At 59.8% G+C, this 53,845-nt stretch carries 65 protein-coding genes, 1 tRNA gene and 1 pseudogene (2 of these 67 only partly in view); 27 read left to right on the top strand and 40 right to left on the bottom strand.

All coding sequences use genetic code 11. The features are described from left to right. The 3 genes from ASF70_RS20050 to ASF70_RS20040 all read right to left on the bottom strand — a co-directional run. A protein-coding gene (locus ASF70_RS20050) for a DUF1983 domain-containing protein (RefSeq protein ID WP_062582294.1) crosses the window boundary here: on the bottom strand, positions 1–154 show its start. Its footprint begins 3,638 nt before the window's first position; only the first 154 of its 3,792 coding nucleotides appear in the window; it begins with the start codon at positions 152–154; its stop codon lies beyond the left edge, outside the window. Further along, positions 155–514 (bottom strand): hypothetical protein, encoded by a 360-nt coding sequence (locus ASF70_RS20045; protein ID WP_244474090.1) that lies wholly within the window; start codon positions 512–514, stop codon positions 155–157. It lies immediately after the preceding gene. 103 nt (positions 515–617) lie between these two features. After that, complete coding sequence (locus ASF70_RS20040; RefSeq protein WP_062582292.1) at positions 618–1,202, bottom strand: hypothetical protein; 585 nt, start codon at positions 1,200–1,202, stop codon at positions 618–620. A gap of 76 nt (positions 1,203–1,278) precedes the next feature. On the opposite strand from ASF70_RS20040, the gene ASF70_RS20035 reads away from it, so the two are divergent. Next, the gene (locus ASF70_RS20035) at positions 1,279–1,554 is read left to right on the top strand and encodes a hypothetical protein (protein ID WP_062582290.1); all 276 of its coding nucleotides are present in this window, start codon (positions 1,279–1,281) and stop codon (positions 1,552–1,554) included. Positions 1,555–1,638: 84 nt separating this feature from the next. On the opposite strand, the gene ASF70_RS20030 is transcribed toward ASF70_RS20035, so the two are convergent. The 18 genes from ASF70_RS20030 to ASF70_RS19955 form a co-directional block, all read right to left on the bottom strand. Beyond that, positions 1,639–2,256: a hypothetical protein gene (locus tag ASF70_RS20030; RefSeq protein WP_062582287.1), complete on the bottom strand. Its 618-nt coding sequence runs from the start codon at positions 2,254–2,256 to the stop codon at positions 1,639–1,641. Then, complete coding sequence (locus ASF70_RS20025) at positions 2,256–4,469, bottom strand: tape measure protein (RefSeq protein WP_062582286.1); 2,214 nt, start codon at positions 4,467–4,469, stop codon at positions 2,256–2,258. The genes ASF70_RS20030 and ASF70_RS20025 overlap by 1 nt, the downstream gene beginning before the upstream one ends. Before the next feature lie 338 nt (positions 4,470–4,807). Beyond that, positions 4,808–4,945, bottom strand: a complete 138-nt coding sequence (locus tag ASF70_RS24370) for a hypothetical protein (RefSeq protein WP_165699873.1) — start codon at positions 4,943–4,945, stop codon at positions 4,808–4,810. 5 nt (positions 4,946–4,950) lie between these two features. Beyond that, positions 4,951–5,394: a gene transfer agent family protein gene (locus ASF70_RS20020; protein ID WP_062582284.1), complete on the bottom strand. Its 444-nt coding sequence runs from the start codon at positions 5,392–5,394 to the stop codon at positions 4,951–4,953. Beyond that, positions 5,391–5,837 carry a phage tail tube protein gene (locus tag ASF70_RS20015; protein ID WP_062582282.1) on the bottom strand — a complete coding sequence of 149 codons (447 nt, stop codon included), beginning with the start codon at positions 5,835–5,837 and terminating at the stop codon, positions 5,391–5,393. The genes ASF70_RS20020 and ASF70_RS20015 overlap by 4 nt, the downstream gene beginning before the upstream one ends. 49 nt (positions 5,838–5,886) lie before the next feature. Further along, entirely contained in the window at positions 5,887–6,351 is a 465-nt protein-coding gene (locus tag ASF70_RS20010) for an HK97-gp10 family putative phage morphogenesis protein (RefSeq protein ID WP_082471992.1), read from the bottom strand. Beyond that, positions 6,348–6,764 carry a DUF3168 domain-containing protein gene (locus ASF70_RS20005; RefSeq protein ID WP_062582280.1) on the bottom strand — a complete coding sequence of 139 codons (417 nt, stop codon included), beginning with the start codon at positions 6,762–6,764 and terminating at the stop codon, positions 6,348–6,350. Before ASF70_RS20005 ends, ASF70_RS20010 begins: the two co-directional genes overlap by 4 nt. Further along, positions 6,761–7,114, bottom strand: coding sequence for a phage head closure protein (locus ASF70_RS23785; RefSeq protein ID WP_082471991.1), 354 nt, complete (start codon positions 7,112–7,114; stop codon positions 6,761–6,763). The genes ASF70_RS20005 and ASF70_RS23785 overlap by 4 nt, the downstream gene beginning before the upstream one ends. Continuing rightward, positions 7,101–7,304 (bottom strand): hypothetical protein, encoded by a 204-nt coding sequence (locus ASF70_RS24075; RefSeq protein ID WP_062582278.1) that lies wholly within the window; start codon positions 7,302–7,304, stop codon positions 7,101–7,103. Before ASF70_RS24075 ends, ASF70_RS23785 begins: the two co-directional genes overlap by 14 nt. A 13-nt stretch (positions 7,305–7,317) precedes the next feature. After that, positions 7,318–7,632, bottom strand: coding sequence for a phage gp6-like head-tail connector protein (locus ASF70_RS19995; protein ID WP_062582276.1), 315 nt, complete (start codon positions 7,630–7,632; stop codon positions 7,318–7,320). Between the two features lies 1 nt (position 7,633). Next, positions 7,634–8,521: a hypothetical protein gene (locus ASF70_RS23780; RefSeq protein ID WP_082471990.1), complete on the bottom strand. Its 888-nt coding sequence runs from the start codon at positions 8,519–8,521 to the stop codon at positions 7,634–7,636. Further along, positions 8,518–9,882, bottom strand: a complete 1,365-nt coding sequence (locus ASF70_RS19985; protein WP_062582273.1) for a phage portal protein — start codon at positions 9,880–9,882, stop codon at positions 8,518–8,520. Before ASF70_RS19985 ends, ASF70_RS23780 begins: the two co-directional genes overlap by 4 nt. A 4-nt stretch (positions 9,883–9,886) precedes the next feature. Next, complete coding sequence (locus ASF70_RS19980; RefSeq protein ID WP_062582271.1) at positions 9,887–10,153, bottom strand: hypothetical protein; 267 nt, start codon at positions 10,151–10,153, stop codon at positions 9,887–9,889. Positions 10,154–10,210: 57 nt separating this feature from the next. Continuing rightward, positions 10,211–12,205, bottom strand: coding sequence for a phage major capsid protein (locus ASF70_RS19975; protein ID WP_062582270.1), 1,995 nt, complete (start codon positions 12,203–12,205; stop codon positions 10,211–10,213). 34 nt (positions 12,206–12,239) lie between these two features. Next, entirely contained in the window at positions 12,240–13,937 is a 1,698-nt protein-coding gene (locus ASF70_RS19970; RefSeq protein WP_062582268.1) for a terminase large subunit, read from the bottom strand. After that, the gene (locus tag ASF70_RS24070; RefSeq protein ID WP_156461890.1) at positions 13,934–14,479 is read right to left on the bottom strand and encodes a hypothetical protein; all 546 of its coding nucleotides are present in this window, start codon (positions 14,477–14,479) and stop codon (positions 13,934–13,936) included. The genes ASF70_RS19970 and ASF70_RS24070 overlap by 4 nt, the downstream gene beginning before the upstream one ends. A gap of 326 nt (positions 14,480–14,805) precedes the next feature. Then, a complete protein-coding gene (locus ASF70_RS19960) occupies positions 14,806–15,069 on the bottom strand; it encodes a hypothetical protein (RefSeq protein ID WP_062582264.1) in 264 nt (87 codons plus the stop codon). Positions 15,070–15,073: 4 nt separating this feature from the next. Further along, on the bottom strand, positions 15,074–15,445 hold the full coding sequence (locus ASF70_RS19955) for an HNH endonuclease (protein ID WP_062582262.1): 372 nt from the start codon (positions 15,443–15,445) through the stop codon (positions 15,074–15,076). Between the two features lie 64 nt (positions 15,446–15,509). Here ASF70_RS19955 and ASF70_RS19950 point away from each other — a divergent pair, with 64 nt between their 5' ends. After that, positions 15,510–15,872, top strand: coding sequence for a hypothetical protein (locus ASF70_RS19950; RefSeq protein WP_062582260.1), 363 nt, complete (start codon positions 15,510–15,512; stop codon positions 15,870–15,872). 173 nt (positions 15,873–16,045) lie between these two features. Here ASF70_RS19950 and ASF70_RS19945 read toward each other — a convergent pair whose 3' ends face one another. Both ASF70_RS19945 and ASF70_RS19940 read right to left on the bottom strand, forming a co-directional pair. Beyond that, positions 16,046–16,360, bottom strand: coding sequence for a hypothetical protein (locus tag ASF70_RS19945; RefSeq protein ID WP_062582258.1), 315 nt, complete (start codon positions 16,358–16,360; stop codon positions 16,046–16,048). 4 nt (positions 16,361–16,364) lie between these two features. Beyond that, a complete protein-coding gene (locus ASF70_RS19940) occupies positions 16,365–16,622 on the bottom strand; it encodes a hypothetical protein (RefSeq protein WP_062582255.1) in 258 nt (85 codons plus the stop codon). Between the two features lie 540 nt (positions 16,623–17,162). Between ASF70_RS19940 and ASF70_RS19935 the strand changes: the two genes are divergently transcribed. Further along, entirely contained in the window at positions 17,163–17,561 is a 399-nt protein-coding gene (locus tag ASF70_RS19935; protein WP_062582253.1) for a helix-turn-helix transcriptional regulator, read from the top strand. 291 nt (positions 17,562–17,852) lie between these two features. On the opposite strand, the gene ASF70_RS19930 is transcribed toward ASF70_RS19935, so the two are convergent. Continuing rightward, positions 17,853–17,927: transfer RNA gene (locus tag ASF70_RS19930), tRNA-Met, on the bottom strand. Between the two features lie 32 nt (positions 17,928–17,959). Between ASF70_RS19930 and ASF70_RS19925 the strand changes: the two genes are divergently transcribed. Beyond that, positions 17,960–18,418, top strand: coding sequence for a DUF6572 domain-containing protein (locus ASF70_RS19925; protein ID WP_156461889.1), 459 nt, complete (start codon positions 17,960–17,962; stop codon positions 18,416–18,418). Between the two features lie 84 nt (positions 18,419–18,502). Then, a complete protein-coding gene (locus ASF70_RS19920) occupies positions 18,503–19,021 on the top strand; it encodes a DUF2199 domain-containing protein (protein WP_062582249.1) in 519 nt (172 codons plus the stop codon). Positions 19,022–19,608: 587 nt separating this feature from the next. On the opposite strand, the gene ASF70_RS19915 is transcribed toward ASF70_RS19920, so the two are convergent. Further along, positions 19,609–20,082: a DUF6362 family protein gene (locus ASF70_RS19915; protein WP_244474089.1), complete on the bottom strand. Its 474-nt coding sequence runs from the start codon at positions 20,080–20,082 to the stop codon at positions 19,609–19,611. A 312-nt stretch (positions 20,083–20,394) separates the two neighbouring features. On the opposite strand from ASF70_RS19915, the gene ASF70_RS19910 reads away from it, so the two are divergent. Further along, positions 20,395–20,616, top strand: coding sequence for a hypothetical protein (locus ASF70_RS19910; RefSeq protein WP_062582248.1), 222 nt, complete (start codon positions 20,395–20,397; stop codon positions 20,614–20,616). Positions 20,617–20,697: 81 nt separating this feature from the next. Here ASF70_RS19910 and ASF70_RS19905 read toward each other — a convergent pair whose 3' ends face one another. The 5 genes from ASF70_RS19905 to ASF70_RS19885 are packed head-to-tail and all read right to left on the bottom strand — an operon-like array spanning position 20,698 to position 23,549. Next, positions 20,698–20,883: a hypothetical protein gene (locus ASF70_RS19905; protein WP_062582245.1), complete on the bottom strand. Its 186-nt coding sequence runs from the start codon at positions 20,881–20,883 to the stop codon at positions 20,698–20,700. Beyond that, the gene (locus tag ASF70_RS19900) at positions 20,880–21,719 is read right to left on the bottom strand and encodes a hypothetical protein (protein ID WP_062582243.1); all 840 of its coding nucleotides are present in this window, start codon (positions 21,717–21,719) and stop codon (positions 20,880–20,882) included. Before ASF70_RS19900 ends, ASF70_RS19905 begins: the two co-directional genes overlap by 4 nt. Then, the gene (locus tag ASF70_RS19895; protein WP_062582241.1) at positions 21,719–23,167 is read right to left on the bottom strand and encodes a DnaB-like helicase C-terminal domain-containing protein; all 1,449 of its coding nucleotides are present in this window, start codon (positions 23,165–23,167) and stop codon (positions 21,719–21,721) included. The genes ASF70_RS19900 and ASF70_RS19895 overlap by 1 nt, the downstream gene beginning before the upstream one ends. Next, entirely contained in the window at positions 23,164–23,361 is a 198-nt protein-coding gene (locus ASF70_RS19890) for a hypothetical protein (protein ID WP_062582239.1), read from the bottom strand. Before ASF70_RS19890 ends, ASF70_RS19895 begins: the two co-directional genes overlap by 4 nt. After that, positions 23,358–23,549 (bottom strand): hypothetical protein, encoded by a 192-nt coding sequence (locus tag ASF70_RS19885; protein WP_062582237.1) that lies wholly within the window; start codon positions 23,547–23,549, stop codon positions 23,358–23,360. Before ASF70_RS19885 ends, ASF70_RS19890 begins: the two co-directional genes overlap by 4 nt. A 343-nt stretch (positions 23,550–23,892) precedes the next feature. Between ASF70_RS19885 and ASF70_RS19875 the strand changes: the two genes are divergently transcribed. The 3 genes from ASF70_RS19875 (at position 23,893) to ASF70_RS19865 (ending at position 26,216) form a co-directional block, all read left to right on the top strand. After that, the gene (locus ASF70_RS19875; protein ID WP_062582232.1) at positions 23,893–24,531 is read left to right on the top strand and encodes a helix-turn-helix transcriptional regulator; all 639 of its coding nucleotides are present in this window, start codon (positions 23,893–23,895) and stop codon (positions 24,529–24,531) included. A gap of 72 nt (positions 24,532–24,603) precedes the next feature. Continuing rightward, positions 24,604–25,506 carry a DUF6551 family protein gene (locus ASF70_RS19870; protein ID WP_156461888.1) on the top strand — a complete coding sequence of 301 codons (903 nt, stop codon included), beginning with the start codon at positions 24,604–24,606 and terminating at the stop codon, positions 25,504–25,506. Next, positions 25,503–26,216: a Rha family transcriptional regulator gene (locus ASF70_RS19865; RefSeq protein ID WP_062582228.1), complete on the top strand. Its 714-nt coding sequence runs from the start codon at positions 25,503–25,505 to the stop codon at positions 26,214–26,216. Before ASF70_RS19870 ends, ASF70_RS19865 begins: the two co-directional genes overlap by 4 nt. Positions 26,217–26,221: 5 nt before the next feature. Here ASF70_RS19865 and ASF70_RS19860 read toward each other — a convergent pair whose 3' ends face one another. After that, a complete protein-coding gene (locus tag ASF70_RS19860; RefSeq protein ID WP_062582226.1) occupies positions 26,222–26,545 on the bottom strand; it encodes an Arc family DNA-binding protein in 324 nt (107 codons plus the stop codon). A 104-nt stretch (positions 26,546–26,649) separates the two neighbouring features. On the opposite strand from ASF70_RS19860, the gene ASF70_RS24790 reads away from it, so the two are divergent. From ASF70_RS24790 to ASF70_RS19825, 8 genes are all read left to right on the top strand, one after another. Continuing rightward, positions 26,650–26,817 (top strand): Arc family DNA-binding protein, encoded by a 168-nt coding sequence (locus ASF70_RS24790; RefSeq protein ID WP_062582224.1) that lies wholly within the window; start codon positions 26,650–26,652, stop codon positions 26,815–26,817. Positions 26,818–26,889: 72 nt separating this feature from the next. Beyond that, complete coding sequence (locus ASF70_RS19850) at positions 26,890–27,192, top strand: hypothetical protein (RefSeq protein WP_062582222.1); 303 nt, start codon at positions 26,890–26,892, stop codon at positions 27,190–27,192. Next, positions 27,192–27,788 (top strand): hypothetical protein, encoded by a 597-nt coding sequence (locus tag ASF70_RS19845; RefSeq protein WP_062582220.1) that lies wholly within the window; start codon positions 27,192–27,194, stop codon positions 27,786–27,788. The genes ASF70_RS19850 and ASF70_RS19845 overlap by 1 nt, the downstream gene beginning before the upstream one ends. Further along, the gene (locus ASF70_RS19840) at positions 27,785–27,991 is read left to right on the top strand and encodes a hypothetical protein (RefSeq protein ID WP_062582218.1); all 207 of its coding nucleotides are present in this window, start codon (positions 27,785–27,787) and stop codon (positions 27,989–27,991) included. Before ASF70_RS19845 ends, ASF70_RS19840 begins: the two co-directional genes overlap by 4 nt. Beyond that, positions 27,988–28,167: a hypothetical protein gene (locus tag ASF70_RS19835; protein ID WP_062582215.1), complete on the top strand. Its 180-nt coding sequence runs from the start codon at positions 27,988–27,990 to the stop codon at positions 28,165–28,167. The genes ASF70_RS19840 and ASF70_RS19835 overlap by 4 nt, the downstream gene beginning before the upstream one ends. Continuing rightward, complete coding sequence (locus tag ASF70_RS19830) at positions 28,164–28,514, top strand: hypothetical protein (RefSeq protein ID WP_062582212.1); 351 nt, start codon at positions 28,164–28,166, stop codon at positions 28,512–28,514. Before ASF70_RS19835 ends, ASF70_RS19830 begins: the two co-directional genes overlap by 4 nt. 3 nt (positions 28,515–28,517) lie before the next feature. Next, positions 28,518–28,688 carry a hypothetical protein gene (locus ASF70_RS24240; RefSeq protein ID WP_162238001.1) on the top strand — a complete coding sequence of 57 codons (171 nt, stop codon included), beginning with the start codon at positions 28,518–28,520 and terminating at the stop codon, positions 28,686–28,688. 10 nt (positions 28,689–28,698) lie between these two features. Next, complete coding sequence (locus tag ASF70_RS19825; protein WP_062582210.1) at positions 28,699–29,787, top strand: tyrosine-type recombinase/integrase; 1,089 nt, start codon at positions 28,699–28,701, stop codon at positions 29,785–29,787. A 342-nt stretch (positions 29,788–30,129) separates the two neighbouring features. Here ASF70_RS19825 and ASF70_RS23765 read toward each other — a convergent pair whose 3' ends face one another. The 4 genes from ASF70_RS23765 to ASF70_RS19810 all read right to left on the bottom strand — a co-directional run bounded on the left by ASF70_RS23765 (position 30,130) and on the right by ASF70_RS19810 (position 34,128). Continuing rightward, the gene (locus ASF70_RS23765; RefSeq protein ID WP_082471987.1) at positions 30,130–30,303 is read right to left on the bottom strand and encodes a DUF1328 domain-containing protein; all 174 of its coding nucleotides are present in this window, start codon (positions 30,301–30,303) and stop codon (positions 30,130–30,132) included. Between the two features lie 100 nt (positions 30,304–30,403). After that, entirely contained in the window at positions 30,404–31,465 is a 1,062-nt protein-coding gene (locus tag ASF70_RS19820; RefSeq protein WP_062582208.1) for an ABC transporter ATP-binding protein, read from the bottom strand. Continuing rightward, positions 31,462–33,042, bottom strand: coding sequence for an iron ABC transporter permease (locus ASF70_RS19815; protein ID WP_062582205.1), 1,581 nt, complete (start codon positions 33,040–33,042; stop codon positions 31,462–31,464). The genes ASF70_RS19820 and ASF70_RS19815 overlap by 4 nt, the downstream gene beginning before the upstream one ends. 72 nt (positions 33,043–33,114) lie before the next feature. Then, positions 33,115–34,128, bottom strand: coding sequence for an iron ABC transporter substrate-binding protein (locus ASF70_RS19810; RefSeq protein WP_092659796.1), 1,014 nt, complete (start codon positions 34,126–34,128; stop codon positions 33,115–33,117). A 158-nt stretch (positions 34,129–34,286) separates the two neighbouring features. On the opposite strand from ASF70_RS19810, the gene ASF70_RS19805 reads away from it, so the two are divergent. From ASF70_RS19805 to ASF70_RS19795, 3 genes are all read left to right on the top strand, one after another. Then, positions 34,287–36,356 carry an ATP-dependent helicase gene (locus tag ASF70_RS19805; protein WP_062582202.1) on the top strand — a complete coding sequence of 690 codons (2,070 nt, stop codon included), beginning with the start codon at positions 34,287–34,289 and terminating at the stop codon, positions 36,354–36,356. Between the two features lie 82 nt (positions 36,357–36,438). Then, entirely contained in the window at positions 36,439–37,179 is a 741-nt protein-coding gene (locus ASF70_RS19800; RefSeq protein ID WP_162238000.1) for a pentapeptide repeat-containing protein, read from the top strand. A gap of 171 nt (positions 37,180–37,350) precedes the next feature. Further along, on the top strand, positions 37,351–38,193 hold the full coding sequence (locus ASF70_RS19795; protein ID WP_062461885.1) for a DMT family transporter: 843 nt from the start codon (positions 37,351–37,353) through the stop codon (positions 38,191–38,193). A 7-nt stretch (positions 38,194–38,200) separates the two neighbouring features. Here ASF70_RS19795 and ASF70_RS23760 read toward each other — a convergent pair. The 5 genes and pseudogenes from ASF70_RS23760 to ASF70_RS19775 form a co-directional block, all read right to left on the bottom strand. Continuing rightward, positions 38,201–38,496, bottom strand: a pseudogene (locus ASF70_RS23760) (type II toxin-antitoxin system RelE/ParE family toxin). Next, a complete protein-coding gene (locus ASF70_RS19790) occupies positions 38,496–38,750 on the bottom strand; it encodes a type II toxin-antitoxin system ParD family antitoxin (protein WP_062582199.1) in 255 nt (84 codons plus the stop codon). The pseudogene ASF70_RS23760 and the gene ASF70_RS19790 overlap by 1 nt, the downstream one beginning before the upstream one ends. An 82-nt stretch (positions 38,751–38,832) precedes the next feature. Next, positions 38,833–39,519: a DUF1003 domain-containing protein gene (locus ASF70_RS19785; RefSeq protein ID WP_062582197.1), complete on the bottom strand. Its 687-nt coding sequence runs from the start codon at positions 39,517–39,519 to the stop codon at positions 38,833–38,835. A gap of 13 nt (positions 39,520–39,532) precedes the next feature. Beyond that, positions 39,533–41,338, bottom strand: coding sequence for an ABC transporter ATP-binding protein/permease (locus ASF70_RS19780; RefSeq protein WP_062582194.1), 1,806 nt, complete (start codon positions 41,336–41,338; stop codon positions 39,533–39,535). A 137-nt stretch (positions 41,339–41,475) separates the two neighbouring features. After that, positions 41,476–42,699, bottom strand: a complete 1,224-nt coding sequence (locus ASF70_RS19775; protein WP_062461012.1) for an ROK family protein — start codon at positions 42,697–42,699, stop codon at positions 41,476–41,478. A 243-nt stretch (positions 42,700–42,942) separates the two neighbouring features. Here ASF70_RS19775 and ASF70_RS19770 point away from each other — a divergent pair, with 243 nt between their 5' ends. From ASF70_RS19770 to ASF70_RS19740, 7 genes are all read left to right on the top strand, one after another. Then, positions 42,943–43,968, top strand: a complete 1,026-nt coding sequence (locus tag ASF70_RS19770) for a sugar ABC transporter substrate-binding protein (protein WP_062582192.1) — start codon at positions 42,943–42,945, stop codon at positions 43,966–43,968. A gap of 190 nt (positions 43,969–44,158) precedes the next feature. Beyond that, on the top strand, positions 44,159–45,238 hold the full coding sequence (locus ASF70_RS19765) for an ABC transporter permease (protein ID WP_062461017.1): 1,080 nt from the start codon (positions 44,159–44,161) through the stop codon (positions 45,236–45,238). Then, entirely contained in the window at positions 45,238–46,029 is a 792-nt protein-coding gene (locus tag ASF70_RS19760; RefSeq protein WP_062461891.1) for an ATP-binding cassette domain-containing protein, read from the top strand. Before ASF70_RS19765 ends, ASF70_RS19760 begins: the two co-directional genes overlap by 1 nt. 302 nt (positions 46,030–46,331) lie before the next feature. Continuing rightward, entirely contained in the window at positions 46,332–49,691 is a 3,360-nt protein-coding gene (locus tag ASF70_RS19755; protein WP_062582190.1) for a transglutaminase family protein, read from the top strand. 93 nt (positions 49,692–49,784) lie between these two features. Continuing rightward, the gene (locus tag ASF70_RS19750) at positions 49,785–52,172 is read left to right on the top strand and encodes a circularly permuted type 2 ATP-grasp protein (RefSeq protein WP_348270997.1); all 2,388 of its coding nucleotides are present in this window, start codon (positions 49,785–49,787) and stop codon (positions 52,170–52,172) included. Between the two features lie 17 nt (positions 52,173–52,189). Beyond that, positions 52,190–53,068, top strand: a complete 879-nt coding sequence (locus ASF70_RS19745; RefSeq protein ID WP_062582185.1) for a transglutaminase family protein — start codon at positions 52,190–52,192, stop codon at positions 53,066–53,068. Positions 53,069–53,204: 136 nt separating this feature from the next. After that, a protein-coding gene (locus tag ASF70_RS19740) for a TadE/TadG family type IV pilus assembly protein (RefSeq protein WP_062461028.1) crosses the window boundary here: on the top strand, positions 53,205–53,845 show its 5' portion. 580 nt of this gene lie beyond the right edge of the window; the window shows 641 of its 1,221 coding nt (coding positions 1–641); it begins with the start codon at positions 53,205–53,207; the stop codon falls past the right edge of the window.

Raw genomic sequence — 53,845 nt, 5'->3', positions numbered from 1 at the left:
CCTGCTTGCTGGCTTTCTTCGCCCGGCTCGCCTGGATCTTGGCCGCCACGAAATTGAGGCCAATACCGATCGCGGCCGACGCCAGGCTAACGCCAACCGAGCCCAGCCCAATGATGCCGCCGATCGCGCCAACGACTGCAGAGATGAATGGCATTTATCGAACCTTGTATGCGCGCGCGACAGCCGAGATCGGCAGGAATTGCAGGTCATAGCCAGTCGTGACTTCGACCCGCTTGCGGGCTTGACGCTCGACGTGCCCGTAGATAGTCCGAACGGCGAAGCCGATCGAGGTGAATACGCCGCAGGAAACGCCGCCCTCACGCTCGATCACACCGACATCGCCACGGTGAGCGAGAACCGGCGCGAAAGGCTCGCCCAAGGCCTCGGCAAGAGCCTCCTCGACGGTCAGCTTGAAGCCCGCCTTGCGGAACACCTTGTAGCCTTCGGCTTCCGTCGAATAGTTCTGCAGGTTCGCAAAGATCCGCTCGCCCGAGACGGCCTCGATCGCGTCCATTGCCATAATCCAGCAATCAGACCTGCCCCACTCTCCGGGCATGGCTTGGTGTTTCGCCACAACGTCGTTGAGGCGACTTTCCCAATCAGGATGTCTGGTCATGTCAGGTCTTTCCGGCTTTTCGGCCCCAGAACACTTCTTCGCGCCCGGCCTTTGCAGCGTGCTCGAAGAACTTGTCGGTCGAAGAACGGCGCCTCTGATCGGCAACATTGCGGTATCGGCCGTTCTTGCGGCTATAGTCGAGCTGGCGACCTTCGCATTGAGCCGTCAGCTTGAAGCCCGTCTCCGGGTCCATCTCATGGCTGATGACATCGAGGTAGCCGCGAGCGACGATCTCAACCTGCAGCAAGGCTCCGGTATCGGGATGGAAGTGAGCATCCATGACCGTGACCGGACGATCTCGATAATCCTCGTTCTCGATCTGCATGAGGACCGCAGGCGTCAGACCGTCGTTAGGGCTCTCGGCCAGCGTGAGGGTGAAACTGCCATCGGCCGTCGTACCCATCCCGCCATTGATGTCGGAGACCTCAATCAGGCCGAACGGCTTATAGATCAACCCGGCATACTCGAACTCGTCGGTCCGGGCGATAAAGCCGTAGGCGCCGCTTCCGAAGAGAAAGCGGATCATCTGTCGCGTCGAGATGCGCCCCTCGTCGTAGAGCGCTTTGACTTCGGTGGAAAGAGCCATAGAGGGTTCCTGTTGCAGGACTCGACTCGCGGTTTCTGCCGTGCTTCCTTTCGAGCGCCAAGCGCAGGAGGAATGCATGGAATTCGAGACACGTTATAACGCCATGGAGCATGCAAAGCTCATCATGATTCAAAGGCTTCTGCTGGAGCTCGCTAGCCTCAAGGGTGCAGGCGGTAGCCAGTTCATTGAAGAATTCAGGAATGCCTGTGTTACGGAGATAAGCGACACCAAAGCCGAAGGCGCTGCAGAGCGACCTGTAGAGATTTCTCAAGTGGCTCGGTCAATTGTGGAGGGTGTTGCAGCGATGGCAAAGGATCGATTTTTGCAACGGAAAGCCGAGAGAAGCCTTTAGATCCGTCGCGTGAGAGCTCGAAAGAGAACGGGCTATTCATGTCTATCTCCAAAAAAGATGGTCCGGTGTGGGAACCTCTAAGTTTTACTGTGCTTCCACCAGTCGAAACGACACCGTGTAACGCCCGTTGCTCTGCTGTACGTCCCAGCTGCCTGGCACAGGACGCATCACGAGTGCCGGCTTTGCAAAACGAACGACAGCCGTCGCCTGGGCAACGACAGAGAAAGGCGGCGGGTCTATCGTAATGGTGCGGGTCGTACCGGTTCCTGAGAACTCGGTCACACGGCCAATGTGATAGCGGCCGGCACGTTCGAGCCCTATGCGGTCACCGATGCTGAGTGACAACGCCGTCGCCACGCTGTTGACCGTCAGGATATTGCCGCTCGCCACAGATACCAGGTTGCCGGGATCGTCGGCAGGCACCTGGTTTGCGACGTGGTTCTTTGGGTAGTAGAAGTGTGGATGGCGGAAGAGGACGCGGCGAAGGCCATCCCGCAGCGAAAGCCACCAGGCCTCGACTTCGGCGTAGCTGCTCGCGCGCAGGGACTTTGTAACGAGAGTTGCCTCCCATGCCGGATCTGTCGTCTGCGAATAGTTGATCAGTCGGGCGCCGGATGGTGACGCCTTCACGCCATCCCGGAGAACGAGGGCAGCCGTGACGTAATCGACAGCGGGGATCTCGCGGGGAAAGGTGATCGCCATTAGATCGTACGCCTCTTCTGCGCGTTCTTCACCGAGGCAACGACCTGCGCCGGTAGATCAGCCTTCAGCTGCGCGATCTGCCGCTCGACCCGAGCGAGGCCAGCACTGTCGGCACCTGTTGCGTCGATCTGGATCGGCATCGACACTGTGACGCCAGCTCCGCCCATCGCTTTCGGGATCTTCGGGATCACCTGTGCGCCTCGTGGAAGGTTGACAAGCTCCGGCCCCTTCTCACCGACAACGGCAAGGCCACCAGGGGCGAAGTTCGTACCTTTTGCGAACCCGGGTACAGCGCCGAGCACAGCGCCAAGTGTTGTGTTTGCTTTGAAGCCGCTTCCGCCACCGCCGAAGAGACCGAACAGCCCGGAGAGGAACCCACCGCTTCCGCCACCCGCGTTGTTGACCTTGAAGAGACTGTCGAGGACATCGTTGATCAACGCGTCGCCGATCTTCTTGAGGCTGGACACCAGGATGTCGCCGGCCTCGGCGCCTTCCGTGAAGCCGTCGATGATGCCACGAGTGACATCCTTGGCGGTCGACAAAGCGTCTTCTGCACGCTGGCGGATTTCGTCCTGCTTTTCCGCGAGCCGTTCGGACTCGACCACTGCCAGGGCGTATGACGTCGAAAGGTTCTCAATCTCTTTCGCGAGTTCCGGTGTGACCTTCTTGCCGGCTTCTTGGGCCGCTGTAAGTAGTTCCTGCTTTGATCGCGCCTTCTCGATCGCGAAGCCATAGTCGTTGATCAGCGGGTTGACCATGCTCTGCGCGGTCGTCTCAGCAGCAAGCGCCTTGGTACGCTCTTGGATCTGCTTGGTCTCGCGGGCGTAATCATCCTCTTTGGCCGATTTAGCTTTCGAGCCGCCGCCGCCTCTACCGACAGGAGGCTTGAAGTCGTTCACCGAAACGGGCTTGACCTCGGCGGCACGGCGCCTTGCACCGCCGCGCCGACCGGACCCGCCCATTTGTCCGTTCGTGCCAGCGTCAGACCCACCCGGCACGGCCTCGAAACCATTCTCACCAATTCGGTATCCGTCAATAAATGCGGGCAGGTTTGCAGCCTGAGCACGCAGCTTGGTCAGTTGGGCCTGCACCTCTTGAATGCGGGCCAGAGCTTCCGTGTTGCCAAAACCCAGCTCGGTATTCACACCGAGACGCTGCTGAAGCAATTCGAGCTCTCGCTCAAGGCCCGCTATCTTTGTTTGCGCCTCCCCAACGGCAGGGTTCAGAACATTCCCCTGAGTGTCGGAAATCCCAAACATCTGGCTGAGGCTATCTGGTAATTTGATGCCGGCAAAAAAGTTTTCGAGTTCGGCACGCCCACTACGAAGCTTATTGATAAGGCTTGCTACGTCGAAATCGGCGACGACTTTGGCCGCCGAATTGATACCGTTTGCAAAGTTCTCGCTCGCTCCCGTCGAGTTGTTGAACTCCTTAACCAGGTCGATCAAGGCCGACTTCATGTTCTCGGATGCCTGCTCGATGGTGAATACCGAACCCTTGACCTTCTCCTGAAGGACAGGTGCGCCTGCTTCGAAAGCACGGAAGAACGCTTCGGACGAGATTTTCCCGTCAACAACAAGGCCCTTCAGCCGGGAAACTGAGCCGCCTGCCTCCTTCAACCCGGCCGCCACCGCCTGAGCTATCGTCGGCGCCCCTTCAAGGATGGAGTTGAACTCTTCTGCCTGCACCTTGCCTGCGCCAAGCGCCTGCCCAAGCTGCAAGAGAGCGCCACTGGCAGACGCTGCGTCTGTTCCTGCTACGCGGAGAGCGAGAGCCACGTTGTTGGTGAACCCAATCAGTTCATCAGTTGTGACACCAAGTTCCTTCTGATTTTGGGCAGCTTTCCCGTACAATGCTGCAAGCGTCTCGATTGGCGCCCCGTTCTCTACGGCTGCTTTGCTGAGTCGCTGGTACACCCGCTTGAGCTCTTCGCCAGACAGACCTGCCACCTTGAGGGAGTTGTCGATGCGTGTCGCTGCATCAGACAATGTGACCGCACTGCGAATGACTTCAGAAGCCAGAAACGCGCCAGCGATTTGGGCCCCAGTACGAGCAAACGAAGCAGCGATTGCCCGACTGCTTGTGGTGGCTTGCTTTTGCATGGCGCCAAGGCGGCGGTTTGTCACGCCCTGCGCCCGGCTCATGGCGTTCTCGTACTTTTTGATGTCAGCCGAGAGCTGCACCACCAGACGTTCAAGGTCGGTTGCGGCCATGCGTTGGTTCTCATACGTTTGAGAGCGGAGACGTACCGCTAGGAATAAGGATTGCTCAAATGTTTCATCGGAACTGGCGTCAGGTAGCGCTACACGTGGCTATAGCGACAGGAAGTGCTGCCCACGTCTCAGAGGCCGCTGCCGCCGAGACGTACAGCTTGGTACATGCGATCGGGAACCATGAACGGGTATCTGCCAAAGGGCTTTCGAAGGCAGATTGCGAAGTTCGGAAAAAAGAATTGAAAGCAGTCGCTGAAGCACTCGGCAGCTATAACGAAAAGGCAGGCAAAGGATCGATAACCTGCCTTCCAGATAGCCTTATGGGCGGCTAGTAGCGCCTATGCAGGGGATACTGCATCCTTCTCCTGCATCCACTGCCAAACGTCGTCGACTTCGGAGCTTGAAAGTTTCCCGTCGTCGGCCGTGTTCGCCTGGACGTAGCCATCGATAGCAGCCATGTACTGCCACATCGACATCGCCCTCACCTGTTGAGGTGAGTATCCGATCGCAGCACCTGTTCCGTAGATGGCGCCAAACCGGATTTTGCCGTTCGGGAGGTTGTCGACCTTTTCCCCCTCTTCCGCTTTGGCGCTTCGGGCTCCCCCGGCTTTTCATCTGGTGCCCCCATCAGAGCAGCGGATAGAACCGCCAGGGCATGATGGACGCTCTCCATCGGAGGCCGTTGCTCAACGTAGAAGCGAACCTTCTGTATTGCCTTGTCTGGGGCCATGCCCCCGCCAACGAGCCCCATACGGAGTACGTTCGAAATGTCCTGGACGCGCCATGTCCCGTTGTGGAGCCGTTGCAGGACCACGTATGGTCCCGCGTCGGTCTTTTCCTGCAGCTCTTCCAGCTCGCCCCATCCGAGGCGAAATTTGAAATCGCCGTCGGCCCATGTAAGCGTTATCGAAGCGTCCCGGCTCATACGGGGATCGTCGTCGTGCGGACGAGCGGACCGTCGGACTGCATCGAGACGGAGATTGTTACTCGGTTGCCGATTTCAACGCCGAGTTCGAGGGACTCGAAGTGCATCTTGCCAGTCCAGGTCACGACGCCCGTCGAAAACTCAATCTCTACCTTAACGGGGACCGAGTCCGTTTTATCGTATGCCGCGAGCCATGTGATCACGGCTGATGCGGCAAGCACGCCCTCGCCCGATACGGACGCTGAAATGTTTTCGACATCGCGACCGAGATTGATAGGCGCGTCGGGATCGTCGCAATCAGGAATAGCGACTTCCGAAAGGGATTTGTTCAGCGCAAGCGACTTCGACGTGAAGCCGCAGGGAGCTGCGTAGACAATGGGAACAGCGCTGTTGCCGAGCAGAACCCGGAATTTTCCAAAACGCGCGGTGATGGGAGGTGCCATGGTGTTTCTCCTTTATGGCAGGGAAGAGCGGCGAACCGCACGGTCGTGACTATCGACCTGACGCCACTTCTTTGGCGGCCTTGTTGATCGATCTGTTGATGCGGCTCTTTGCGCTTCGACGAAGCGCTCGGAAGCTCACATAAAAGAATGGCTGGGCGGGTATCGACGGGATAGTCGATCCTGTGAACTTGCCGCCGGCGGCATGAGACGACGTGCCGAACTCAACCCAGCGCGCGTAGAACGCCTCGCTGTTCCCGGCATAAATCGTGATAGTCAGTTCGCCCGTTTTCGTTTTGACGTTGGCGATTTTGATCGACCCTTTCGGCGCTTCGCCGTAAGTCCAACCGATGCTGTCGCGCAGTTTGCCGCTGTCTGATGGCGCTAGAGATTTGGCGAGGTTGACGATATCGTCAGCCGCCGCTTCCATCGCTTCGCGAATGCGCTGCTTAACATTGAGCGGCATCCGAGCGAGCTTCTTCTGAAGGCTGCTCAGACCGTCGATCTTGACAGTCACGTCTCTTCGCTCTCCTCAACGAGCGCCAGGACCTGAACGACCCCATGCTGCTGCGTCTGATCCGGATCGTCAGTCACTCGCCACAAGCGAACCTCTATCGCCGCTAGAGCGCCCTCGCTCAGAGGAAGGTAGGCCTCGTGCAGCGACTTGCGGACCTGGGCAATGACATTGTCGACTGACCACCGGTTTGGCTCGCGAGACCATATATCGATCTGCGCGGTGATTTCTTGCCCGATGATGCAATCGGCATCTTCCGAGGAGCCGGTGAACGGGCCCCGGCTTATGTGAATTTGCTTCGTGCCCCAAGGGTCTTTTGGCGCCTTGTCATGGATGCCGTCCACCAACGCCGCCAAAGCCTCGTTTTGGTTGAGGGCGCCAAGAATTGCGGCCCAGAGAACTTTGCCGGCACTCATGCAGCGCCCCCGGTCTGAACCTCGACATAGACCCAGTCTCTATCCGTCACAGCATCGGCGATCTTGACCGCGTACTTACGGCCAGTTCTCTTGTCGGTCATCTGCCAGTCGCTTTCGATCTGCCGAGACTGGGGAGATGAACGGAGGTAGACGCCCAGCGTGTTACGCCCTTCAAGCCGAGCGGCGACGACCGCCTCGTTTCCACCGCGGGAACGGAAGGCGGCCCAGAGCGAAAACTGATCTTCAAATCGCCCTTCAGTGTTGCCGAGGCCATCATTGAACTTGGCACGCTTGGCGAAAGCAACTCGTCGATCGAGCTCCTGCGCTGTCGGCGGGTTACTTAGTGCCATCGGCCGAAGCGTCCGTGGACGACTTGCCGGAAGGCTTGCCGCCCGCCTCTGTCAGTTCTTCGGCCTTGCCAGCAGCAATCGCAGCTTCGCCGCACTCACGCTTCACGGTCTCTTCCATGCCTGCGAGATAGCCGATCGTGGACTGCGATGTCGGCTTGTAGTCAAAATTGTCAGTGAACTTCACGCGCATTGCGTTCTCCTTTTCAAGCAAGGGCTGGGTCGCGTAGCCGGTACAGCAGCGCCACAACAGGGTTTTTCGGATCACCGGTACCGAGGCCAGGCAAAAGGCCGCCGGTGTTCGCCTCGTCGAGGAGGCTTTGAACGACCAGCATCACGGCCGCAGAGACGCGACCTGGCACAGTCTCATCCGTCCAGCCGTGCGCCGGCCTTTTTAGATAATCGACGACAGCGTCTTCTGCCTGCCGGATCTTGAGCTCGATATCTGGCACGCGCTCGTCGCCATCGATGAGGTCGAGGCGCAGCGCGAGATTGACTTGAGCGAGTGTGACGAGGGCCATGTCATTCCCCCTTGGCTGGAACGCCAACGCGAACCGGCTGTTGAGGCTTAGCATCCTTCACGACGCCGTCTTTGCCGTCCCTGCCCTTCTTGGCGCAGAGCGTCCAGTCCTTCGAGCCGTCGCCGGGCTTCTGTTCGGTCTTTTCGGCTTCGCAGTGCCACAGAGAGCCGCCCGAAGTGACCGTGTCACCCTTGCTGTAAGAGCCCTCGGTGAAGACGCCGCGGTAAATCATGACCGGGAAGCCGAGTTCAACGCTGTAATCGAGATCCTTGCCGATGAACGACAGCAGTACCGTCCGGCCGTCATCCATAACCTTCGCGTCGAAGTTCTCGAGGTTGAAGCCATCGCGACCGGGCTTTCCGTCGTCGCCGTCCTTACCGACCACCAAGCCGAGCCTTTGCACTTCGCCATTTGAAAGCGTGACAACCAACTCGCCGCTCCGGTCGATCAAAGCGCCGGCAAGTCCAATTGCTTTCTCGGGCTGTGGTATGGCGGCGACCGCAGCTTCGACTGCTGTCCTGATCATCGCCTCAATGTCCGGAAGCTCCTGCGGTGGTAGCGTAATTGGAGGCTCGATCGCGTTGAACACTGCCTTGAGGGCGCTCAACTCCTCGGAAAGGTCGACCGGAGTTGGCAGCGCTGCGACTGCGGCCGCGACAGCCGTATCGACTAGCGCAGCAATGTCCGGGAGCTCCGGCAGAGCCGGAATAATTGGCGGCTCGATCGCTTCGACCGCAGCCTTCAGCGCCGAGAGGTCTGCTGAAAGGTCAACAGGTGCCGGGATGCTTTCGAAACGTTTCTCAAGGTCTTCGAGACGAGTGAGAATCGGCTTCAGCTGCGCCTTAACGACGGCGGCCAGTTCCGAGCCGATGGCTTTTGCGTCGATCATGCCGACATGCCTTTCTGAAATGACAGCAGCAGTTCAGCCGTCGCCGCACGCTGTTGCGCCGCTGCAAGAGCAGCATCATCTTCGGGTTCGGCAGGAGGTTCGGCCGGTTCTTTCGCAGCGGTCCCGAACGGATCTTCCTGGGAATCCCGCTTGGCGAGAGCCTCAAGGCTGAAGTTCTGCTGCTGAAGCATCGGGCTGTCGCCGCCGGCGGCAGGTTTGAGGTCGAGCTTCTTGCGCTGTTCGTTCGGAGACATGATGCCCTTGGACTTATCGAGCACTTCCATCTGCGTGACGCTGTCCATGCGCAGGAGGTTGTCGGTATCGAACTCGGTGCCGACACCGTCTTTCATCTGCAAACCTTCGTCGAGACAAAGCTCGGCGGCCTCGATTAGCACCTGAAGGCACTGCGAGTAATATTCGACGTTCAATGCCTGCACGTTGTTGTTCGTCGGCATCACACCAACACCGATCTTGTAGGGCGGGACGTGGTAGGTCGAGCAGACAACTTCCGCCGACCACTTGAGCTGCTCAATGAGCTGGGCGTCGACTGCCTTGGCCTTCATCGGATCGTATTTCAGGCCGTCGCCAAGAACGGCTACCTTGCCGGAATTTTCACCGGTGAAGTTCGTGTCCCAGTAATCCTTGATGCGAGCGGCCGTCTCGTCTTCGATCGCACCTGGTGCCGTCAGCACACCGCCAGGTGTTGCACCGTTTTGGAAGAACAGCGCGCTGTCGTTCTGGATCGCGAGACCCTGCATGGCCGCCAAGCCACCGGCGAAAATTGGCGAGAGGCCCACCAGCGGGTGATAGAAGCAGTTGAACCGGTCGTGGATGATTTCTTTCGCGGGAACAATTACGCCTTCGGAGATGCCGGCGAGCTGATCAGTGTTCAGCTGGTAGAATACGTCGCCACTGTCCGACACCAGCGGGGTGACAAGGCCAGGGTCGAGGACAAATAGCTTGACGACAACGCCGCGTTCGTCGCGCGTCTTGAGCACGTAGGTATTGCCGCGCTGGAGCTTTGACAGGATCCAGCTTTCCATGAACTGGATCCTGTTCTGGAAATGGTTCGGCTTGCGCAGTACTGGCGAATAGGCGGCATTAGTCACCTCGGACCAGATGCCGTTATCATCGCGCTGCACTAGCTTGATACGCAGCTTTGCGATGTCGGAGGCGATCAGCGTGCGGCAGGCGAAGTCAGCGTGATTGGACAGGACGCTGTCATACTTCACTTCGACGTTCTGCTGCCATGCGCCAGGATATGACTCCAGAATACGCCACCAGCCGCCTCGACCATGGATAGGAGCCGACAAGGCGGACCGCGCTGCCTTCGTGCGTGTGAACAGGCGGGGAAGCCGCATCCGATCAGTCCTTCGCCTCAGCAAGCTTCTGGGTCAGCGTGGCCGCATCCCAGCCGTGGTAGGCCTTCTTGTCGAATTTCTGCTGATACTGAGCGCGCAGATCCGAGAGTTTTTCTGCATCGCTTCCACCGGCGTCGGTCGGTCCGCTGACGATCTCAGCTTTCCCGATTGCCGCCAACACTCGGCCGTTCGCGTTGGACGCGCTGAAAGCGTCACCTGCCTGCAGGCGGCGGGTCGCATAGGTCATCGGGCGTTTTGCAATCATGTCCATGGGAACCTCCGTTCAAAAAAATGGCGGCGGGGCTGAAACCCCACCGCCTGTCTTGGATCAACCGCCCGAAACGGTGCCGTAGTCTGCATCGCCGATGTAGGCGACCGCAGAGGCGCGGCGTTTAGCAAAGTTGAGCGGACGAACGACCTTGATCGCTACCGACTCCGTCTGGAACATGGAGACGACGCCCGTGTGCGATGTCGGCGTATCGCTGGCGCCGTTCGGTGCATCATCCATCTGGATGGCGGCTTCGGTGGAAAGCGAGACTTCCACACCGCGGTCGCCGATCTTGTAGATGTCGGACGGACGCAGGAGGATCAGATCGCCAGCGCCGACGTTGCCGCCAGCGGTGACCTTATCACCGAGGAGCGTTCCGCCGTTTGCCGAGAGCCCTGGGAATGCCCAGTTGCCCATCACGTTCTGGATCAAGCCGAGGGACTTGGCGAGCGACTGGGTCGTCACGAACTCAAGGCCATCTGCGTTGTTGGCTGCGATGAAGCCGGCATAGAGGGCCTTAACGTCGGTGATCACACCGTCGACGTCGCTGCCGGCACTCGTCCCTGCCGTTACCCCGTTCAGGATGCCAGCTGGGGAGACATTCGGAACGGCTGCAGCAGCGGATAGGAACGTCTGGTCAACACGCTGGGCAGAGGCCTGAACAAGTGCGTCACGCACCAGCAGTTCAGCCGAGGGCGAGCTGTCTCGCAGCAGTTCCTTCGAAATGACAGCGATCGCCGCGACCTTGAGAGCGGAGAGCTGCACGTCGAAGAAATCGGCCTTGGTGACCGGGATCGACTTCGACTGGCCTACCCAGTAAGCGCTTGCGGCGCCATCCTGGCCCTTGATGTGGACGTTTGCCGGCACTTCACGAAGCGGCAGGCGGTCGAACACGGTCTGGGCATAGAGATAGTCGATGAAATCGCCGGTGTAGCGGGTGTCGGCCTGCGCAAGTTCGGAACCCCATTCGCCCGCCTCTGTGCCGCCACCAGCGACCGCAGCCTTCACGACCTGGGCTAGCAACGGATTGCTCTTGCCCCAGCGGTGAGCGGCGATGCCTTCCGCGGACACGCCATCGAGGCGTGCAAGCGTCTTGGCAATCACCATGCGGGTGTAGTTCTGGCCAGCGAACGCTTCGTCTTTGTCGCTCTTGATAACGACCGGAGCGCCCATTCGGGCTGCCGTGCCTGCGGCTGCCGTCTTGATCTGGTTGGGGATCACAGGCTTTGCGCCGGCGGCCTGCATCTTTTCCATGGTTCGGAGCCGCTTCAGGTCGCCATCGAGAGCGTCGATCTCGTCCGAAAGCGTATCGAACTCTTCCTGTTCGGCCTCGTCGGTCGAACGGCCTTCGTCCATGGACTTCTGCATGACTTCCGACATGCGTGCGGACTTCGCCTGACGCGAAGCTTCAAGAGCAGCAATCTGCTCGGCTACAGTCTTCATTTCACTGCCCTCCTTCGGGCGCAAACTAACGGATTTTTGAGACTTTCCCGGAGCGCCGGGGTGGGACTTCACAGGGCGCCCAATGATGCCAGTCGCGGCAGGGGCGTTCGTGTCGAAGGACTTGATGACCGCGACACCTGCCGCGTCCATGTTCTTGATGCTGGTCATGATAGCTTCGGGCTGCGCCGGGATCGTTACTGCGGAGAGCTCGAAGACTTCAGACTTGATGAAACGGATGCCGCCTTCGTCCAGGAAGGCGTATTCGACAGCGCGAAAACCGATCGACACTGCGCGCACAAGGCCAATCTTGATCGACTGCCAGGCTTCATCGATCCGATCCTTGAGTTTGCCGTCTTCGGCTATCGTCGGGATCTCCGCCTCGAAGGTGATGCCGTCTTTGGTCGGCTTGTCGAACTTGACTGTCCCGATCGGCTGGTGAGCGTCATGCTGCCAAAGGAAGGCCATCGGGTTGGTGAACTTCACCCCGAGCGGGTCCACAATATCACCGACACGGTCGACAGCCGGTGTGGTCGCGATGCCGCGGATGATGCGTTTTTCCTCATCCACCGCCTTGATGGTGAGAGACGAGTATGCGCGGCGCGTCACAGTCATGACGACCTCCAGTTCTTGTAGGGTTGCGTGTAGATCAGCCGGCGACCAGCACCTGGTATTGCGGCTTTCGCTTCGGCTCAGGGTTTCGGCTCATGACCGTGACCGCATTGAAAAGCGCCATGGCGAGGTCGATTTTCGCATCGCCGGCATTCTGCTTGGTGGCCCTGATGGCCGTTGCCGTCGGCTCGATCTTCAGGTTGCCAACACACCACTGCATCAGGCCAGCACCGGAGTGGCGCAGGGTCCCGTTGGCGAGTTTCCGTTCGGTAGTCTTGATCGCGTTCATGAGCTGATAGCCTTGTGGAACGCCGATCAGCACCCCCTCTTCCTCAGTGATCCCGATCTCTGCCAAAGCCTCGACCATCTCGCCGAGGCCGGCGGGATCGACAGCCACGCAGGCCAGCAAGCCGGCATCCTTGATCTGGGCAATGATACCGACGATCTCCGAAATGTCGTCGAGCTCGTCGTCGACGATGGTCAACTCACCTTCGGCCTCGAACTCCTGCAATCTGGTAGCGATCTTCTGACGGCGCTTCAAAACGCCATTGTGGCACCAGCCGTGGACCCAGCAGAGCCATTCCCGCGTCTTCTTGTGTCTTCCAACGACTGCCAGGCCGAACAAATCGTCCAAACCGCCGCCATCCAGCCCGGGAACGATCACATCGCAGTGCTCGATCAGGTAGTCGATGGTGATGTCGTCCCGGGCTCGTTTGTCCCAGAGATCGGCGCCCGGCCATCGGTTTGACCGAAGGTTCATTCCGATCTCGACGTTCAGGTGTTTCGCCAGGAACGTCGCGAGCGTGGTGCGATCACCGGAAAGCTCCTTGATCATCTCGTCTTGCAGCCACTCCTGGCTGACCGAACGCCCAAGGTTCGGGTTCGTCACGTAGAAGTTTGCAGGTTCCTCATAGGCTTTTGCTTTGATCATCTCCGGCGGAAACTCATAGATCACCGGCAAGAATTTCCGGTTCTCAATCACCCCGTCTCGCACGTTGCGAGCATAGTCCAGCTTTGCCTTAAAAACCCCGGCCGGTGGTTCGTCACTCTGGGTCGACAGAGTGATGACGAATCCTTCCGGCCTCGACACCAACCCGCCGGTGGCTTCTCTGAGCATGGCATCCGCGTTCGCGCGCTTGCCGAAGACCCAAAGCTCATCGATCAGAATCCGGCCAGCCTTTTTGCCAGAGACCGTGTCAGTATCGGCGGCGACAACCTTCAGAACGGCATCGTTGCCAAGGTGTTTGATGATCCGGTGATGATCCTGAACGACTAGCATACCGCCTTCGTCGGCGTTCGCATCGAGTTCTGGATCTGCCCTCACCATCGCAGCAGCTGGCTTGAAGCTGTTTGCCGCAACCTCGATCGTCGGCGCCAGGATCAACAGTTCCTCGTTATGTCTCCAATTGATGATCAGCGCCGTCAGCATGATGGCCGCCGCGATCGTAGACTTCGTGTTCTTCTTGCTGATGAGCAGGAAGAATTCCGTGATCAGCTGTTTTCCCGTCTCAGCGTCGTAGGAACCGAAGATTGCCGCGACAAAATCGAAGACCCACTGATCGCTCACTTCGCCGAACGTTGGTTGCCCGGGCAGGTCCGTGACCTTCAGCGCCTTGAAAACGGACAGCGCATAGTCTGCCTCGCTCGGGAAGAGAGGACGAAACGCGATGAGCGACCGCTGCGAAACAATCCTCTTTTCCCAATCCGGGCAAGCCGTCGACCAGGTAAGGCTCACTTGTTGTCGACCACCAGTTTCGGCGGGCCGGGACGCTGCGCAAATTTACCACTTCCGGCAGCGGACGCCGCGGCAGCGTCTTTACGCGCCGCCTTCTTTCCGGCAGGCGCCGCAGCCTCGTTGAACGTCTTGAGGGTGGCGCTGATATCCTTCAGCGTCTTTGCCCGTTCGCCGAGCGAGATCGCTTTCAACAGTGCGTGCCGACGACGGCTGTCGCTCTCTTCGGCGCAGATCATATCCTCGAGCTCACCGTGCAGCGAAGTCACCGCGTCGAGCTCGTCCATCATGCGTCCGGCGAGCGTTTTGCCCTTTTCCGTGAGATCAGGCGAGGTTTCCACTGGCCGCCCCAGCCGCTCAACCGGTTCGCGTCGATCGAGATGCTTCGGCTGCTCTGCCCTCAGCCACTTTTCGGCCTTGGCCTTCTTGTTGATCGCCGTGTGCGAAACGCTGTACCAGCGGGCGATATCGCGGACGCTCATGGCACCGGCGCGGTAGTCTCGCTCGATGCCATCCCAGTCGATTGGCTTGTTCTCTTTTGGCATGGTTTCCACTCAGGTTTCCGGCTGGAAACTCTCAAACAGGAAAAAATCTCTCTATGCGGGGGACGCGGGTCCGGGCCGAAAGACGGTTTCCAGGCTGACCTACCCCCCCCGTTGGTCGATCAGGGGCCTTCGCCCTCGGTCTCGATGGGTCGTCGTGCTTCGCTGGTCGTCATAGGCGAGGTACCGCTCTGTCTCGCCCTTCCTGCACCACAGCAGCACCGATCACGCCGGGTATCGTCTCACCATTGAGCGTCACCTTCATGCGCCCATCCTCGTGATGGGTGACGACGACGCGGGCTTCGCTCGCTTCGGTATTGCCATGGCAGTCACCTATCGATCGGGGCTGGTGCAGTCGTGCCGTTGGCCTCGGCGTCCATGCGCTGCTGCAGGTACTCAAGCACTCTGAGGTCTTTCGCTTCAGCGTCACGCCACGTCACTTCGTAGACTGGGGTCCGCTCGACACCAGGAACAAGGTGACCCCTCCAGTAAGCGATCTTGCTCTCCTCGACCTGAAGGACAAGTGTGCCGCGAAAGCCTGTCCTGTATCGTGTAGAGCCTGTGAGATCGTGGCGACCAACTGGTGAGGGCATGCCGTTACTGCTCCCTCTCAGCCTTGCGCTCTTCCGCCTGGATCAGGCTGTCGTGGATGCGCTTGGTCACGGTCTCGATGTTGTTGATGTCCCAGAAGAGCGCCGGGTCGCCGCGGTGTGGTTTCCGATGGTTCGCCACCGGCGTGTTCGGGTCGTTGCCGGTACCGCCGCAGATCTCGCCCGATCGCTGGCAGGTGTAGTCGTCACGCTCAAATGCCTTGCGCCTTAGCCGCTCCCATCGCTGGGTCTTATACCAGGCCCGCCATGGCTGATTGCCTCGGCGGTGCTGATCCCTCGCCTTCTCACCCTTTGGCCGGCCCACCAGCGGCTTGATGGTGCCGACCAGGGGCTTGATGGTTTTGAGCTTTGACGCCATCTAGGGCACTGCCTTCCGCTAATTCCTGCGCAAGCCTAGGAAGCCGAAACCAACCGAGGATCAAATGGCCAATACCGACATGAAATTCCGCCCTCCTTACAGGATGCTGACGGTGTACGAACGGCTCAAAGCCAACCCAGAACTTTCGGATTGTAAGATCTGGATGGAAGAGCTGGATAATGATCGGGAGGATGGTTACTTCCCGCACCTCAACTTCGACACGGCACGCGTCTTTGTCTCTCTGAACGACTTCTCAATCAACGTAGTTGGGCGGCTTACAGATGGTGTATTTGACTACCAAGTAAGCGTTTATGACGCGAACGGACCGGCCGATCCGCAGCACTGGGCACTCATGACGCACATCGATGAGATGATTTCAATCATCACCGACCGCATCGCCGACAGGCGCCGTGGGTCTCAAGGCTAACCTGCCTTCCACCTTACCTGTCAAAATTCGGTAGCTAGAACCCGGCTTAGGCCGGGTCGCTCATCTTGGTAGACAGTCACCGCGCCCGGCTTTCTCGTCCACCGGCATCCTGCCTATGAGTGGCTTGATGGTGGATATCTGGGGGCGGATGGTCTTGAGCTTAGAAAGCACGGTTACGCTTGATCCCACTCGCGCCAGACCACCTCGCCATGATGGCGAAGGATGTACCCTTCCGGATAGTTGCTGAGAACGGTCTTGCCGCCTTCTGCCGTGTCCCCTTCATAACGGGTCCATGTGCTGGCGTCGGAACTCTCGTCCCTATCTGCCTTGACGTCTGCATCGATCGCTATTGGGCTCACGAGACCGGCTAGTCCGATGATCTGGCGTGTGAGCCACATCCGGAAGCCATGAGCGCGAGGCCAGCGGATATGGATCGTCACCGCCGACAATATTTCTTTTCCTTCGATCGTGACGTCGCGGCTTGCCATCGGTTCAAGCCGTGATGTGCCGAACGGCGCGCATTACCGCGTCCTCGGCATGTATGTTTGCGAGGGACAGATCGCGTGAGGCGAACCGGTCGCCGGTGGCGTCGGTGCCGCCGATCTCATGCAGCTTCGCGATGAACGAAGCGCCAAGATCCTTGACGGCCTCCATCTGCGCTTTCTCGGCATCCGACAGGACGCGGTAGGTATGGCGCACGGCGTTGTTGACGGTGCGGGCGTCGGACGCGCTGTTGACGTGCTCGGGCATCACTCTCTCCTGAAACGGAAAACCCGCTGGGTCTTAACCGGCGGGGTCACTTTAGAACTGGACGATTTCCGGGCCGCGCCGGACAATACGTCCGTCTGTTACAGAGCCTATACGGTTCCCTATAGATAGGGGGCTGCTCTGGACGACGACCCACTCACCCCTGACACGATCAACGGAGACGCGCCAGAATGCTTGAAACTCTGAATGAATTACTGACGGCAGTGGTTCTGCTGCTGAAAATCGCCGAATCATTGAAGCGGCAGAAAGACAGGAAAAGCCGCCCAACGGAAATTGGACGGCTTCGATAAAATACGAACTCTGTTCGCTTTTTGCTTGACGAATACGAACTGAGTTCGTAAAACATAATCACCGAAGCAATCAAGCTTCGGGGACTAGGAGGCAACCATGAGCGTCAAGCTCAGCATCCAAGTCCGGTTCGGAAAATGGCGACTGACACTCACCATTAGCCGCTAACTGGGGGCCGGAGGGAGGTGCAACTCTCTCCGGTTCCCAAGATACCAAATCAAAGGAGCCTACACAATGACCCCTGATGAACTCATTGCCCTACGGAAGAGCGCTGGCCTCACTCAAAGCGAAGTCGCTGGCCAACTGGGCCTGACTGTTCGCGGATATCAAAAGCTCGAGTCAGGCGACAGTCCAATCAAGGACCTCTATGCCAAGTTCGTGCAAAAGATCGTGCGGGGCGGCAGCCGTTTCGTACCCAGCGCCGGCGTTGCCGGGTACGCCCTTGCCGGGTTCATGACGGCCCGCGCGGGCTTGTATGCGATGATCGAAGCAAAGCTTCTAACTGGAGAGCAAGCGGTACAGACACTTGAGCGGTTTATCGATGATTTGCCCGACGGTTCCGAGGGTGCAGAAGCTCGCGGCCTGATGCAGGGCGTGATCAATGCCATTGCCGCGCAATACATTCCTGACTGAAATGAAGATCTCGCCCTGCGGAGCACCTAGGGGCTGGGCGAGATCTGAGAAGCACGGGAAGGCCGGCCATGTGCTGGATCAGGTGACACCCATGGGCGTCACTTACCTAGGATTTCGAGGATCACTACCTAGGCCGGCGTATACCTCGATACGATTGCCGCGTTTCCGCTGCCTTCCCGATTGAGCTGTCCGGAAATTCCGGAGAACTGAAACATGCCGCGCGCGCCACTAACCGGTATGGCTGGACGCCTTAGCATCCATGGTGAGGGCTTACCGGTATGGTCAGATGGGTTGCGGAGGCAGGATTTGAACCTGCGGCCTCTTGGTTATGAGCCAAGCGAGCTACCAGACTGCTCTACTCCGACATAAAACAGAAAAGCCGCCCGGAGGCGGCCTGAGTGATCACATCGCGCAAATCACCGATTATTTCATTCAACATGACCGATAATGCCAACTATGCCAAGAGGAAATATTCCTATAAACAGGAATTTTATCCTTCAACTTTTTTCTCGGTTCGAGAGCTCACCATGACTGTCGAAGACCCAGACGTTGTCGACTTTATCAACGTTGACCGAATGAGCGGTGATTATCTGCTCTCAATTAGCGACCACCTCCCGTGGGACGAAGAAGAGGAACATCTCTTTTTTTTACAAGAGAAAATTAATACTTATATCGCCTTCGTCGAAAGCGGCCAGTTAGCCAGCAAGTTTCCAGGCTCAGTCGGAAAAAGAATAGTCATTAACATCGGGTTCAAATACCCTCCGCCCCAGTTGACGACGCGGTTCATCGAGGCGGTGCGGGCAACACTAATAGGTGTCGGGCTTGAACTGCAGACGGAGTTACCGTTCGCTAATTGACTGCCCTCGTTGAAACCAGCGGCTCATGATTGAAGTCGTCAAAGTCATTACGTGAGCTGGAATTGATGCAAGAGTGAGGGAAGTGTGAGCGAACAATTTAGATGCTCTATATGTGGCAGGGAGCACGAAGGCATTGCCACCGACCAAGCCTATCAACTTCCCGATGACGTTTGGAACATCCCTGAGCAAGAAAGAGCCGATAGGGCTCGGTTCGACAGCGATCTGTGCCAGTTCGGTGAACGGTTCTTTATACGCGGTTTGCTGCCCGTTCCATTTGTGAGGCAGTCTGGTGATTTTGGCTGGGGTGTTTGGGTGGAGGTCAGTTGGATTACCTTCCAGAGATATCTGGAACTTTACGAGCATGACGGCTCGTTTGAACCTGCGCACCGGGGCATCTTGGCAAATGACCTTCTCACCTATCCGTCATCAGTAGGGTCAGAGGTCGACATCACTTTCAGGGATGCTTCAGCGAGGCCTACGTTCCGCCTCTTAGACGATGACGAGAGTGCGCTTGCGAAGGAGCAGCGCCGCGGGATCAGTGATGCTCGATACCATCAGATATTGAATCTGATCGAGACCACGGCTGCGGCCAGGCACGCTTAACATACTGACCTACCCTCGCAGCGCGTCGACGGTCTTTGAAGTTAGTCCGGCGAAATTACAAATCAGGACTCAGTCGATCAAGGACATCGGAAGGTGCAAAGTCGTACCCCGTCGCATCTCGTCCTGACCAGTTCAATCCGCATGTCAGTCCGTCTGCTTTGAGACCTGGCAACCAGCGTTCAATGAATTCGATCAACGGAATTGGTACTGGCTCAAAGCCTTGGTACGCTGAGACCTTCTCGACGACTGCTCGCGCTCTGGGTTCGGATGACCAAAATGGCATAGCGGTTTCACCCGACGCGTTAGTCGAGGTTGGGAAACCGCCTGCATCCCGTATTGACCAGACTTCTCCCCGATCAGAAACCTCGGAGAAAAATTTGTGTGCGTGGATAGATGAGATACTCATCCTGCCAGCAGAACAGCAAGAGTTGCCCGCAGGCAAGAGATCCTACGGAGCTTTTTCACCGTCGCAACGTGCGCATTTCCTGGATCCGTTCTGTTGAAAGGCTACGCCCCGCGGCGCCTGATGGCTTGGTCCGCAGTTTCCTTGGAACGTTCGGCGGCGTTCTACCGCGGACCCACCAACTTTAAATGCTGTTTGCTGCAATCCAGGCATCTGTGACGGAAGTCTCAAAACGCTTGCGGGCGGCCTCGTCACTGCGCGATATGTACTTCCCAATAACCCCGAACGATAGCTCGCAAGAACGCCACCAAAGAATCTGCCAGGCCGCACGGTCGAGGTGGCGAACCCATGACAGAGCCGTCAGGCAGTCGGAAACCTCTGCGGCAGTCGGTTGAAAGCGTGGCCCGATATCCTCAACAGCGGCATAGGCCGTCACCGACTCCTGTACGTAATCGGGCGACGATGATTTCACGATGAAGAACCGCCGCTCACGGTCCGGCACTGCTCGCAAAGTCTTCATCGCTGTCAGCAATCGCTGCTCGACATCTGTCCGAGACACACGCTCATTCGACTTCACACGCGGCGCAGGGCGGCGATCAGGCTGCGGGGCGAGCTTCATGCGACCTGTCGACATGCGGCTGTCTTCCGGCAGCACCATGCACCCTGGCGCTGGCAATCCCTTCGCCTTCTGAGCCCTCGGCTTGTCTTGGCGTTTTAGTCTGACCTTGGCCATCAGTTTACCTTCCTAGCGGGCATCAAACTGCAGATAGGCTTGAGCACACCGTCGTTGACACGACATACGACTCAGCAGATGAGGTACGTGCTTCAAGTTGTGAGAGACGAGGAGTAGTCGGCAGGCTCACGCCCTCAATCGGTGGCGAGCCTGCCTTCTCCGCCTGAGCTTCGAAGGCTCCTGAGGCTCTAGCGGTCTGAACCATCCAATCCATTTTCTTACCATCAGGGGAGGCGTATGTTCGGTTGGAAAAAGCTGACACATCTCGACGATAGGCACAGCTTCCCGGTCGCAGTCCTTCTACGCGTCCTGCAGATAGCACTTGATGTTGCGATACCGATCGCGCTTCTGCTCTATGCGTCGACATGGTTCTTCTCCAACGCACAGGTGACCCAGTTTTGCGAAGAGTTTTGCTCGCAAGATATGAGCCAGCTGATCCTGCGGATTTATCCGAACTGAGGAACGCACCTGATACCAACGCCTTGATCGAAACGCCGTTGGTCGGATCCTGGTGTGCGAACACTCCGTCTATATGCAATGTCATGCTGCCCTCTCGATCTTGGAGATTAGAACTCGCATCTCGCCGGCAGCGCGAATCGTGTCGTCGGACGTCAGCCCGCCGTTTCCGCCCTTGCCGTGAATGCCGTTAACGTCGAACTCGACATGCTCGACAAGGCGCTTGGAGAGCGCGACGAGCTGGGCGAGACGTTGATTTACCTCCGTCATGCTGCTCGCTCCCATTCGCGCCATCCAGCGCCGTCGTTTGGTTGAAGGAGATCTGCCGGGGCCTTGCACCCGGGAAGGCCAGGCGCTGGGCCCCAGTCTTTCGTTGCCCATAGCTGCTGGGCCCGCGCATGCCTCAACCGCTTGGCCCACTGCTCGCGATCGACGACGACGGAACTGGTGGTGGCTTCCGTAGCGTTGTTCCAGCTTTCGCCATTGAGGAATTTGGCGGCATGGCGAATGAACTGCGGCTCTTTGCCCGCGACTTCAGCAGCGAAAGCCCGCAGGCCGTCCATGATTGTCTCAAGCGACGCGGCGGTCCGTGCTTTCTGGAAGGCCTTCAGCGCATCTTTCTTTTCGACCTTCCGTGGATAGGCGGGCCAGAAGGTATCGTTGAATTCTGCCTCAAGAGCTTTTCTTCGAGAAACAGCCTCATTACCCTTCGCTGCCGGAGGCTGCGATGAGGAAGAATCTTTATCTTCTGTATCTGTCTCTGTCTCTGGTCTAGCATCCGCTTGCAACGCGCTAGCATCCGCTTGCAAGACGCTAGCGTCTGCATGCGCTATTTGCAGAAATCCGCAATCAATCAACGGCTTAAGCTTTGGAAGCTTGTCGAGGTATGCCACCCGCTTGAGGTATGCAGGGTTATTTGGCACCATGCCATTGTTGCGGGACGCGATCAGCATGCACACGACTGCTAGCAGCTTGCTAGCATCGTCTAGCGTCACCCAATCTTCGCTAGCAAGCAGAGCGAAGTGCAGCTTGATCCACGGCGGGTTGCGATCTCGGTAGTGCTGGAACTGCTCCCAGTTCTTCACCTTCAGCTGATCCTTCGACATCAGAATGACCTCGCAGCGTTGCGCACCGCCGAGCAGCCGATATCGACGAACAGGTCGACGGTCTTCGTCGGGCCGCTGCGCTGCTTGGCAATGATGAATTCGAGCTTGTTGTTGACTTGCTCGAGGCGGTCGAGCCGTTCCATGTCGGCGTCTGGATCCTTGCCGCTCTCTTTGCCCAGGTAGTAGGCTTCACGGAACAGGAACGCGACCGTATCAGCGTCCTGCTCGATCGAGCCAGAATCGCGCAGGTCGGAAAGCATCGGCCGCTTGTCCTCTCGGCTCTCGACGCCGCGTGACAGCTGCGACAAGGCGACCATGGCGATATTGTTCTCGCGGGCGATCTGGCGAAGGCCGGCGGAGATCTCAGTGACCTCCCCCACCCTGTTTCCGGCATATCGTCCAGATGGCGCGACGAGCTGCAGGTAGTCGACGATCAGCAGGTCGATCGTATGCCCGCTACGCTGCGCAACGTCCTGCATCCGATCGAACTTGACGCGGAGGTCCGATATCGACAGACCAGACTGCTCCTCGATCCAGAGAGGCAACTGGTTCAGGTCCTGCTTGGCGTTGCAGATCGCATCGAAATCCTGTTCCGACACGCGCCCGGTGATCAGGTCGTTGTACGGAACCGTGATGTTCCAATCGAAGATGATATCCGTCAAAGCGCGCATTGCTAGGCGGCGTGACCCCATCTCCAACGAGATGAAACCGACGCCGGCACCGGATCGGGCAGCCTTGATGCCGACGCCCAGGCCGACAGCAGTCTTGCCCATCCCCGGCCGCGCGCCCAGCACCACCATTTCCCCGCGGTGGATGCCGCCGGTCAAATGGTCGATGTCGGACAGGCCCCAGGTGATGCCTGTAATACCGCTTCCCCGCTTCATGGCGTCCTGAACTTCGTCGAGGGCACCGTCGGCAGCTTCCGACAGCGAATACCGTGTCCGGCCTTTGACGCCTCCCCGCAGTCCAGTTGCAATATCGTCCAGCGACCGGGTCGCGGCCTTGATCAACTCGGCAGGATCGGCCCCAGGATCAGCTGCAGCCAGAGAGATACGCTCGGCTTCCGCGCCGACCGTCACCCTCGCCCACTCCTGAATGAGGTTCGCCATGCTCTTCGGGAGCTGTGCAACGCCGCCGACGGTGTTTGCCGCCAGCTTGGCAAGGTAGGCAGCGAGCGGCATCTGCAGCCGGTCGGCGCACTGCTCGGCTTCTTCCGGCGTGAATAGCTTCACGACCAGGTCGAGGCGCGCGGTCTTGTAGCGATCGGCAGCGATCTCGATGTTTTCGAAGATGCGGCGGTGTAAGGGCTCAAGAAAATGTTCGACCTTCACCGTACCGCGAACAGCGGCGTGGTTGCCGGAGACCAGAATGGCGCCCAGCACCTCCTGCTCCAGCTCGACGACGAGGTTGAATTTGTCGATATCGACAGGCGCGACGTGCTGGTTCATGGTTGTGGTGCTTCCGCTTCGACGAACAGAGCCATGAATCGACCCCAGGCCTTGCCGGCAGCAACACCGTCTTCAACCGCCAGTGTGTTCTGAGCGAGGATCGAAAGGTCAGCATACTCGTGCCAAGCATCCTCGGCTTTCTGATCAGCCTCGCGTGCATGCACATGCGCGAGACGCGCGGGGGAGCTCGTCATGAAAACGCCCTCCGGTTCGCCCGCATTTTTGCGGACAGCGCGATCGCTTCGGAGATCTGGTGAGCCTCAAGCCCAAAGTTTTCGCGAAGGTCGCGGCGCAAACCGTTCTCGAACTTCGGCAGCTCCGCGAGGTACTGCGCGGCACGGATGATCTTCGGGCTGGACGGAATGTCGCGAGGTACGGTCATGCCATCACCTGCCGTCGAGCCAGATGAGCCTGCCTGACTTGCATCCAAGAAGTCGTGTTGACGACTCCTTCGCTGATCATTTCCATTTTTGCGATGATCGTCAGCGGAGGCTCCGACGCCCCATTCTCGTATCGTTGCCAAGTCCGGGCCGGGTTCCTGCCCTCGATGCCAAGCATCATTGCGACGCCTGCCATCGATAGTTTTTTGAGCTGTCGCCAGCGAAGTGGGGTGAGTGTTTGATTTACCATGATTTAGGATATAGCCATAAACGCTATATTCACGTCAAGGCCGCATAGCTATATCGGGTATAGAAAAGAATGCAAAACTAAGCAAAGATCGCTATATGCAAAACCCTCCTTCTAACCGCATTGCGGAACTTCGAAAAAAAGCAGGCCTCACACAACAAGAGTTGGCTGAACGCTTGGACGTCCACTGGGTCACAATCAGCAAGCTTGAGAGAGGCAAAACCCGACTGACTATCGAGTGGATGGAAAAGATTGCGGAGTTATTCGGCGTTGGAACGTTCGACTTGGTGCCAAAGCCCAAAACAGTCGCCACCGTGCAACTGTTTGGGCGTATCGTGCCAGGGGCAGAAATTGAGCCCTTCCCCGACGAGGAAACGAGGATGTTCACGGTTAGCACCAACTTCATTGTCGATACAGAGACCATGTGGTTCGTGGTCGAAGATGACGCACTTTATCCGTGGTTTCATTCTGGCGACCATATCGGAGCGGGATACACAAGCGACGGACCGGACAAACATATCGGGCGCCTTTGCCTGATATGGGATCAGGACAACATAGCCCACCTTGGAATACTGGCACCTGGAGCCCAGAAAGGGCGGTATGATCTTCACCGCCCTTCGCTGCCACCAATACGAAATAAAATTGTAGAGACTGTTTCCCCAATAGTTATAGCGCTTTATGCCAGCTCGTTTGCTGAAAAGCCCGATGAAATTCCCGGCCTAGATCGCGGGGTATAGCTTTTTACGCTATGCTTGACTTGACTGTAATATAGCGCTTATGGCTATATAGCTCCAACAAAGGAGCTGAACATGTCCGACGCTGCAATAGTTGCCCTGCCCATAGACGCCGTGGTTGCTGACCACGGGACTCCCCCTCTCCGCCCTATTGCTGCTGTAAGCCTTGTTGGCCTTGATGTTGCCGATCCCGAAAACATTGAGCCAATCTGCGTGACAGTCGATCCGGCTCTTCTGTTCGTGGACCCTTCCTATCAGCGGTCGATCGGTGAACGTGGACTGAAGCAGATCCGTCGCATCGTAGAAGCTTGGGACTGGAACAAGTTCAAACCGCCGGCATGCTCCTACGCGGAACACGATGGACAGACGGTACTGAAGGTATTCGACGGCCAGCACACGGCTATCGCAGCAGCAAGCCATCCGGAAATTACCGAGATACCGGTAATGATCCACGAGGCAAAGGAAACAGCCGCGCAGGCAGCGGCATTCGTCGGGCAGAACACGAACCGCCTCGGTGTCACGCCGCTGCAGCTGCATCAGGCGGCACTGGTGGCCGGCGACGAGGACGCATTGACCGTCGCCCAGGTGTGCGATCGGGCCGGTGTCCGCATTCTAAGGTTCTCGACGAAGAACTTCACCGCAGGCGACACAGTCGCGATCAACGTCATCAACGGGCTTGTCGACAAGCGCGGGGCCATGAAAGCCAGGATCATTCTGGAGGTGCTGGTCAAAGCCGGCATGGCGCCAGTCGTCGCACCACAGATCAAGGCGGTCGAGGCACTGCTGACCGATCCGGAATACTGCAACGACATCACGCCGGAGAACCTGACCGCTGCGATCGCAGGATCATGGTTGGTCGACCACGACGACGCCAAGCAGCTGCAGCTCGCGCACAAGTGGCCTTTTTGGAGAGCGCTGGCGATTCACTGGTTCCGCAACACGAAGAAGAGCCGCCCCGCGGCAGGGAGGATCGCATGAACATGCTCACCAACCCGACCGTCACGATGTCGAGCCGCGAAATTGCGGAACTGACTGGCAAGCGGCATGACCAAGTCCTCCGAACTGCTCGCGAACTGTCAGCTCAGGGGGTAACACAATCTGTGGAGACCTTCTACGTACATGACCAGAACGGCCAGCAATATCCCGAGCACCTTTTGAACAAGCGCGATAGCCTGGTCCTCGTCGCTCGCCTATCCCCGGAATTCACCGCAAGGATCGTCGATCGGTGGATGGAGCTAGAGAGCGTGGCGACTAGGCCGCTGACGACGACTGAAACGCTGATCCAGATGCTGACACTACAGGCCGAGGTCGAGCGTCGGCAGGCAAAACAGGGCGAGCAGATTGCAGCCCTCAATTCTGAGGTCTCCGACATCAAGCGGGCGCATTCCGTCTTGGAGAAAATGCCGACAGACTGTGAAGGCATCGAGCGCATCAGAACGCGCATGAACAAGGATTACGGCCTGTCTACGCCGGTGGTCGACAAAATCATGCGTGACAGCCCGTTCGCGCCCACTACTCGCGTCCTCGTGCGCAACCCCCATGCCGAAGGAGTACACAACTCCGGTTTCTCGAAAAAGGAGATATCGGCAATTTTCAAGCGCTTCGTCAGTGAATGCGTGCATTCAGCCGGGCATTTGCACACTCACCCTTACATCGAGGGCCGGTTTAAACTGGCAAAGGCCCAATGACTAATTCAGTCGTCATCATCCCACTCGATCTCAAAGCTGTGGCCAGACGTGACCATCGCTTCGACCATCGCCTGAAGATACAGACGTCTGCGCGGATCGGTCTCCCGCTCATACTCATCGAGAGCTCTGCGGATGTTGTCGAGATGAATGTGCATCACATCGGAAGGCGCAGGATACTCGCGCTCCAGGGTAGAGACTATCTCAGCATTCATGGAGCGGCTGTTTTCATCTGCCTTTGCTTTTATTCGATCACGCATCCCAGAGGGCAGTCGAAGCATAAACTTATCCTGCTCGGAAACCGGCTCATCGGTGATCGTGCTCTTCGCCATTGTTCAGCTTTCGTCGCCCCTACGATTATAGTGTCATAGTGCTATATCGAACTTGACGGCAATGATAGCACTATGACATATTAACCTTACCGAAGAGGTAACCTATGAAGTCGCACGCTAAAATGCTTTGTCGGCTGCCCCCGGAAGTCAAAGACTTCATCGAGAGGCAGTCGGACAAATTCGGAAGCTCAATGAATAGCGAAGTGGTTCGCAGTATCAGAGAGCGTATGGACCGAATGGAAAAGGAAATGCCGGCCTCGGCCGGAGAATAGCAGCAGGCCGGGGCTGCAGTCGCCAAACGTCGCCCCGAACCTGCTAAGCCCATCAACACAAGGAATGTCAAAATGGACAAGCAGTCCAATAGCACACCTGCGTTCAAATCGCTAGGCGAACTGACCGAGAACATCGTTGATGGTCTGGCCGCGCGAAAGGAAGTAGCTCGGACGATCGGCGATCTTATCAAAGCCGAGGCCATCGTCCATACCGTATGGCTGGCGTTGAGCAGCCCGTCGTTCGATGGCGATGACGCGAATGCCGTTCTTAATACACTCTCCGAAGCATGGGAAACGCTCAAAGGCGTTCGCTCACAGGTCGAAGCGTTCAATGACGCTGAGCTTCGCCTTGAACTCGCTCGGAGGACGGCGTGATGACCATTGCGCTCCAAACAATGATCGCCAGCTACGAAGAAGCCTATCGAGAGGACCAAATCCTCTGGGGCATCCCGTGCGAGATCGAGGACCTTCCGGCAATGAAGGAAAAGCCGCGTCGGCGTGTCCAAGTGGGCAAACTCATCGTCGGAAGAGACGACGCCGGCAATGACACCTTCCAACCGATTTTTGCTTACAGCGAGGCCAAGATCAGGGAAGAAGCATCCCGCAGTTTCGACGCTGGCGTCGGCTTGTTCTGCAATCCCAAAAATACGACGCAGATGGCCGTGCGCAAAGCAAAGTGGGACGCGTGGGCTGACAGCAAGATCGCGGAGCTCGCAACAATCGAAGCCGCCTGCAAAGAATTCGAAGATGCCTGCGGATATACCGTTGCGCTTAAAGCTGCAGTAGCCTCCTCAGACCGAGTCCGTGCCCTCGAAAATTCCATCCTCGAATATGTACCAACGTCCCTCGACGAGGCGGCGATCAAGTCGAGATGGATCGTTCAGGGAATGAACAATAGCCGCGCGTACTTCAATGATCGTGAGGATTTTGCCGAGGTCGCCTTCGCTGCAATCGGGAGGGCGGGTGAATGACCAAGTACTTTGTCGCCGAGGTCGGGTCATCGGTCGGTCATCTTAACGACCTGCTCAACGTCATGTGCGAGCTGCAGTTCGGGCTCGCTCAGGGCGAGACGGACCCGCGGGTGGAGAGCTTGTTGTGGATCGCTCGGGATCTCTCCAACGGCATCAACGACAAGATCGAGGAAGGCTATGCCAAGTTGGAGGCGCAGTCATGATCCGAAGCCCCGCCATTTACAATTTCCGCCGCGCAGAGCTGGAGCGCTGGATCGATCGCGCACTCGATCTGCTCGACCAGATCGACGGCGATCCGGATCTCGAAGACAGCGAGATCGAGTTCATCCCAGAGTTTGCGCCTGCACCGGTCAGATCGAAGCGGAGGGCCGCAGCATGATCAGCCTTTCGCTGCATACCGCTATCGGGGCGTACCTTTCAGCTGACGCGGCTTTCCGTGCTGGCGTCACGCTGAACGCCGAAGACGAGGCTCAGAACGACGTCCTGTGGAAGGCGAAGGAGGCGGCGGAATTGTCAGTCGTCGAACATCCCTGCGTCACGATCGAAGACGTTCAGGCGAAAGTCGCGCTCGCTCTCGAAGACGAGAACGTGTTCGACAGCATCAGCGAATGCATGATCGATGGGGAACACGAGCTCTACTTATTTCTGCGATCGCTTCTAGGCGAGACGCCTAAGCGTGGTGATCACCCTCCCCCTGTGGATAAGTCGAATAACGGGGATAACTGAGCAATGTCAGCCCCTGCCCTCATCAGAAAACAAGACATTCTTCGGGCGGCAGAAGTCGCCCAAGCAACTGGTTGCCGTGTGGAAATCCGGATCGGCGATGCCGTGGTGACGGTGTTCCCCGAGCAGAAGAATTCGAAGGATGCTGGAATTGACTACTCGCGCCCCAGCCTGTGATGACTCGGGGATGCCTAGAAAACTCCCCCTGCACGTCCACAAGCAGCTGACCCGCCATAAAAAGTGGGTCTTCTATTTCCGCGTTGGAAAGGGGAAGCGGATTCGGCTGCCGAACCCAAGCGAGCCGCTATTTAAGACGGCCTATATGGCGGCTCTGACAGGCAGTCCAATCGAGGCACCGAAGGTGTACGAGGGAACCTTGGGATGGCTCTGGGACCGCTATACGAGCGAGAGCGCCAAGTGGGCGGGGTATAGCCCCGCTACGCAAAAACAGCAGCGTCTGATTATGGCGAAGGTCCTGGACAAGAACTCGCGGCACTCGCTTGCAGCTTTCACACAGGACGTCATTCAGGAGGGGGTCGACAAGCGTCACGAGACGCCAGCTCTCGCCGGCAACTTCTTGAAGGTGATGAGGGGGATGTTTGGCTGGGCACGGCGAATGAGACTTGTCGCCACAGACCCGACTATCGACATCGTCCTCCCGACCTACAGGACAGACGGTCACCCGCCGTGGACAGTCGACGACGTTCGAGCATTTAGGACTCGGCATCCCGTAGGCACTGCTGAACGGCTAGCGATGGAGTTGATGCTGCTGGCCGGCCTTCGACGCGCCGACGTGTCCGTGGTAGGACGGCAGCATATTCAGGGCCGTCTATTGTCGATCGATACTGACAAGACCGGGGCCAGGGTTACGATTGAGCTCTCCGATGATCTGCTTCATGTCATCGATGCAACTCCTCGTCGTGGATTGCACCTCGTTGAGACAAGCCATGGAAAGGCTTTCACCCGCGCAGGATTCGGAAACTGGTTCAGGGACAGGTGTGACGAGGCTGGCGTCAAGAAGTCGTCGCACGGCCTTCGAAAACTCTCTGCCACTCTTGCCGCGGAAGGCGGCGCCGGCAGTCATCAGCTCATGGCGCAGTACGGGTGGACCAAGATCTCGACGGCCGAGATCTACACCAAAGGCGTCGACCGGAAGAGGCTCGGCATCGAGGCGAGCCGGATCGTCGCAGACCAGATCGGGAACATCGAAATCCCTCACCCTATCCTCGGTGAGGGAACCAAGCCGAAAAAGATAACGAAAACAGACGTGAATTGAGTTCCTCGCCTCCCTGTTACGCCCACCATCCTGATTAGCCGCAAGGCACGAAAGGCTTCCGGGAAACCGGAAGCCTTTTTCGTTTCAAGCCGTTAACCGACCGCATAACGTCCCGTCACCATTCTTCCATCCGTAACAATACCAATAGCGCGAGGCTTGCGGATGCGGGAGCTTGTGGGTCTGAGTTTGTGGCTGGCCTCTCGGCCAGTGGCACTCAGGCGGCCGGGGTCGTGTGGGGCTCCGGCCGCTTCAATAGCGCTTCACTTCCCGAATTTACCGCAAACAAAAGCCGCCCGTGGAAGCTCCAGGGCGGCTTTGCTGTTGTGATCCTTGGGGTCTTTCTTAGAAGACCACGGCGCCTGCCGTCAGTGCCAGAACCAGGAAGATAAGGAAGATCACGATAGCGATAAAGAACAGGATTTTCGCGATGCCCGCGGTGGCAGAGGAGACGCCGGAGAAGCCGAGGAAGCCTGAAATCACGGAGATGACGAGAAAGATGAGAGCCCATTTCAGCATGGTATTATTCCTTCATATTTGATGCGGGAACAACGTGACAAAAGGTTCCAGGTTCCAGCGCCGTGATGGCCGCGAAGAAATATTCCGGCAAAAATGTGAACTACGCGTCGGCAAGCAGATGCACTCGTCCCGAGATGCCGATCGACACCCGGTCGCCTGACGCAAGCAGCTCGCGGCCGGGGATATCCAGGCGGAAGGAAATCTCGCCCTCGGCGATACCGTCTCCGGCGAGTGTTATCCTCGCATCAAGCGATGGCCCGCAGAAAACCACGTCGCTGACCACAGCCGAGACCCCGTTGTCCGGCGCGTATTCGATCCGGCTGACGGTAAACTGCTCAGGCCGGATCATGATCTGCGCCCGGCCGCGATAGGTGACGTCCGCAACCTCTAGCCGGCCGATCGGGCTGTCGGCTATCCCGTCGCCGACCACTGCCGGCAGCACGACCGCTTCTCCGAGAAAGGTGGCCGTCGCCCGGTCGACGGGTTTCAGATAGACCTCGCGCGGCGTGCCGACCTGGGCGAATTTTCCCGCCCGCATCACGACCAGCTCATCGGCGAAGGCAAGCGCTTCCGCCTGGTCATGGGTCACGAGAATGGTGGTGACGCCGGCAGCCGACAGTACGTCGGCCACAGCCTTTCGGGTGGCGGTCCTCAGGCCCATGTCGAGCGCCGAGAAGGGTTCGTCCAGCAGCATCAGCCGTGGCCTGCGGGCAAGCGCCCTTGCCAGCGCCACACGCTGCTGCTGGCCGCCGGAGAGCTGATCCGGCTTGCGGGCAAGCATCGCCCCGTCAAGTCCGACCATTTCCATCAGTTCCGCAGCCCTTGCCTGTTTGGCCGTGCGATCCGCATCCATGCCGAAACCGATATTGTCGAGCACCGAGAGATGCGGAAACAGGCAGCCGTCCTGCGCCACGATGCCGATATTACGTCGGTAGGCAGCAACATGCGCGTCCGCATTGGACATGATCTCGCCGCCAAGCGTGATCGAGCCGGCGTCAGGAACCTCGAACCCGGCGATCAGCCGTAGCAGCGTGGTCTTGCCGCAGCCGGAAGGTCCGACGATGGCCGTGCGGCTTCCGCTTTGGGCTGCAAGGTCGACACCGGCAACGGCTGCGACGGAACCGTAGCTCTTGGCAACGGAGGAAAGGGTAAGCAGCGTCATCGCCCGGCGATCTTTTTTGACTGGTGGTGAAGGAGAAGGGTGAGCGGCAGCGAAAACAGGATCATCAGCAGCGCATACGGTGCGGCTCCCGCATAGTCGATCTCGCTGGTCAGCGCCCAGAATGCCATGGCAAGCGTGCGCGTGCCGTTGGGCGCCAGCATCTGGGTCGCGGTCAGCTCGTTCATGATGCCGAGCGAGGAAAGCGCCATGGCAGATGCAGCGCCGGGCGCTGCCAGCCGCACTGTGGTGGACCAGAGCGCCCGCGCGGGCGAACGTCCGAGACTTTCGGCCGCCTGTTCCAGCTCTGCCGGCACCTGCGCGATGCTGGCGCGCAGGCTGACCAGCGCCCGCGGCAGAAACATGATGACGTAAGCGATGACGATCGTCGCCACCGTCTGGTAAAGCGGCAGCATAACCCGGATCGAGATCGTCACCAGAGCGAGCGCGACAACAACGCCCGGCATCGAGCTTGCGAGATAATAGCAGCCTTCGAGAAACCGACTGGAACGCGTCGGGCGGCGCACCGAAAGCCAGGCGATCGGCACCGCGGCAGCAGCTGTCGCAACGCCGCCGATCACGCAGATCGTCAGCGTCTGGGAAAGCGCCAACCCGATCTCGCTGAATTGCCAGATATCAGCACCACCCGCGATCAGCCAGCGCCCGAGCGTCATGACAGGCACGCCGAGCGAAACCGCGGTGGTCACGACCGGCAGCAGCAGGCAGGGATATCGCCAGACGCCAAGCGAGGCGCGCACCGGATGGCGGGCAACGCCCGAGCCCAGCCGGGCATAGCGACGGCGGCCCCGCATAGCGGCATCGACACCGATCAGCACGAAGCAGCAGGCCACCAGCACCAGCGCCAGCATATGCGCTGCAACGCCGTTGTAGGTGGATTGGAACTGGTCAAGAATTGCCGTCGTGAACGTGTCGAACCGGATCATCGCATAGAGCCCGTACTCCGACAGGAGATGCAGGCTGATCAGCAGCGCCCCGCCGCACAGCGACAGTCTGAGTTGCGGCAACACGACGCGCCGCAAGACCGCAGCAGGCGAAAGACCGAGAGAGGCCGCCTGATCCTCCAGTGCCGGATCGATCAGCCGAAGGGCCGCCGACACGGGAAGGTAGACGAAGGGAAAGTAGGTCACGACCGAGATCGCGACGCCCGCTCCAAGCCCGTTCAGCCGCGGCCACATACCGATCCAGGCATAGGACTGCACGAAAGCGGGAATGGCGAGCGGCACGATGGCAAGCCAGGCCCATAGCTTTGCACCCGGCAGGTCGGTGCGCTCCGTCAGCCATGCAAGCGCTGTTGCAAGAACCGTCGCGACCGGCACCGTGAAGACGATCAGCGCAACGGTATTGAACAGGAGGTCGCCGACACGGGAACGGAAGATCAGCTGCGATGCCGTTTCCCAGCCGGTCGCAACCGTTGCCCAGAACACGAACCCGAGCGGCGTCAGCGTCAGGGCGGCAATCGCAACGGCGATTGCCAGCGTCCAGGACGATCCGGCAAGGGGTTTCCCCGCAGGCTTCCGGCGCGGCCGGCTGGCAACCATGCTCTCGGTGGTAAACGTCATCGCGTGCTCAAGAAAGAAGAGACATCGCAGGTACGCCCTGCGATGTCCGTGCGCAACAGGATTCGATGGTGTTTAGAGAATGCCGGCGGCTGTCATCATGTCGGTGACCTTGGCATTGTTGAGGCTCGAAGGCTCGACCTTCGGCGCCTGAAGGTCGGCAATCGGAACGAGCGCCTTGTTGGAAGCCTCGTCCTTGCCGACGGCGTATTCGAACGAGGTGCCGTCACGCAGAATCTTCTGGCCGCCCTTGCCGGCAAGCCATTTCAGAAATGCCTGCGCCTGCTCCTTGTGCTTGGAAGAGGCCAGAATGCCACCGCCGGAGATCGACACGAAGGCGCCCGGATCCTGGTTCTTGAAGTAATGCAGCGCAACGTTCTTGCTGTTTTCGCCGGTCTTCGCCTGATCGCCGAAATAGTAGTAGTGATAGATCAGCGCGCCTTCGAACTGGCCCGCATTGACGGCCTTCATGGCGGTGGAATTGCCACGCACGGCAGTGAAGTTCTCTTTCATGCCCTTCAGCCAGGCAGCGGTTTCCGGCTCACCCTTCAGCTGCAGAAACGCGCCGACGATCGCCTGGAAATCGGCACCCGACGGAGATGCGGCCCAACGGCCCTTCCATTCGGGCTTGGCGAGATCGAGCATCGATTTCGGCAGCTTGTCCTCGGTGAGCTTGGTCTTGTCATAGGCAAACACGGTGGAGCGCGCGGCAATTCCGGTCCAGTGACCGTTGGCCGGGCGGAACTGCTCGGGAACGAGATCAAGCGTTGCCTTGTCGACAGGCTCAAACAGCCCCTTGCCATCGACAAGCGCCATGGCCGGCGAATTTTCCGTCAGAAACAGGTCGGCCGGCGAGTTGGCGCCTTCCTGCACAATCTGGTTTGCCATTTCGAGGTCGGATCCGTTGCGCACCGTAATGACGATGCCGGTCTCTTCCTTGAAGGCCTCGACCCATTCCTTGGTCAGGCCCTCGTGCTGGGCATTGTAGATCGTCAGGCTGTCAGCGACCTGCGCGTTGGCCGGCATGGACAGAGCGAGTAGCGAAACGGCGAGCGAAGCTCCGGCCGAAAGAGCAGACAGAATTTTCAAGTTTGCCTCCAATTCATAAGCGTCATCGCATCGATAGCCAAAGCCGACCTGCGTAGTCAAGTTTAAGAATCGAACGGGGATGGAGACCGATTGCGGCAAATGCCGGCGAATCAGGTAGAGCTGAAACGAACACATCAAGAACAAGCCGCGGAAGCTGAATGTCGGTTGCTTATCTGGAAAAATTGAACGAGGCCCAGCGCCGCGCGGTCGAACATGGTTCGGACGTGCCGGATGGCGGCGCTGCCGGACCGCTTCTGGTGATTGCAGGCGCAGGCTCCGGCAAGACCAACACGCTTGCCCATCGCGTCGCCCACCTGATCGTGTCAGGTGCCGATCCGCGCCGCCTGCTGCTGATGACGTTTTCCCGCCGTGCGGCCTCCGAAATGGCCCGCCGCGTCCAGCGCATCTGCCGCGAAGTGATGGGGGCGAAGTCCGGCGTCATGACCGATGCGCTCGCCTGGGCCGGCACGTTTCACGGCATCGGCGCAAGGCTGTTGCGGATCTATGCCGAACAGATCGGCCTCGACCAGGAATTCACCATCCACGACCGTGAGGATTCCGCCGACCTGATGAACCTCGTTCGCCACGAGCTCGGCTTCTCCAAGACGGAGAGCCGGTTTCCGACCAAGGGCACCTGCCTTGCGATCTATTCGCGCGCCGTCAATTCCGAGACGCCGCTGGACGAGGTGCTGAAGACCTCCTTCCCATGGTGCCTTGCCTGGGAACCGCAGCTGCGCGACCTGTTCGCCTCCTATGTGGACGCCAAGCAGGCGCAGAACGTTCTCGATTACGACGATCTTCTGCTCTACTGGGCGCAGATGATGAGCGAGCCGCTGATTGCGCAGGATGTCGGCGAACGGTTCGATCACGTCATGGTCGACGAATACCAGGACACCAACCGGCTGCAATCCTCGATCCTGATGGCGATGAAACCCGGCGGCCGCGGCCTGACGGTGGTGGGCGACGACGCCCAGTCGATCTATTCGTTCCGTGCCGCCACGATCCGCAACATCCTCGATTTTCCCGCGACCTTCGACCCGCCGGCCAACATCGTCACGCTCGACCGCAATTACCGCTCGACCACCACCATTCTGGCAGCCGCCAATGGCGTCATCGAACTTGCCCGCGAGCGGTTCACCAAAAACCTGTGGACCGACCGACAGTCGGAGGAGCGGCCCCGTCTGGTCACCGTCAAGGACGAGACCGAGCAGGCGAGCTATATCGTGGAAAAAATCCTCGAGAACCGCGAAACCGGAATGCTGCTGAAGCAGCAGGCCGTGCTGTTTCGCGCCTCGCACCACTCCGGTCCGCTGGAAGTGGAACTGACCCGCCGCAACATTCCCTTCGTCAAGTTCGGCGGCCTGAAATTCCTCGATAGCGCCCATGTCAAGGACATGCTGGCGGCCCTGCGCTTTGCCCAGAACCCGCGTGACCGGGTTGCGGGGTTCCGCCTGCTGCAGCTCATTCCGGGCATAGGCCCGCAGACAGCGGCAAAGATCCTCGATGCGATCGCAGCTGATCCGGAACCGCTGGCGGCACTCCAGGAAATCCCCTCGCCTCCGAGGTCCGGAGAAGACTGGCCGGCCTTTGTCGAGATGCTCGGCGCCGTCAGGAAAAGCGAAGGCTGGCCTTCCGAAATCGGGCTCGCCCGCCAATGGTACGAGCCGCATCTTAGCCGCATCCACGAAGATGCCGACACCCGCAAGGCCGACCTTCTGCAACTGGAGCAGATCGCTTCCGGCTACGCGTCGCGCGAACGCTTCCTCACCGAACTGACGCTCGATCCGCCGGATGCCACCAGCGACCAGGCCGGCGTGCCGCTGCTGGACGAGGATTACCTGATCCTTTCGACAATCCACTCCGCCAAGGGCCAGGAATGGCGCTCGGTTTTCCTGCTCAACTGTGTCGACGGCTGTATTCCCTCCGATCTCGGCACTGGCACGACGGCCGAAATCGAGGAGGAACGGCGGCTTCTCTACGTGGCGATGACGCGGGCGAAGGATCACCTTCACCTGATCACGCCGCAGCGTTTCTTTACCCACGGCCAGCATTCCCAGGGCGACAGGCACGTCTACGCCTCGCGCTCCCGCTTTATCCCGGCAACGCTCCTGCAGTTCTTCGAAAGCACCGCCTGGCCGGTGGTGGCGCAGATGACGGAAGCCGAACGCCAGGCCCGCCACCAGATCCGCATCGACGTAACCGCAAGAATGCGCGGCATGTGGCGCTGACCCTTAGAGCGAACGAGAACCCGCTGTCACACCGAGAATGTGGCGTGGGCTTATAGGCAGTACGCCCGACATTGGAGATTGCGTGGTGGAGAAATCGTCGCTGGAAGCCGCATTCTCGATGAAGGAACCCGTCATCGGCCTCCGATTTGCATCCGAAGACCTGACCGATTTCATCACGTCCGAGTCGAAATTCGCAGATTGCCGGTTCAACGACTGCGTCTTCGACGGCGCGAAGATCAGGGAATGCGAATTCATCGGCTGCAGCTTTTCCAACTGCTCCTTCAAGGAAGCCGAGTTTTTCAACTGCATCTTCGTCGATCGCGAAACGCAGGCAGGATCTGCGTGGAATTACTGCGACCTCAACGAGGCGAAGTTTAAGGCCTGCAACCTTTCCAACAACCGCATCGTCAAATGCGAGGCCTTCCTGCTCGAGATTACCGACTCGTCGGCCGTCGGTCTGCAGTTCGACGCCGAGGTTCATCGCAAGATCAGCAAGCGCATGATGTTTGGCGGCGTCGTCTTACAGCGTTGCAAGCTGCAGTACGCGGTGTTTGCGGCCTCAAGCTACGAAGAGAGCCGGTTCGAGAGCTGCGATCTCAGAGACTGCTCGTTTGTCGAAAGCAATCTCAGCCGCGTCAGCCTGATGGGATCGAGCCTCAACAATATCGATTTCACCGGCGCGACGCTTGATTTCGCCAACCTCTCGCAGGCGACCTTCGACGAGATGGATCTTGCAGCCATGGCGTCGTTCAAGGGCATGACTGTCAGCCGCGACCAGCACGAAAACCTGCTCCGCTCGATGGGAATTCTGACGTCGGGATAAGCAGCAGACACAACCGGTGGGCGGAAAGGCTTTCCTTTCAAACCGAAAAAGCATTAGAGCGACCGTTCTGCGTCGAAGGAGACTGAAGTGGACAGCAATCAATCGGCAAGGGCCTCGCGGGCGACGTCGTCAGCCCAGCCGGCCCCGTCGACGAAGAAGGCTGCAGCGTGGATGCTGACGTCGATCAGCCTGCTGCTGCTGATGGCGATTTCCGGCCGGATCATCACCCGCGAGATCGACGTCTTCCAGGTGATGGAAATGCGCTCGATCATCGCCTTCTTCATGCTTTTGCCGCTGGTGTTTCGCGAGGGCGGCTTCAAAGCCATGCGGACCACCATCCTGCCGGCCCATATCGGCCGTAACGTCGCCCACTATATCGGCCAGTTCGCCTGGCTGATGGGCCTGACGCTGATCCCGCTCGCGCAGGTCATCGCCATCGAATTCACCGCCCCGATCTGGGCGGCGCTGATGGCAGCGGCTTTCCTCGGGGAGAAGCTGACATGGCGCAAGGGTGCGGCGATCGGCTTCGGGCTCGCCGGCGTGCTTCTGATCCTGCGGCCAGGCGCCGCCCCGCTCAACCCCGGCCACCTGATCGTGCTGGGCGCTGCCTTCTTCTTCGCCATCTCCTTCATCACCACCAAGCTCCTGACGCGCACCGACAGCGCCACCAAGATCATCTTCTGGATGCTGATCATCCAGTCGATCATCGGGCTGATCCCGGCGCTCCGGGTATGGACCTGGCCGTCCGCGGGGATCTGGCCGTGGATCTTCCTGATCGCGTTCACCGGGACATTCGCGCATTACTGCATGGCAAAGGCGCTGTCTTATGCCGATGCGACGGTGGCGATGCCGATGGATTATCTCCGCGTGCCGGCCTCGGCCCTCATCGGCTACCTTCTCTACGCCGAAGCCATCGACGGCCTGACCGCCGCCGGCGCAATCCTCATCCTCGCCGGCAACCTCTTCAACCTCCGACGCCCGAACGCCGGAAGAATCCAACAGACTCCGCCGTGAGATCGGTTTAGTCTTGTTCCTTGAATGCTGCGGGGATATCGCGCGCGCCGTGCAGGATGCGCTCAATTCTCACACCATCCTGGGACACGGTGTAGAACATCACGTACCGTTTGAAGTGGATGCAACGAAGCCCGGCTGATAGTTCCGGCCGAGCCGTCCCCTGTATGGTGTCTCTGAAAGACGTTCGCAGTGGGTCCGCAACTCGGCGATAAAACGGTACGCCGCGGCCGGATTTTTCAGGGCAATGTAGTCGCCAACCTCTTCCAGATCTTTCGAGGCGGAAGGGGCAAACAGTACGCGCATCAGGAGCGGCGTCCGCCATATCTGGCTTCGAGCCGATCGAAGACGTCATCTGCCGGAATGCCCGGCCCGCTCTCGATACCGGTGCGGATATCCGCCTTCAGTGCATCGAGCCCAGCCTTGCCGTGCTCCTCCATCTCTTCGAGCAGGCGAAGGCTATCGCGCATGACCTCGCTTTCGCTCGCATAGCGTCCGCTTTCCACCAGTTTGCGCACGAAGCTTTCGTAATGGGGGCCGAGTTCATAACTGGAAGGCATAAGATCCACCCTTGTTTCCCGGAAATTATCATCTTCGAGATCCACGTAAAGCGTGTCCCCTCTCACCCCTCAACCAGACTAATCATCGTTTCTCCAGCAACTCGATCTGGATCTGCTGGAGTTCTGCGAGCCGTTCCCACTGCTTGGCCATCTGGTGATCGATCTTTTCATGCAGCTGGCGGATTTCGAGTTCGGCTCGAAGGTTGACCATGTAGTCGTTTTCGCTGCGCAGCCGGTCCTTGTCCTCCTGCCGCCTCTGGCTCATCATGATGACGGGTGCCTGCAGGGCGGCAAGCGAGGACAGGACGAGATTGAGCAGGATGAACGGATAGGGGTCGAACGGATCGGCGGACAGACCGACCACGTTGAGCGCCATCCACAGAACCAGGACGGCTAAAAAGGACAGGATGAAGGTCCAGGAGCCTCCGAAGGCGGCGACCCTGTCGGCGACCCTTTCCCCGAACGTTTCCGCCTGGTCGATTGCGGCGGGCGCGCCCCCTTGAACCGTGAGCGTTCCCTTTTCAAAACTGTCGAGCACGCGGGCGTCAAGCTCGGTGATCTCGCCCCGCTCCTCTTCCAGCAGTGCCTCCACGTAGCGCCGCCTGAAACGCGCCAGATCCTCGTCGCAGATCAGACTGTCGGCGCTACAGGTCTTTACCTCCTCCGCGATCATCTCGAAGAGATGCGGCCTGAGAGTGCCCGCCTTGTGAAGCTTCGATACCGCAAACGTGCGACCGCAGATCAGGCATTGCCCGGTTCTCCCGGTCATTTGAGAAGCATGCTTACCCATTGTCTGAAGCCTCGTTCTTCGTATCGACAGCCAGGAGCGGCGCCAGATGAAATACCTTTGGTGAAAATCTGTCCGAAAACACGTCGGAGCGGCCGATATAGAGGAGTGTCGAGCCGGTAAGCCCGGCCAGCACGTCGAGCAACAGCGCCTGCGTCTCCGGTTCGAGCCCTTCCAGGACGTCGTCCATGATCAGCCAGTCCGGCTTTCGAAGCACGGCATTGGCGATCTGCAGCGCCACTTCCTCGTCCTTGTCGAGCAGCCGGTCCCATCGCTCCACCTCGTCGAGTTTATCGACGAGCCGATGCAGACCGACTTTCTCCAACGCTTGCGCCAGCGCCGCGTCGGTCATGTCGGGAATGCCATCGCGCATGCCAGCGGGCCCAGTCGCCGGATAGGTCATGACCTCGCGCAGCGATGCGGTCGGCAGATAACCTTCCTGCGGCATCATGATCATCCGATCTGCGGCCGGTAGACGGATCTCGCCCTTGCCCCAGGGCCAGATGCCGGACAGTGCCTGGAACAGAAGATGCCGGTCTGTCCCCGGATTGCCGTTGATCAGCACCCGCTCGCCGGGCCGGATGGTGAACGCGCCTTCGGCGACCTTGATACCATGACCATCCCCGCCTTTGTCGGGTTCGCCGTAGACCGCAAGATCGGACACGGACAGCACGTCCTCCCCCTCGCTTTTAAGGTAGGTGAGGACGGAGCCTTCCATGGCGGGATTATCCATCGAAACCAGGGCATTGCGGAACGAGGAGACGCGGCCGAGCGTCGCCCGCCAGTCGGCGATGACGCTGAAATTCGCCACATACCAGCGCAGTGCCTGGTTGACCTGGTTGAAAGCGCCGACCGCCATCATCAGGCCGCCGAACGAAAGGCTGCCGGAGAAATACATCGGCGAGGCAATGATGATCGGCGCGACAAGCGCCAGCCAGCCGAAACCGGCAGACACCCAGGTGAGGTTGGTGAGCGCCCAGGCAAGCTTGCGCAGCATGCCGAGCACGCCATCGATCGCGGTGTGAACCCGAAACACCTCGCTTTCCTCGCCGCGCGCAAGCGTGATCGGCTTCATGTTCTCGTTCGCCCGGACAAGGGTCGCGCGCAGATCAGCCTCGCGGGCATAGCGCTGCGCATTCAGTCGCGCCAGCCGGCTGCCGACGACGTTGCTCATGACGGATCCGAAAAGGGCGTAGAGGATCGTCGCCCACAGCATATAGCCGGGAATGACGATGGTACGACCGCCGATCTGCAGGCCAAAATCAGTCGAGATCGCCCATAGCACGCCGATGAAACTTGCAAGAAGAATGGTCGAATTGACGAGGCCGATCGACAGTGACGTCGTGTTCTCGGCCAGGATGCGGGTGTCCTCGTGCAGTCTCTGGTCCGGATTGTCGGCGATCGCGCCGGCACCGGCAAGCTTCAGGGCCCGCCCCGGCGTCAGCCAGACATCGGCGAGATCGCGGGCCAGCCCTTCTCGCATCCGCATCGCGGCGATCTGGTTCAGCCATTGCTGGATGACGTTGAGCAGTGTCAGGAGCGAGGCGAGGACTCCGAACACCACAAGCTGGTGGAGGAATTCGGGCATGTCGCGCCGCGCCAAGGCATCGTAGAACGGTCCGTTCCACTCGTTCAGCCGATAGGTGGCGTAGGTGGTCGCAAAGATGACGCAGAGCAGCGCGGCCGTGAGCGCGAGAACGGGATTGCGCACCGGGGACGCCCAGAACGCCCCTGTCATCATTTTGAGCTGGCCAGACAGAGGAAGTTCATAGGGCTCCGCCTTATCTTGCGAATTCACCATCTGCCGCCGGCTCCTGCCTGTCTGTGTCGAGTCCTAACTACCACAAGGGAATTGCGAAGGTGCGAGAAAGGCGTGCCGTTCACGGCTGACCGGGAACAGCGTCGAGCGTCCCACGATCGAATGCGGACGTCCGCTCGTCACATCGCCTTGAACAACACACTCGGATCGGTGAGGTATTTCGCAAAGATCGGCAGGCTGGCGCCGCCGATGGCGCGGGCGTGGCTGCCGACCTTGCCCTCGATGATATCGGGGATGATGACACCTTGCAGATCGAGCCGCTTGACGGCCTCGATCGTCTCGGTGACGATCCGCTTGCGCACCCATGACGGAAATCCGCCATCGATCACGGCAGCCCCGAAATCGATGATCGAGGCGCTGGCAATGATCGCCTGGGCAAGCGCTGCCGCCGTCTCGCCGATCCACAGATCGAGCGGCGCCCCGAAATCGATCCATTCGTCGGCCGAATACCAGAGCGGCTCCGGATCGATCCCCTTTTCCTTCAGCATGTTCTCGAGAACGAAAATCGAAGCGACGTCGAGCAACTGCCGGGTTGAACCGTCCCTGCCGCGCACCGGAAGTGGCGCGACGGCGCCGGCAGTCCCGGTTCGGCCGGAAAACACGGCGGAGTTCAGAACGATGCCGCCGCCGATAAATGACCCGATGAAGAAATAGACGAAGTCCGGATAGGATGGACCGATCCCGAACACCAACTCCGCACCGCAGGCGCTGGTCGCGTCGTTCTGAAGGTAGACGGCATGCTTGGTCGAGGCGGAGACCTCCTGCTGCAGGTCGAAATCGCGCCAGAGGTCCATCGCGCCCGCAGGCGCGCCGACCTCATCTGCCCAGTTCCACAGTTCGAACGGCGCCGAGATCCCGATGCCGGCTATCCGCTCACGCTCGACCATGCTGAGCTGGCCCTCGAGCCTGCCGATCCCCTTGCCGATGATCTCGATGATCTTCTGCGGCACTGGGTAGGCATAGGTTTCGTGATGATGCATCCGGATCTGCCCGACGAAATCCATCAGCACCAGATCGGCGCTGCGCCGGCCGATTTTCACCCCGAAGGAAAACACGGCATCGGGATTGAGCCGCATCGGTACCGACGGCTGCCCCACCCGGCCGCGGATCGGTTCGCCGCGCAGCAGAAGCCCGTCCTTTTCGAGCGATCGCATGATCACCGACACAGTCTGCGCCGACAGTCCGCTGGCGCGGGTAATGTCCGCCTTCGACATTTCGCCGTGCATGCGAACAAGCGAAAGGACCAGCCTCTCGTTATAGGCACGCACGCGAACCTGGTTCGATCCGCCCGAAAAACTGCCGAGCGGCATCGACCCTGTCGCGGTACTTCCCGCGATCGACATTGGAACTCCTCCCGAAACTCGCCGTGGATCGTCGCTCCACGCATGCCGAATATGCCACCGTGGATAAATAATTCAATCGGAATTAATTATTGACAGCTCATGGAAAACTGGTCTTAATCCGGGCTGCAGAGGACATGGGAGGCTTGGAGACGGCGCTCGTCGAATTCGATGGCACCCGGTGTTTCTGAACATTTGCATCAATCGCCCCAAGCTTGGGGAAAAGATCTCTCGGGAGGAGATATCATGAAAAAGACTGTGCTTTCTGGCGCCTTTGCGGCGCTTGTCCTCGGCGTTGCGTTTTCCGCTCCGGCGCACGCAGCCGACGTCTCCGCCTGCCTCATCACCAAGACAGATACCAATCCGTTCTTCGTGAAGATGAAGGACGGTGCGACCGCGAAAGCCAAGGAACTCGGCGTCACGCTGAAATCCTATGCCGGCAAGATCGATGGCGATTCCGAAAGCCAGGTTGCCGCGATCGAAACCTGCATCGCCGATGGCGCCAAGGGTATTCTGATCACCGCGTCCGACACCAAGGGCATCGTGCCGAACCTCAAGAAGGCCCGCGACGCCGGCATGCTGATCATCGCGCTCGACACGCCGCTGGAGCCGATCAATGCGGCCGATATGACGTTTGCGACCGACAACCTTCTGGCCGGCAAGCTGATTGGCCAGTGGGCCAAGGAAACGCTCGGCGACAAGGCCAAGGAAGCCAAGGTGGCCTTCCTCGACCTTACCCCGTCGCAGCCTTCCGTCGACATCCTGCGCGACCAGGGCTTCATGATCGGTTTCGGCATCGATCCGAAGGATCCGAACAAGATCGGCGACGAAGACGATCCGCGCATCGTCGGCCATGACGTGACCAACGGCAATGAAGAAGGCGGTCGCACCGCGATGGAAAACCTTCTCCAGAAGGATCCGACCATCAACGTCGTTCACACCATCAACGAACCGGCAGCAGCCGGCGCCTATGAAGCGCTGAAGGCCGTCGGTCGCGAGAAGGACGTGCTTCTGGTCTCCGTCGACGGCGGCTGCCCAGGCGTCAAGAACGTTGCCGGCGGTGTCATCGGTGCAACCTCGCAGCAGTATCCGCTGCAGATGGCGTCGCTCGGCATCGAGGCGATCAAGAAGTTCGCCGATACCGGTGAAAAGCCGAAGCCGACTGCCGGCAAGGATTTCTTCGACACAGGCGTGACGCTCGTGACCGACAAGCCGGTTCCCGCGATCAAGTCGATCGACACCAAGGAAGGTCTGAACAAGTGCTGGGGCTGATCCCCACCTGCATTTGAAAGATCAAACCACTACCCTCCCCGCAACGGGGAGGGCTTGATCCGGCGGCAACCGCTCAGACAATCCCTGCGTCCGCCGCAAGTCTTCTCCCACCGGGGTGGGAGAGATGGCCGGCAGGCCGGAGAGGGTCTCTCACTGTCGAGCGACAACGGAATTTCTCGGAGGAACATCCATGACCGAGCCAACGGCGGCATCGCCGCATCATGACTACGAAAAGGTTCTGAAGGACAGTTCGACCGACGTCGCATCCTTCGACGGCGACAAGAAAACGCCAGTCCAGAAATTCCAGCACTTCCTGCACACCAGTCCGTCGGCGGTTTCGCTGATCGTCCTCGTCGCAGCCCTGCTGGTGTTCGGCATCCTTCTCGGCGGAAAATTCTTCAACGCCTTCTCCCTGACGCTGATCCTGCAGCAGGTGGCAATCACCGGCATTATCGGCGCGGCACAGACGCTTGTCATCATGACCGCCGGCATCGATCTTTCGGTCGGCGCCATCATGGTCCTCTCCTCTGTGGTCATGGGCCAGATGGTCTTCCGCTACGGGGTTCCTGTTGAAATCGCCATTCCCTGCGGCTTCGCGGTCGGCGCGATTTGCGGCTTCATCAACGGCTTCCTGATCGCCCGCGTGAAACTGCCCCCCTTCATCGTCACGCTCGGCATGTGGCAGATCGTGCTTGCCACCAACTTCCTCTATTCGTCCAACGAGACGATCCGCTCGCAGGAAATCGAGGCGACGGCTCCGCTTCTGCAGTTCCTCGGCACGACGTTCAAGGTCGGCGGCGCCGTCTTCACCTTCGGCGTCGTCGCGATGGTGCTGCTGGTCGCCGTGCTCTGGTACGTGCTCAACCAGACCGCCTGGGGCCGCCATCTCTACGCGGTCGGCGACGATCCCGAAGCGGCAGAGCTTTCCGGCGTCAACGTCAAGCGCATGCTGATTTCGGTCTACGTTCTGGCCGGCACCATCTGCGCGCTTGCCGGCTGGGTCTCGATCGGCCGCAACGGCTCGGTTTCCCCGACGGTCGGCCAGTTCGCCAACATCGAATCGATCACCGCCGTGGTGATCGGCGGCATATCGCTGTTCGGCGGCCGCGGCTCGATCCTCGGCATGGTGTTCGGCGCCCTCATCGTCGGCGTGTTCTCGTTCGGCCTTCGAATGCTCGGCACCGACGTGCAGTGGACCTACCTCCTGATCGGCGTGCTGATCATCGCCGCCGTCGCAATCGATCAATGGATCAGAAAGGCAGCCGGCTGATGGCACGCGATCCGAACACTCAACCCATCCTGGCCGCCCGCGGCCTGGTCAAGCGCTACGGCCGCGTGACCGCCCTCGACAACGCCGATTTCGACCTCTATCCGGGCGAAATCCTCGCCGTCATCGGCGATAACGGCGCCGGCAAGTCGTCGCTGATCAAGGCGATCTCCGGCGCGATCCGTCCAGACGAGGGCGAGATCACGCTCGAAGGCAAGCCGGTCCAGTTCCGCTCGCCGATCGAGGCCCGCGATGCGGGCATCGAGACCGTCTACCAGAACCTCGCGCTGTCGCCGGCGCTCTCCATCGCCGACAACATGTTCCTCGGCCGCGAAATCCGCAGCAAGGGCTTCATGGGCAAATACCTGCGCAAGCTCGATCATGGCGCCATGGAAAAATTTGCCCGCGGCAAGCTCTCCGAACTCGGCCTGATGACCATCCAGAACATCAACCAGGCGGTGGAGACCCTCTCGGGCGGCCAGCGCCAGGGTGTGGCGGTGGCCCGGGCTGCTGCCTTCGGTTCCAAGGTGATCATCCTCGACGAACCGACGGCGGCGCTTGGCGTCAAGGAAAGCCGCAAGGTGCTGGAACTGATCCTCGACGTGCGCTCGCGCGGCATTCCGATCGTGCTGATCAGCCACAACATGCCGCATGTCTTTGAAGTGGCCGACCGTATCCACATCCACCGGCTCGGAAAACGACTGACCGTCATCAACCCGAAAGACTACACGATGTCCGACGCCGTCGCCTTCATGACCGGCGCCAAGGTCCCGACGGAAGCCGTCGCCGCTTAGCGGAAATACCTGGGAATGCCCACTCCCCGCTCGCGGGGATTGGGCACGTACCCTGATCTGACTCTGAGCGCGCAGCCTGCGTCCTTCTCCCCGCCCGCGGGGAGAAGGTGCCGGTAGGCGGATAAGGGGCAATCTCAGCCGGATGACCCTTACCCGGCACAACGATCGAAAACCGAACGAAGCTCACCTTTCGACGTGAGCGGGAAAACAGCCTGCCCCGCCTTGCATTCTTTTCATGCATTGCACAAACTCGCGGCAACGATGACGTAACGGCCCGTTCAACAAGGCCGGCAAGGGGCATAATGTCGATCAAGGCGAGCATCTACCACCTCACCCATTACAGCTATGACAGGCCGGTCCGCATGGGGCCGCAGATCATCCGGCTGAAGCCCGCCGCCCATTCCCGCACAAAAGTGCTGTCGCATTCCCTGAAGGTCACGCCGGAGAATCACTTCGTCAACCTGCAGCAGGACCCCTACGGCAACTACCTCGCCCGCTTCGTGTTTCCCGAACCGGTGACCGAATTCAAGATCGAGGTCGACCTCGTCGCCGACATGACGGTCTACAATCCCTTCGACTTCTTCGTCGAGGAAGAGGCGCAGGCCTGGCCGTTCACCTATCCGGCCGACCTCATCGAAGACCTGTCGATCTACCGCACGCCCGAGCCGCCGGAACCCGCCCTCGTCGAATATCTGAAGACGCTGGACATGTCGCCCGGCCAGCCGACCGTCGATATGGTGGTCGGTATCAACGCCCGCCTGCAGCAGGCGATCGGCTATGTCATCCGCATGGAACCCGGCGTCCAGACGCCCGAGCAGACGCTGACCTCGGCAATGGGCTCCTGCCGCGATTCGAGCTGGCTGCTGGTGCAGATCCTGCGCCATCTGGGCTTCGCCGCCCGTTTCGTCTCCGGCTACCTCATCCAGCTGACGCCGGACCTGAAGGCGCTCGACGGCCCCTCCGGCACCGAAGTCGATTTCACCGATCTGCATGCCTGGTGCGAAGTCTATCTGCCAGGCGCCGGCTGGATCGGCCTTGATCCGACATCGGGCCTGCTGACCGGCGAAAGCCACATTCCGCTGGCCGCCACGCCCCATTACCGCAACGCCGCGCCGATTTCAGGCGGTTACTTCGGCGAGGCCAACACCTCGTTCGACTTTGCCATGAACGTCACCCGCGTTGCCGAGCATCCGCGCATCACCAAGCCCTTCTCGGATGACAGCTGGGACGCGCTGAACGATCTTGGCGAACAGGTGGACCGCGTGCTGGAAGCCCAGGACGTGCGCCTCACCATGGGCGGCGAACCGACCTTCGTGTCGATCGACGACTTCGAATCCGACGAATGGAACACCGGCGCCGTCGGCCCTACCAAGCGCGAAAAGGCCGACGTCCTCATCCGCAAGCTGCGTGAAAAATTCGCGCCGGGCGGCTTCCTGCATTACGGCCAGGGCAAATGGTATCCGGGCGAAAGCCTGCCGCGCTGGACGTTCTCGCTCTACTGGCGCAAGGACGGCAAGCCGATCTGGAGCAATCCGGATTTGGTGGCCGAAGAAGGCCGCGACTATGGCAGCGGCGAACAGGACTCGCAGCAATTCCTGACGGCACTCGCAGCGGAACTCGATATCGGCGCAGAGATGGTCGTGCCCGCCTATGAGGATCCGGCCGAGTGGATCATCAAGGAGGGCTCGCTGCCTGATAATGTCGATCCATCCAATTCGAAACTCAAGGACCCGGAAGAGCGCAACCGCATTGCCCGCGTCTTCGAACGCGGCCTGACCAACCCGTCGGGTTATATCCTGCCTGTTCAGGCCTGGCAGTCGCATGCGAGAGGCGGCAGCATGGGCACAAAGCGCTGGATCAGCGAAAAATGGAGCACCCGTCGCGGCAAGATCTTCCTTGTGCCCGGCGACAGCCCGGTCGGCTACCGTCTGCCGCTCGGCACGCTTCCCTATATTCCGCCATCGCAATTCCCATACATCCACGAAGCCGATCCCTCGATCCCCCGCACTGCCCTGCCCGACGTGATCGTCCCGCCCGGTCACGAGGCGACCGAAGGCCGCGCGATGCCGGAGCAGTCGTTCACGGCCGGCGACCCGGTCAATCCCGGCCGCGTCGAGCAGACGCTGGGTGAAATCGGCGGCGCGGTGCGCACGGCAATTTCCGTCGAGCCGCGCGACGGCCGGCTCTGCGTTTTCATGCCGCCGGTCGAAAAGATAGAGGACTATCTCGAACTGATCGCGGCCGCCGAAAATGCCGCGACGAAGCTCGGTCTCGCCGTCCATATCGAAGGCTACGCGCCGCCGCATGACGAGCGCATCAACGTCATCCGCGTCGCGCCCGATCCTGGCGTCATCGAAGTCAACATCCATCCGGCCGCAAGCTGGAAGGAGACGGTCGAGACGACCACGGCGATCTATGAGGAGGCCCGCCAGAGCCGTCTCGGCGCCGACAAATTCATGATCGACGGCCGCCATACGGGCACCGGCGGCGGCAATCACGTCGTGGTCGGCGGCGCCAATCCCAACGACAGCCCGTTCCTGCGTCGCCCGGACCTGCTGAAAAGCCTCGTGCTGCACTGGCAGCGCCATCCGGCACTGTCCTACCTGTTCTCCGGCCTGTTCATCGGACCGACCAGCCAGGCACCGCGTCTCGACGAGGCCCGTCACGATTCGATGTACGAGCTCGAAATCGCGATGGCGCAGGTGCCGATGCCGGGCCAGGGCGCAGCACCGCTGCCATGGCTCGTCGACCGGCTGTTCCGCAACCTCTTGACCGACGTCACCGGCAACACGCACCGTTCCGAAATCTGCATCGACAAGCTGTTTTCCCCTGACGGACCGACCGGCCGTCTGGGCCTCGTCGAATTCCGCGGTTTCGAAATGCCGCCGAATGCGCGCATGTCGCTCGCCCAGCAGCTGCTTGTCCGCGCGCTGATCGCCCGCTTCTGGAAAAACCCGGTTCAGGGCCGGTTTACCCGCTGGGGCACGGCGCTGGCGGACCGGTTCATGCTGTCCCACTACATCTGGGCCGATTTCATGGACGTGCTGGCGGACCTTCGCGAAAACGGCTTCGACCTCAGGCCCGAATGGTTCGAGGCACAGCTCGAGTTCCGCTTCCCCTTCTTCGGCGAGGTCGAGTACGAAGGCGCCAAGCTGGAACTGCGCCAGGCGCTGGAACCCTGGCATGTGATGGGCGAACAGGGCGCGATCGGCGGCACGGTGCGCTATGTCGACAGTTCCGTGGAGCGCCTGCAGGTGCGGCTCGAAACCAGCAATCCGCAGCGCTATACCGTCGCCTGCAACGGCCGCGCCGTGCCGTTGACGCCGACGGGCATATCCGGCGTTTCGGTCGCCGGCGTGCGCTTCAAGGCCTGGCAGCCGTCATCGGGCCTGCATCCGGTATTGCCGGTCAATACGCCGCTGACATTCGATATCTATGATACATGGTCCAGCCGCTCGATCGGTGGCTGCATCTATCATGTTGCCCATCCGGGCGGTCGCAACTATGAGACCTTTCCGGTCAATGGCAACGAAGCGGAAGCGCGAAGGCTCGCACGGTTCGAACCGTGGGGACACACGGCCGGCAGTTATGCTTTGATGCAGGAAATGCCATCGCCCGAATTTCCGCTGACACTCGATCTGCGCCGGCCACCCGGGATTTGAACGGACCACCTGGGTTTTAACTGGAGTTGACAGCAAGCCATGTCCAACGGACCGGCAACAGAGAGCGCCAAGGCGGAAGCAGGCGTTGGCGAGATCGGCATTGACCCGATCCTCGGCTACGCCGCCTTGGCCGGCGTCACCGACGAGATGCTGGACGCCGAAGGCCGTATCAAGCCGGTGTGGGAGAACCTGATCGCGCATCTGAGCCGTCTCTCGGAAGCCGAGCTGCACGAACGGTTTGCCCGCGCCGACCGCTACCTCCGCGATGCCGGCGTGTTCTACCGCACCTATGCCGCACCCGGCAGCACGGCCGGCAGCGGCAGCGGCGAACGGGCGTGGCCGATCAGCCATATTCCGGTTCTGATCGCAGAAAAGGAATGGGAAGAGATCTCCCGCGGCCTCAAGCAGCGCGCCGACCTTCTCGAAGCGATGCTTGCCGATATCTATGGCGACAACAAGCTGGTCGAGGAAGGCTTCCTGCCGCCGCAGCTCGCCGCCGGCAACCCGGAGTTTCTGCGTCCGCTGGTGGGCATAAAGCCGGTCAGCGGCCACTACCTGCATTTCTGTTCGTTCGAAATCGGCCGCGGCCCGGATGGCGACTGGTGGGTTCTGGCAGACCGCACGCAGGCCCCGTCAGGCGCAGGCTTTGCTCTCGAAAACCGCGTCGCCACCACACGCGCGCTGTCGGATATCTATGCCGAAAGCCATGTCCACCGCCTCGCCTCCTTCTTCGGCGCGTTCCGCGATGCGCTGCAGAGCCACAAGCAATATCCCGACGACCGGATCGCGGTTCTTTCCCCCGGCCCCGCCAACGAAACCTATTTCGAACACGCCTATATCGCCCGCTATCTCGGTTTCATGCTTCTGGAAGGCGAGGACCTGACCGTTCTCAACAACCGCGTCATGGTCCGCACTGCGGCGGGTCTCAAACCCATCGGCGTTCTCTGGCGCCGCCTCGACGCGTCCTATGCCGATCCGATGGAATTGAACCAGAGCTCCCATATCGGCACGCCCGGCATGGTGCAGGCGCTGCGGTCCGGGTCGCTGACACTGGTCAATGCGCTCGGATCCGGCATTCTTGAAACCCGGGCGCTTCTCGCCTTCATGCCCGCCATCTGCCGCCGCCTTCTCGGCGAAGCGCCGATCATGCCGTCGATCGCGACCTGGTGGTGCGGCCAGAAGGCCGAGCGGGAGCACGTTGCTAAAAATATCGGGCGGATGGTGATCGGTCCGGCCTATTCCGGCCTGCCCTTCTTCGACGACAACGGCCAGTCGGTGCTCGGATCGTCCTTGAGAGAGACCGCAAGAGAATCGATCGGCGAGTGGCTGTCGAGCGAAGGCGCCAAGCTCGTCGGCCAGGAAGTCGTGACGCTGTCGACGACGCCTGCCTATGTCGACGGCAAGCTGGTCCCGCGTCCGATGTCGCTGCGCGTCTTTGCCGCCCGCACCGAAGATGGCTGGCAGCTTATGCCCGGCGGTTTTGCCCGTATCGGCTCCGGCGACGACGTGGCCGCAATCGCCATGCAGGCCGGCGGCACCGCGGCCGATGTCTGGATCGTTTCCGACAAGCCCGTCGACAAGCCGACCCTGCTGCCGCCCGAAGAAAGCTTTACCCGCAACATGCCGGGTTCGCTACCGTCGCGCGCCGCCGACAATCTCTTCTGGCTCGGCCGCTATATCGAGCGCTCCGAAGGTGCGTTGCGCATCCTGCGCTCCTGGCACCTGCGATATGCGGAATCCGCAGATCCGGACGCGCCGCTTCTGGTCGACGTCGCCGGTTATCTGAAATCGATCGATATGGACATGGCGAAGGCCGTGCCGGCGCCGCTTCTGTCCCACCTCAACAGCGCCATCTATTCGGCCAGCAACATCCGCGACCGCTTTTCGCCGGATGGCTGGCTGGCCCTGACGGATCTTGCCAAGACCACCAAGCGCTTTCATGAGACCGCACAACCGGGCGATGATGCCGCCCATGCCAGCACCATCCTTCTGCGCAAACTGGCGGGTTTTGCCGGTCTCGTGCATGAAAACATGTATCGCTTTACCGGCTGGCGTTTTCTTTCCATCGGTCGCTACCTTGAGCGCGGCCTGCATATGACGCGGTTGCTCGCCCACATGTCCGGCCCGGACGCACCGGATGGTTCGCTCGACATGCTGCTTGAAATCGGCGACAGCGTCATGACCCACCGTCGGCGCTACAACGTCAACACCGCGCGACTGACGGTCGCCGACCTCTTGGCGCTCGATCCGCTCAACCCGCGCTCCATCCTGTTCCAGCTGGCCGAGATCCGCACCGAGGTCGAGCAACTGCCGAATGCCGTTTTCAACGGCCAGATGTCGCCCTTCTACAGGGAAGCGATGCGGTTGCATTCGGGCCTCGCGGTCATGACCCCTGAGGGCATGGATGTGGAGGTTTATCGCAAGCTCGAGCAGGAGCTTGAACGGCTTTCCGATATTCTCGCCCGAACCTATATCAACTGAGCGGGAGAGGACACGCCATGCTTTACGACCTCTCCATGCACATGGGCTATGTCTATGACCAGCCGGCCTCGGTCGCACGGCATGTGATCCGCGTCCTGCCCCTGTCGCTGCCCGGCCGCCAACGGCTGATTGCAGGCACGATCACCGTCACGCCGAACGCAGAGGAGAAAGCCACCTTCATCGATTTCTTCGGCCAGCAGGCGACCTCAATCCTGCTGCGCGCGCCGCATGAACGGTTCGATATCCGTATGCAGGCGCGCGTCATGGTCGAGACCCCGACGATCTCCGCGGATCTGTCGCCACGGCTTGATGGCTTGAGGCGGGAGCTTGCAGCGTATCTTAGCGTCGACGGCAGCTCGCCGCACAACCTGACGGGCGCAAGCCCTCGCCTGCCCGAAGATCCGCAGATTGCCGCCTATGCCCGCGACGTCGTCAAGCCGGACCAGACGGTGCTGGAGATCGCAAAGGAGCTCTGCACCCGCATCTACGACGACTTCAAGTATGACTCCAAGGCGACCAAGGTCGACACAACCCCGCGCGAGGCCTTCAAGCTGAAGCGCGGCGTCTGCCAAGACTTTGCCCATATCATGATCACGGCGCTGCGCAGCCTCGGCATCCCCGCAGGCTATGTTTCGGGCTTCCTGCGCACTCTGCCGCCCCCGGGCAAGGAGCGTTTGGAAGGCGCGGACGCGATGCATGCCTGGGTCAAGGTCTGGTGCGGCGAGGCGGTCGGCTATGTCGAACTGGACCCCACCAACGACATCATGGCCGGCACCGACCATATCGTCGTCGCCTACGGCCGTGACTATTCCGATATCGCACCTGTCATCGGCGTGCTCAAAGGTTACGGAAATCGAAAGATCATCCAGGCGGTTGATGTGATACCGGTCAGATAGACCCGTTTTGGCGCTGAATCGTCGTGTTGGTTCAATTTTTAAGGGTTGATTTAGCGGTTCCTCCACCCGCTCCGCGCTATCAAGACCACGTGTTAGTGCAAATGAGTTGCGCGGTTACGGCACGGGGGTAAGTGCGATGACAGCATCAATTTGGACGCGGTTTGCCAAGAACCGCGACGGAAATTTCGGCCTTATGACAGCGGTACTCCTGCCCATCCTCCTGGGTTCGGCGGGCGTCGCGCTTGATTTCACCAATGCCATGCAGATCAAGAGCAAGATGCAGGGTCTGGCGGATTCCGCGGCACTGGCAGCTGCCTCATCGATGGCCCAGAAAGGCATGAACGAGAAGGACGCCCAGGAACTGGCGACCGACTACCTTGCCGGCCAGATCCTTGCCAATGGCATAGACGCGAACGCCACACCTGAAGAAAAGGCAGCGCAGCAGGAGGCGATCCGCAAGGCCACCGCCGTCAGCGCCAAGACCACCAACAACAGCGCTTCCAGCAAGGGCTATACGGTGGCGCTCAACACCAAGTACACGATGAAGCTGAACCCGATCACCAGCATGATCGGCGGCCAGTCCATCACACTGAATATTGCGGCCACGGCATCCAGCAGTTCGGAAACGACCAACGGCATCTCGATGTACCTGGCGCTTGACCGGTCCGGCTCGATGTCCTTTGTCACCAGCGACAGGAATACACTGCGGTCCTACTGTGACAACTACACCAACGCTGACTGGCCGTCGGTCGCCTTCTACTGGCCCTGCTACATCCG

This window comes from Rhizobium sp. Leaf321, assembly GCF_001423215.1.
Classification (GTDB): domain Bacteria; phylum Pseudomonadota; class Alphaproteobacteria; order Rhizobiales; family Rhizobiaceae; genus Neorhizobium; species Neorhizobium soli.
The sequence above is the reverse complement of the archived record's forward strand: the minus strand, read 5'-3'. Positions and strand labels throughout refer to the sequence as shown.

Excerpts from the sequence above, each read along its gene's own strand:
- ASF70_RS19795 (WP_062461885.1), top strand. The coding sequence starts at position 37,351 with ATGCTGACGTCGATCAGCCTGCTGCTGCTGATGGCGATTTCCGGCCGG.
- ASF70_RS19785 (WP_062582197.1), bottom strand. The coding sequence starts at position 39,519 with ATGACCGGGAGAACCGGGCAATGCCTGATCTGCGGTCGCACGTTTGCG.
- ASF70_RS19875 (WP_062582232.1), top strand. The coding sequence starts at position 23,893 with ATGCAAAACCCTCCTTCTAACCGCATTGCGGAACTTCGAAAAAAAGCA.
- ASF70_RS19845 (WP_062582220.1), top strand. The coding sequence starts at position 27,192 with ATGACCATTGCGCTCCAAACAATGATCGCCAGCTACGAAGAAGCCTAT.
- ASF70_RS23765 (WP_082471987.1), bottom strand. The coding sequence starts at position 30,303 with ATGCTGAAATGGGCTCTCATCTTTCTCGTCATCTCCGTGATTTCAGGC.
- ASF70_RS19935 (WP_062582253.1), top strand. The coding sequence starts at position 17,163 with ATGACCCCTGATGAACTCATTGCCCTACGGAAGAGCGCTGGCCTCACT.
- ASF70_RS19820 (WP_062582208.1), bottom strand. The coding sequence starts at position 31,465 with ATGACGCTGCTTACCCTTTCCTCCGTTGCCAAGAGCTACGGTTCCGTC.
- ASF70_RS19915 (WP_244474089.1), bottom strand. The coding sequence starts at position 20,082 with ATGGTGCTGCCGGAAGACAGCCGCATGTCGACAGGTCGCATGAAGCTC.
- ASF70_RS19830 (WP_062582212.1), top strand. The coding sequence starts at position 28,164 with ATGATCAGCCTTTCGCTGCATACCGCTATCGGGGCGTACCTTTCAGCT.
- ASF70_RS20025 (WP_062582286.1), bottom strand. The coding sequence starts at position 4,469 with ATGGCCGCAACCGACCTTGAACGTCTGGTGGTGCAGCTCTCGGCTGAC.
- ASF70_RS19790 (WP_062582199.1), bottom strand. The coding sequence starts at position 38,750 with ATGCCTTCCAGTTATGAACTCGGCCCCCATTACGAAAGCTTCGTGCGC.
- ASF70_RS19815 (WP_062582205.1), bottom strand. The coding sequence starts at position 33,042 with ATGACGTTTACCACCGAGAGCATGGTTGCCAGCCGGCCGCGCCGGAAG.
- ASF70_RS20045 (WP_244474090.1), bottom strand. The coding sequence starts at position 514 with ATGGACGCGATCGAGGCCGTCTCGGGCGAGCGGATCTTTGCGAACCTG.
- ASF70_RS19995 (WP_062582276.1), bottom strand. The coding sequence starts at position 7,632 with ATGGCCCTCGTCACACTCGCTCAAGTCAATCTCGCGCTGCGCCTCGAC.
- ASF70_RS19895 (WP_062582241.1), bottom strand. The coding sequence starts at position 23,167 with ATGAACCAGCACGTCGCGCCTGTCGATATCGACAAATTCAACCTCGTC.
- ASF70_RS19980 (WP_062582271.1), bottom strand. The coding sequence starts at position 10,153 with ATGGACATGATTGCAAAACGCCCGATGACCTATGCGACCCGCCGCCTG.
- ASF70_RS19840 (WP_062582218.1), top strand. The coding sequence starts at position 27,785 with ATGACCAAGTACTTTGTCGCCGAGGTCGGGTCATCGGTCGGTCATCTT.
- ASF70_RS19805 (WP_062582202.1), top strand. The coding sequence starts at position 34,287 with ATGTCGGTTGCTTATCTGGAAAAATTGAACGAGGCCCAGCGCCGCGCG.
- ASF70_RS19885 (WP_062582237.1), bottom strand. The coding sequence starts at position 23,549 with ATGACCGTACCTCGCGACATTCCGTCCAGCCCGAAGATCATCCGTGCC.
- ASF70_RS23780 (WP_082471990.1), bottom strand. The coding sequence starts at position 8,521 with ATGATCGACGCAAAAGCCATCGGCTCGGAACTGGCCGCCGTCGTTAAG.
- ASF70_RS19860 (WP_062582226.1), bottom strand. The coding sequence starts at position 26,545 with ATGGCGAAGAGCACGATCACCGATGAGCCGGTTTCCGAGCAGGATAAG.
- ASF70_RS19825 (WP_062582210.1), top strand. The coding sequence starts at position 28,699 with ATGCCTAGAAAACTCCCCCTGCACGTCCACAAGCAGCTGACCCGCCAT.
- ASF70_RS19910 (WP_062582248.1), top strand. The coding sequence starts at position 20,395 with ATGTTCGGTTGGAAAAAGCTGACACATCTCGACGATAGGCACAGCTTC.
- ASF70_RS19865 (WP_062582228.1), top strand. The coding sequence starts at position 25,503 with ATGAACATGCTCACCAACCCGACCGTCACGATGTCGAGCCGCGAAATT.
- ASF70_RS19745 (WP_062582185.1), top strand. The coding sequence starts at position 52,190 with ATGCTTTACGACCTCTCCATGCACATGGGCTATGTCTATGACCAGCCG.
- ASF70_RS24075 (WP_062582278.1), bottom strand. The coding sequence starts at position 7,304 with ATGCGCGTGAAGTTCACTGACAATTTTGACTACAAGCCGACATCGCAG.
- ASF70_RS24790 (WP_062582224.1), top strand. The coding sequence starts at position 26,650 with ATGAAGTCGCACGCTAAAATGCTTTGTCGGCTGCCCCCGGAAGTCAAA.
- ASF70_RS19890 (WP_062582239.1), bottom strand. The coding sequence starts at position 23,361 with ATGACGAGCTCCCCCGCGCGTCTCGCGCATGTGCATGCACGCGAGGCT.
- ASF70_RS19760 (WP_062461891.1), top strand. The coding sequence starts at position 45,238 with ATGGCACGCGATCCGAACACTCAACCCATCCTGGCCGCCCGCGGCCTG.
- ASF70_RS19945 (WP_062582258.1), bottom strand. The coding sequence starts at position 16,360 with ATGGCAAGCCGCGACGTCACGATCGAAGGAAAAGAAATATTGTCGGCG.
- ASF70_RS19765 (WP_062461017.1), top strand. The coding sequence starts at position 44,159 with ATGACCGAGCCAACGGCGGCATCGCCGCATCATGACTACGAAAAGGTT.
- ASF70_RS20015 (WP_062582282.1), bottom strand. The coding sequence starts at position 5,837 with ATGGCACCTCCCATCACCGCGCGTTTTGGAAAATTCCGGGTTCTGCTC.
- ASF70_RS19975 (WP_062582270.1), bottom strand. The coding sequence starts at position 12,205 with ATGACTGTGACGCGCCGCGCATACTCGTCTCTCACCATCAAGGCGGTG.
- ASF70_RS20030 (WP_062582287.1), bottom strand. The coding sequence starts at position 2,256 with ATGGCGATCACCTTTCCCCGCGAGATCCCCGCTGTCGATTACGTCACG.
- ASF70_RS19900 (WP_062582243.1), bottom strand. The coding sequence starts at position 21,719 with ATGTCGAAGGATCAGCTGAAGGTGAAGAACTGGGAGCAGTTCCAGCAC.
- ASF70_RS19940 (WP_062582255.1), bottom strand. The coding sequence starts at position 16,622 with ATGCCCGAGCACGTCAACAGCGCGTCCGACGCCCGCACCGTCAACAAC.
- ASF70_RS20040 (WP_062582292.1), bottom strand. The coding sequence starts at position 1,202 with ATGGCTCTTTCCACCGAAGTCAAAGCGCTCTACGACGAGGGGCGCATC.
- ASF70_RS24240 (WP_162238001.1), top strand. The coding sequence starts at position 28,518 with ATGTCAGCCCCTGCCCTCATCAGAAAACAAGACATTCTTCGGGCGGCA.
- ASF70_RS19835 (WP_062582215.1), top strand. The coding sequence starts at position 27,988 with ATGATCCGAAGCCCCGCCATTTACAATTTCCGCCGCGCAGAGCTGGAG.
- ASF70_RS24370 (WP_165699873.1), bottom strand. The coding sequence starts at position 4,945 with ATGTCGATGTGGCAGTACATGGCTGCTATCGATGGCTACGTCCAGGCG.
- ASF70_RS19960 (WP_062582264.1), bottom strand. The coding sequence starts at position 15,069 with ATGCCCTCACCAGTTGGTCGCCACGATCTCACAGGCTCTACACGATAC.
- ASF70_RS19955 (WP_062582262.1), bottom strand. The coding sequence starts at position 15,445 with ATGGCGTCAAAGCTCAAAACCATCAAGCCCCTGGTCGGCACCATCAAG.
- ASF70_RS19950 (WP_062582260.1), top strand. The coding sequence starts at position 15,510 with ATGGCCAATACCGACATGAAATTCCGCCCTCCTTACAGGATGCTGACG.
- ASF70_RS19770 (WP_062582192.1), top strand. The coding sequence starts at position 42,943 with ATGAAAAAGACTGTGCTTTCTGGCGCCTTTGCGGCGCTTGTCCTCGGC.
- ASF70_RS19780 (WP_062582194.1), bottom strand. The coding sequence starts at position 41,338 with ATGGTGAATTCGCAAGATAAGGCGGAGCCCTATGAACTTCCTCTGTCT.
- ASF70_RS23785 (WP_082471991.1), bottom strand. The coding sequence starts at position 7,114 with ATGGCACTAAGTAACCCGCCGACAGCGCAGGAGCTCGATCGACGAGTT.
- ASF70_RS19870 (WP_156461888.1), top strand. The coding sequence starts at position 24,604 with ATGTCCGACGCTGCAATAGTTGCCCTGCCCATAGACGCCGTGGTTGCT.
- ASF70_RS19985 (WP_062582273.1), bottom strand. The coding sequence starts at position 9,882 with ATGCGGCTTCCCCGCCTGTTCACACGCACGAAGGCAGCGCGGTCCGCC.
- ASF70_RS19905 (WP_062582245.1), bottom strand. The coding sequence starts at position 20,883 with ATGACGGAGGTAAATCAACGTCTCGCCCAGCTCGTCGCGCTCTCCAAG.
- ASF70_RS19850 (WP_062582222.1), top strand. The coding sequence starts at position 26,890 with ATGGACAAGCAGTCCAATAGCACACCTGCGTTCAAATCGCTAGGCGAA.
- ASF70_RS20005 (WP_062582280.1), bottom strand. The coding sequence starts at position 6,764 with ATGAGTGCCGGCAAAGTTCTCTGGGCCGCAATTCTTGGCGCCCTCAAC.
- ASF70_RS19775 (WP_062461012.1), bottom strand. The coding sequence starts at position 42,699 with ATGTCGATCGCGGGAAGTACCGCGACAGGGTCGATGCCGCTCGGCAGT.
- ASF70_RS19755 (WP_062582190.1), top strand. The coding sequence starts at position 46,332 with ATGTCGATCAAGGCGAGCATCTACCACCTCACCCATTACAGCTATGAC.
- ASF70_RS20035 (WP_062582290.1), top strand. The coding sequence starts at position 1,279 with ATGGAATTCGAGACACGTTATAACGCCATGGAGCATGCAAAGCTCATC.
- ASF70_RS20020 (WP_062582284.1), bottom strand. The coding sequence starts at position 5,394 with ATGAGCCGGGACGCTTCGATAACGCTTACATGGGCCGACGGCGATTTC.
- ASF70_RS24070 (WP_156461890.1), bottom strand. The coding sequence starts at position 14,479 with ATGCCAAAAGAGAACAAGCCAATCGACTGGGATGGCATCGAGCGAGAC.